The following is a 57,671-nucleotide window of genomic DNA, read 5'->3' as shown; positions in this document are numbered from 1 at the left end:
CATGAAACTGATTGAATATGAGGCAGAGTCCTACATTGAACAGGCTGATCCTCATAACAACTGGAAAGTAGCAAAATCAATTTTTCGTGACCGGTCAATGTCGGAACTTCAGCAACTGGCTAAACGGATTGTCGCAAAATCAGATCAAATACTGGTATTGCTCATCAATAAAAAAGAGGACAAGCTTCAAATTGTCTGTTCGAGAAGTAACGATGTTGTGATTAATATGAATGATTTAGTTAAAAATGTCCTGCCCGCTATTAATGGAAAAGGCGGGGGAACTGACTCAGTTGCACAAGGCGGAGGAGGTACAATCATTTCAGCAGAGGAATTAATGGAGAAGTTAATCAACCAAGCGGCATCATTTAAAAGCGATTAAATGCCAGCCTAAATCTTTGGAAAGTGGAATGGTTATCCACCTGTTTGGGAAAATATTAAGGATGCTGCATGCAAAGAAGCAGAGTAGGTTTTCTTTTTTTAACGAATGATTTACAATCAATAAAGGAACTTAAACGGTATTTGGTGACAAAAATCTCTTTATTATTAGGTTTTTCGATATGAATTAGTATTACTTAGGAGGAACACACTTGGAATCACTTTTACTTGAATATGGATGGACATTATTAATTCTAATTGGTCTGGAAGGTTTGTTATCGGCTGATAATGCGCTTGTACTGGCAGTTATTGCCAAACATTTACCGGTTGACCAGAAGAAAAAGGCAATTAACTATGGTATTATTATGGCGTTTTTCTTTCGTTTTGGTGCATTATTTGCAATCTCATTTATCGCGAATGTTTGGCAGGTACAAGCTGTTGGTGCAGCTTACCTTCTCTACCTTGGTCTGAAGCATGTGATCAAGGCACGGTTCGGTAAAGATAATGAAAAAATTGAAGAGGATACTGAGAAAGAATCAAAAGGTAAGGGATTCTGGCCAACCGTTGGAAAGATTGCTTTAGCGGACCTTGCATTTGCAATTGATTCAATTCTAGCAGCTGTTGCGCTTGCTCTTGGACTTCCGGATTCACCGATTGATGAATTCGGCGGAATGGATGGCGGTAAATTTGCTGTGATCGTACTTGGCGGAATTGCTGGCCTAATTTTAATTAAGTTTGCAGCAACCTGGTTTGTTCAGCTGCTCGAAAAGCGCCCCGCTCTGGAAACAACTGCTTATGCAATTGTAGCCTGGGTTGGCGTCAAACTTGCTGTTCTAACTCTAGCGCATGATGAAATTGGCGTTTTGGCTCATGATTTTCCTCATAGTACAGCCTGGACCCTTACGTTCTATGGAGTCCTGGTTGCTATCGCCTTACTAGGCTGGTTTGCACCGGGAAGAGAAACAACCAACTATGATGGCGAGGGAACAACAAATGAAAAATAGGGACAAAGAGTTTGTGCTTCGGATTTAAATGATATATGAATATAGAACACCACCCTGAGCTTGCGCAGCGTTTAGGGTGGTTTCTTATAACCTTTACGTGTGTTAATCACGAAACAGGCATGTCCCCATTAATTTGGCGGATCCTCATTTCGTTATTTCCAGAAAAACGCCTCTTCTAATCGTGTTATGTAATCCTTATTCCGCTATTTACCCTTTCCGACACCATTGTCATTGTTATTGGATAAATAACTGAACACAGGAACCGTTTCCCCCTTACATGACGGATTTTTCCCCATTTAGCGGAACTACGATCCACTTCAGTAGTTTGTGTGTTCCTAAACCCGCTCCCAACGCCTCCACATTTTTACTACAACGTATTCAATATCTCCTCATAGTAACGTTAATTCTTATTGTTTTAATTTGTAAAAACCCCCTTTTTATGGAACTCAACATAAGTACCACATCTACCAATAGGCCGGATTTACTGCTTTATTTATTAATTATGACAGTGATTTAAGTATTTAATTAAAAGTATAAACTTAGGTTGTTTTTTTGAACAAAGTATAATAAAATAACTAACAACCTTAAAACCAACTAAACCGATTGGAATTATAATGAAAGGAGGTAATAATTTGAGTGAGACACCACTTATCCAAATAGAGAACTTATATAAAAGCTATGCAAATAATGGGGAGTCTGAACAGGTATTAAATGATATTAACTTTGATATAAAGAAAGGTGAGACAGTCGCTGTTTTGGGTCAAAGTGGTTGTGGTAAAAGCACGCTGCTTAATTTAATCGGTGGATTTGAGAACATTGATCATGGTCATATTTTGTTGGATGGTCAAGAAGTTACCCGACCAAGCAGGAGAAGCGTTATGCTCTTTCAGGATTATGGACTCTTACCGTGGCGCTCCGTTATAAAAAATGTGGAATTAGGACTGGAAAATATAAGTCTATCCTCAAAAAAACGAAAAGAGCGTGCCTTGAAATATTTAAACTTGGTTGGGTTGGACGGTAAAACGAATCACTTTCCCCGTCAGCTTTCGGGTGGGATGCAGCAACGTGTCGCAATTGCCAGAGCGCTTGCGATTGAACCTGGTTTACTGCTGATGGATGAGCCATTTGGGGCTTTGGACACATTTACCCGTTATTATTTACAGGATGAATTATTAAAAATCCAAGAAAAGGCTCAAACAACCATAGTTCTGGTAACGCATGATATTGATGAGGCCATTTATCTTGCTGACCGGATCATGGTTATGGGTGCACATCAGGGACAGATTCAACGGGAATTTATCATAGATACATATAAACCAAGGGATCGCAGTGGGGATGACTTCCAATATTATCGGAAACTTATTTTAAACGAATTCCAATTAAGCGGATCAACACCACAGCCTGAATTTTCTATATAGGCCGTTTCATTGATTTTGTCTTTTAGAAAACAGCTAACATTCAATAGGGGGAAAAGGATGATGAGAAAGTTTTTTTTGATGGCTATCTTTTTTATAGCTGTCCTTTTGTTAAGTGCATGTGGGCAAAGCACAAGTAGTGGCAGTGACGGGAAGCCAACTATTAAAATAGGTTATTTGCCAATTACACATGCTGTACCGTTATACATGCAAAAAGAAATGATGAAGGAGACTGAAAAGAGTTTTAATCTTGAACTTGTCCAATTCTCCTCATGGCCAAATTTGATGGATGCCTTAAACACAGGAAGGATAGATGGAGCATCCAGTCTGATAACAGTTGCGATGAGAGCGAAGGAACAGGGGATTGATCTAAAGGCAGTAGCACTTGGGCACAGGGATGGAAACGTTCTGGTAGGTTCTGAAGATATTAAAGACGTGAGCGATTTAAAGGGTAAAACATTTGCGATACCACATAAGTTTTCAACGCACAATATTCTATTGTACGCAATGCTTAAGCAGGCAGGAATGGATTATGAAGATGTGAACGCTGTGGAAATGGCTCCGGCTGAAATGCCAGCAGCTCTTTCGCAAGGTCGAATTGCAGGATATGTGGTGGCAGAGCCATTTGGTGCTCAGTCCGTAGTGTTAGGTAATGCTAAAGTATTGCATCAATCGGAAGAACTTTGGGAGGATTCAGTAGATTGTGCTCTGATCTTGCAAGGTGATTTTATTCAAAATAATAAAAAAGCTGCGCAAGACTTCGTGGATAGTTATGTGAAGGCTGGGGGAAAAGCAGAGGCAAAGGACGAACACGTAAAGGAGATTTCCTCTAAGTATATGGAAGTCGACAAAGAGGTCATGGATTTATCATTAAAATGGATTTCCTATGATAATTTAAAAATAAACAAAGATGCTTATGAACAATTAAGTCAGTACCTAATAGAAATGGGATTACTAGAGAATCCTCCTGCTTATGACGAGTTTGTCGATAATACATTAATTAACAAGGCGAAGTGATGATATGAAAATCTTGAAGAAAACAAAGGACATTTTGATAGCTGTTTTTATCATCGTTGCAATTTGGCAGGTCACCATATGGGTGACAGATATTGAGGAGGCTCTATTGCCACCACCTGTCACAGTTGCTGAGGCAATTGTTTCCATGATTGTTGACGGGGTTTTCTTTGTTCATTTAAAAGCAAGCTTATCACGGTTTTTAGTTGGATATCTGTCAGCAGCGATATTAGCTGTAGTGCTTGGCCTCTTTTTGGGGCGTATTCAAAAACTGTGGGATATTGCCAATCCCATCGTACAAGTGCTAAGGCCCGTGTCACCGATTGCCTGGTCGCCGTTTATCGTACTGTGGTTTGGTATTGGAAGTACTCCGGCAATAGTGATTATTTTTATTGCTGCCTTTTTCCCAATATTGTTATCTACTATTTCCGGAGTGAAAAAAGTAGATTCAACATACCTTAAGTTAGCACGGAATTTAGAAATCAAACAGCCGCACCTGATGTCAAAAATCATTTTTCCTGCCGCATTTCCAGCAATCGCTAATGGGCTTCATATTGGAATAGGAACAGCATGGATATTTCTTGTATCAGGTGAAATGGTTGGGTCGCAGTCAGGATTAGGCTATTTAATAGTTGATGCTAGAAACTTATTGCGATTGGATCTTGTTTTAGCAGGTATTATTTTTATTGGTCTCTGTGGCTTACTGCTTGATAGGGGAATTCGCCTATTAGAACGATGGATTGAAAGACAATGGGGAATGTCGCCAAGTGATTGATTTTTTATAAAATAAAGACCAGGAATGTGACCCTGGTCTTTACTTATATTAGATAAAGTCTAGTCCGCTTCTACTGCGACAATGTCATCTACATTTTCATTGCAGTGGGAGCAATAATAAGTGATATCCACTTCATGATTGCACTTTTGATGAATAAGTTTTTTATAGCATTTTTCCAGGTTGTTTTTGCCCCAGAGAATCATCGCATTGAAGACATCCTCCAAATCTTCACCACTCTTTGTCAGGGTGTAGGAATACCTTGGCGGATGTTCAGAATATAACGTGGAAGAAATTAATTCACTGCTTTCTAAATACTTCAAACGATCGGATAACAAGTTGGAAGAAATACCATCTAAAGCCCGTTTTATGTCACTGAACGTAGTATTTCCGATTAAAATCTCATGTATGATTAGCAGTGTCCATCGGTCTCCAATAATGTTCAAGGTTTGTGCGATATTACAAGGTAAATTATAGGTTGTTGTCTTCATATTTTAAAACCTCCGTCTTTTTTTCTTGTAAATAAATAATAACATATTTTTCAACAAGGTTGATTTTTTGAAGTTAGTATAATAAAATAACCTTAAGATATAAAGTTGACTAATTTTATTGGAATTATGGGTTTTAAATAAAATAAACTAAGGAGAGGATTTACCATGACCCTTTATTTAACAGAGTCTGAGTTGAATGCAGAAATTAATAAAAAGGAAGATTTTGAAGCTAAAATTGCTGAAATCCAGGAAGACTTAAGTAAGAAGGACGTAAATTTAATTGAAGTTCAGGTTTCAAAAGATTTCTCTAGAGTATTTTTTATTTTTGAAGCTGAAGGAACTCAAGTTATTGAGGAGAATTTAAGTCAAACAGGCGTTACGATCCAACTAATCAAGGAAGTAAGACTTGTAGGAAAAGAATTGGAAGATGTGAAAAAGCAGGAAGACAATATTAATTACCTTGTCGAATGGAATTTACCTGAGAATCTCACAATGGATAAATACTTAGAACGCAAGAAAAAGAATTCTGTGCATTATGCTGAGGTTCCAGAGGTTTCCTTCTCAAGAACTTATGTGTGTGAGGATATGAGTAAGTGTCTTTGTTTTTATGATGCACCAGATGAGTCAGCTGTGAAACGAGCACGTGAAGCGGTGGATACGCCAATCGATTCCATAACTGAAATTAATGATGATTAATCATCTCTATCGCTGATAATCTCCCGGAAATCCGGGGATTGTCAGCAGATTTTACATAGCAATGTCTACCAACTATGCGGGTGGATTTAGAAGGAGGAGGGAGTCGATGCAAATGGTAGCGGATAAATCTGAAGTAAAGGAAAATTTGGCTCCAATCATCAAAGATAAGTTGAAGCCGTTTGTCAAAAAGATCGATGCGGAAGCCTATTATGCTGAGGATTTCTTAACTGACTTAGGAAAAACGGGACTTACTAATTCGAATGGCATCCAAACGTCTGAGGTACTTGAGCACGAAATGCTGATCGTAGAAGAAACAGCAAAAACGTGTATGACAACAGCATTCAATTTATGGTGTCATCTTGCCTCATTAACTTATCTGCGCAATAGTGATAATCATTACCTAAAAAAAGAACTGCTTCCTTCTCTTGAAAAAGGTGAATTTCTTGGAGGTACAGGATTATCCAATCCAATGAAATACTATGCTGGATTAGAGCCGCTGCACTTAAGAGCTGAGCGAAGAGAAGGTGGTTTCGTTATTTCCGGTAACTTACCATCTGTTTCCAACCTGAAGGGTAATCATTGGTTCGGGGTAATTGCCTCCTTGAATGACGACAAGCAAATTATGGCTTATATACCTTGCGATGCAGACGGTTTAACGTTGAAAGAAAAAGCAAATTATTTAGGTGTTAATGGCAGTGCAACATATGCATGTAAATTTGATAATGTGTTTATTCCTGATGATTGGATCATATCGTCGGATGCTGAAAATTTTATAGTCCACGTTCGCCCGGCTTTTGTACTTTATCAAATTTCGCTGGGGCTTGGTGTTACATCTGCAGTCATCGAATCGATAAAAAAGGCACCAGGCAAACAAGGTGGAGTCAATAAGTTTTTATCAATTCAACCGGACGAATTGGAACAGGATTATTTTATTTTAAAGGAAAAAATTACGTCAATATTGGAGCGGAATGAACTGAAGGATGCCTGGAAGGAAATATTGCAGGTTCGCCTAGATATTGATAAATTGACGATTAAAGCTGCACATGGGGATATGCTGCATTATGGTGGAGCAGCTTATCTGGAAAAAAGTCATCCATTCAGAAGGTTGCGGGAATCATATTTTTTGATAAATCTTACACCGACAGAAAAGCATCTGGAAAAATTATTATCAAAGTAAATTTTAAACAAATGCTAACAGCATGATTTGTAAAAAAAGCGTTCAGGTGATTTCTGAATGTTTATTTATAGTAAACACCAAGTGATTGGTTGTGTAGTCTACCTAAATTATATGGTCACATAACCCAAGCTGGGAGAATAACATATTGATGTAAAGAAAGGAGAGATGTTTAGTGTACAACAATATGCAGATGAATCCTCAAGAATTTCAGGGAGATTACCAACCGGACCAAATTAAAGGGCTATGTAAGCAGTATATGAACTACCATGTCATGGGACAACTAAGCGATGGAACGCAGGTTGAAGGAATTATCGATAGCATGGATGAGGAAGGTGTGACCATGTTAGTTCCAGAAGAAGTGGATGCTGAACAAATGAACAGACAGTTTGGGTATGGATATGATTATAACTACGATTACGATGATTACGGACGCCCGCGAAGGAGAAGGTTCCGTCGATTCCGTCGACAACGTTTCCCGTTTCCCTTTTTCAGAAGCTTATTCCGTTACCCATATTACTCCCCTGCTTATCCATGGTACGGATACGGTGGAGGATACTATTAATAGCGACTTTTAAAGGTGATTTAAGGCAGTTTATATGCTGCCTTTTATTATTTGAGTTGTACTAACAATTATATAACTTGACTAGTCTCTATCCTAGAAGAATCTTCCCTCTTAACCTGTTTTAACGTCGCTACTATAAGAAAACTAACAATCACTAATAACAGCCATGAACTAACCTTTCCCAGATGAACGAGACTCCATGCATCGGACTGGTTTGGATATTCCCAGGCCCCAAAGATCGTTGCGATATTTTCGGCTATCCATATAAAAATTCCGATAAGCACAAAAGAAAGTGCTAGTGGCATACGGTAACGCGTCCTATCAACTTCATATGTTACCCAAGATTGCCAGAAGACGATAATCACAAGTCCGGATAACACCCAACGAACGTCAATCCAATAATGATGGGTGAAAAAATTTAAATAAATAGCAGCTGCAAGAGGTACTACTGCCAAAAACGGAGGCCAATTAACAAGTTTAACCTTTAACCTTCTCCACTCCTGGCAAAGATAACTGGCTACACTGGCATACATGAACCCGCTGTACAAAGGCACACCGAAAAACTTTGAATATCCTTCCTCAGGATAAGACCAGGACCCCATATGTACCTTAAATACTTCAAGTGCAAGTCCAATAAGGTGAAACAATGAGATAACCTTTAGTTCATCCCGTGTTTCAAGGCCGGAACGAACCATCCACCACTGCATTAGAAGGCAGATGATGAGTAGCCAGTCATACCGTGGTATATAGGGAAGTGGCACGATTTGGGTGATTGCCAAAGAGGCAAAAATAGCAATGGGAAACAAACATGACAGAGCTTGCTCCCAACCAAAACGAGTGAGCTGTTCCAGTGCTCTCATAGTTTTCACCTCCTTAAAATTAACCTTGGGTGTTATCATCATTTCGGTATTCTAAAATATCTCCAGGCTGACAATCTAAAGCCTTACAAATGCCCTCCAGAGTTGATAATCGGATCGCTTTTGCCTTCCCATTTTTTAATATAGAAAGATTAGCCATCGTAATTCCAACTCTCTCCGAAAGTTCAGTTACGCTCATTTTCCTTTTAGCCAACATTACATCAATATTGATTATAATCGCCATTTTACTCACCTCAGACCGTTAGTTCATTTTCTGATTTTATAGTAATAGCTTCTTGCAAAAGTCTTTGGAGAACAGCAGCAAAAACAGCTATGACCATTGGAGCAAGAATAAAGAGTGTTCCAACCAATATGACACCTGGGGCATCGTCTAACTCCGCAAAAATATAGAAGAAGGGCATGCCAACCACATATAAGCCACTGATTGTAATTGCACAGTATTTTATATTTTTTAGAACCTTCACAGATAATTCCGAGAATGCTTTGTTTTTGTCAATATAACCTAAAAGCTTAAAAGCCTGATACAATGCAACAAAAAAAGGTATTGCCGATGCGTACATAACTATTAAGATACCATATAGTACATAAGCAAACTCCGAACTTTCTGCTGCTTCTCTAGCTAAGATAGGCAAACCAAATATGCACAAACCAAGAATCGGAACTCCAATCAGAATAACAGCTAATTTTAAAAAGAGTGTTGATCCACGTTTCATCAAAAGCACCTCACTAATTTATTATCATATTGACTTTAACACATTATTTATTGTTTTACAATAATAAAATGTTGAATAATATTATATTATTGTTGTTTGAGGGATTGTTTTTTAGTGCGAGGGGGCAGGGATGAGGGGGCGATTTAGCGGGATGTGGATCTTGCAATCAAGTGAAGTGGATTGTGGTTCCGCTAAATAGGAGAAAAAGCCTTCATGTGGGGTTGAACGGTTCCTGGTTCCGTTATTTACCCAAAAACAACTAAAAATATGGCTGAAAAGGATGAATAGCGGAATGAGGATTACATAACACGATTAAAACAGGCTATTTTTAAGAAATAACGGAATGAGAATCCGCCAGATTAGTGGTCAATCCTGAACGGTTGGTTTTTTAGTGCAACAAGATGGAAAATACTCAGTTTTGTCTGTCTATTAATTAAATGAAAATGCCAAGCCAAACCCCGTTAATCATCGCAAGTATAAGGATGATTTTCTCATATGCAGAGACTTGATAATGATTTTCTATTTGCATTTTGAGGATTAAGAAAATCGCAGTCCCTACTATAGATAGCGCTCCAATCATTGCCCAGATACGATCGGCGCCCAGCCAGACAGCGCATAATCCAGCCAACGCGAAATATAACAGGGCGGGCAGACGACTGAATGCAGATCCAAACCTTTCAAAAGCCCAGACAACGCTTGTTTTTTTGATAGGGGAAGCGTTTCTATCAGCCTCTCGATCTGGTATATGATGAACCATTACCCAGGCCAAACAGAATAAGGCATTAATGAGTGCGTTTTGCAGCGCCCATATCGGGATTGCATCCAACGGCAGCCAGGCACCGGCAAGTCCGAGTATAAAAACAGACGGAAACATGGATAGCCACTCCCCAAAAAATGGACGGTAACTGAATTGAAATGGACGGAGCGAGTATGAAATGGCTCCCCATAGACCGATGGCTAGTAATAAAGCGACTTTAAAGTAACCAAATATGATTAATCCTACGACAATCAAACTTAGTGAAAAAATTAGCCATTTCCCCAACAGCCAGAGTGAAGAAGCAGATATAACACCAGTCTGAATAACACGACTACCACCTGACAAAATTGCCGGGCTATTTTGATCTGTTCCTGAATTATAGTCAGCGAAATCATTCAACACATGCGTCAATACACCGTGAATCAGGAAGGCACCGAATAGTAATAACAGGAATACCAAAAGTAGCCTGTTTTGTGAAATTGAATAATACAGGAATATGGGAAGAACCGTAGAAACTATCGTCGTAACGCTTGAAGAGACTACCGCTATTGATCGTAATAGAATCCAGCTATTTTTAATTGAGGCTAATATGGATTGATTCATGATCATTTTTAACTCCTTTTTCGTATATCGCTTCTGCTTTACACTATACCCTTTCTGGTAAGATATGAAAGCTATTATTTTTTGAAGGGTAAAGGGTGTCCGGTTATGAATAATTTCATTATTCATAACTACTATCGATTATTGTGGGAGAAAAGAGGCATGGTGAGGGGAAAGTAATAGAAATTTAATAATGTGAGGGCCATCCATCTAAAACGTAATTTTTTCTACTATTTATCATACTAATTATTAAATATGTTAAAATTAGGAAAGGAAATTAGTGGGAAAATATTAAAAGGGATTAGTAATAAGTTGGTAATTACTTAGTGAGAAGTAAATATCAATGATACTTAAGGGCGGTAGGGATGGAGTTTGAAGCAGTTATTATATATAACTGTGACGATTATAAGATAAATGAAAATGATTTTGAAAGAGAATTAATATATATTGATACATCTCGTAGCATTACATAAATTGATTGTTTTTTTGATAACCAAATATTGCATACACGGTAAAAACAGAAGTGATTCTAAAGACTTCTGTTTTTTGATGAGGAGGTTATGTAATGAAGAAGTTGGACAAATTTATATATGAATCTACAATTCCTGATTGCGAAAAAGATTATTATTTTGATGTATTGAAGAGTTTGCAAAAGGCGGAAAAAGAGGAACTAATAAGTCTATTTAAAAAGTCGAATAAAGAACATCGTGTCCTTCAAACTGGTAGATTAAACCAGGAATTACAGTCTCTAAAAATTAGAAACATAATTACGATAGGTGATTTGTCCTTATTAGAGCATACAATTGGTTTATTACCGAAATACCCTCATTTAGCAAAGCACATGCAGCAATTTTTTCAAAGCAGATCCATAATTTGAGTAATAGAGGTCCCGACTGTGTCGTAAATCCTTTTTTGTGTATAGCATTATTAATGGCTAACAAATTTTTGTACACCCATTCAGTTATTATAGTAAAAGGCTACATTGTAGCTATGCTTTTAAGTCAAAACTTTAAACACTATCAATTATACTATACAATTATAGTAATATAATTGATATTTCTAAAAATGATTTTACTAGAAAATTAAAAGGGGTTCATAAATTGAATGCATTGAAACTTGGTTGGATTGATTATTCAAGTGAACATAGGGACAAGGTGATGGCGGTGCTTCATGCACTTGCTGAACCTGGAGCGGTGGATGAGCTGGGAATTGGTTTGATTCGGGATGGTTTTGCAGATATTCTGTTTCCGGGTACTTCCACGATCCAGACACGGGCGAAGTATTTTTTAATTGTTCCATATTTATTAATGGAGCTGGAGAAAAAGAGTTTCCAGACACCAAAAGAACTTATTGACCAACTTGGTGAAGAAGAGGTTTCTTTAATCGAAACGTTAAATAAAGAGGATTCGAGTGGAGTAATCGGTGCTCGGGCTGGCAAGAAACTTAAGCGAAAGCCTTCTAATATTTATTGGAATGGTTTAAGGACATTTGAGATTTTTAAACATAGTTCCTTGTCATTGGACAATTATGCGAAAGCTGTTTTCAGGATGAAGAATAAGAAAGAGGCAGCAAAATCTTTTGGAAATGAGGAGTCAGATGAAGCTGGAACTATAAGTGGAGAGTATTCCAGTACGTTCTGGCGATGTATACTCCCTGAGTCTAATTGGAAATATAATCCTTCCATGGAACTTTCGTTTGATGAAGCGCACTTTTTAAAAGAACGGATTACGTCCGCCGAAAAATCGAAGGATAGTTTATTTTCCTATTTGTTATCGCAGGATTTCGATAAGCTTATAAAGATAGATGACTTTGATGCTATTGGAGAGATGTTTTCGTTACCTGATAATTTAATTGAAGATTATAATAGAGCGAAACGCTTTAATCAGTTTATTTCAGGGGCAAATATTCGCTACAACGTGATTCTGTCAGATGGTGAAAACAAAAAGGCTTTACAGAAATGGTCTGAGTGGTTTAACAGCTCGTTTGTTAAAGAAGAATTTGAATCCTTTAATTACATGAATGTCATTAATCGCCTACATATAAAGAACTCTAAGCTGATTATATTTCTTCGTGAATGGCAAAAAGCGGTTTTATCAGGGGATCTTACAACAATAGATAGGCTTATAATAAAGCGGGAAATTGAGCTTAAATCAAGAGACCGGGCAAAATTACAGAACTCTAAAATATTTACCTATGAGGATGGGGCTTGGGTTGGAACTCCTAAACTCCAATATCGTTTTAAGGATGCAAAAGTTATACTCGAGGATATATTTGCAGGTCTGGGGGATTACAATGCTTAAACCAGCTGAAAATCGGCTTAATTACTCTGAATTACTCACACCACCATCAGGGTACGAGGTTGAATTTGCAATCGGAACAACATATGCATTGGACTTACAGGCACTCGTTGGTGTTCCGTTGGCGCTAAGTCTGTCTGAGGAAATGGATCAAACCTTTCAAGATGATCCCATATATGTGCTTGAAGGGTTACGAAGAAGTGCAGATAAGTTTGCGATTTTTTGTGAAGCGGGGCAAATTAAAATACCACAGAACCAGAATTCGATATTCGCAATGATGGAAGATAGTGTTTTTGAAGTAGCCCTAGAAAATAATCGATCTTTTCACCCAAAAGTATGGCTGATTAAGTACCAGAATAATAACAACGACGTATTATACAGACTACTTGTGTTAACACGGAACCTAACGTTTGATCGGAGTTGGGATATTGCGATTGCGCTTGAAGGGAAGAGGACTAACAATAAAACCTATAAGAATAAACCACTAGCAGATTTTTTTCAGTACCTTGTAAATTTCACAGGAGAAGACGAGAAGCGAGGGAAAATCAAAAGCATTATTTCAGAACTGGACTATATACAATTTGATCCAGCAAATAAATATATCCCTGAATTTGATTTTTTTCCTCTTGGAATTACAGGGTACGGTAAAGCGGAAACAGGAATTTTTGAAAAATACCATCAGTTGATTGTCATATCTCCATTTATAAGTGAGAGCACTATTTCTGAACTAAACGAACTTGAATTAAGCAACGCTAAAAAGGTGTTAATTACAAGGAAAACAGAATTGCAAAAACTTACGGAACCGATGCTTTCGCATTTTGAGGTATTTACATTAAAAGATTCAGTCATTGATGGTGAGAGTGTTATAAGTGGGGATATTAATGAAGGTGAAATAACCGAGCTCCAGGATATTCATGCAAAGCTTTATGCCAGAACTAAATCTAATCAACATCATATTTATATCGGATCTGCGAATAGCTCAAGAAATGCATTTCATGGCAATGTTGAATTTTTAATCAAGCTAAAATATAAGAAACACGGATTTAGGATTACTGATTTACTGGAGGATATGTTTGGTGATGAGGAAAATCCTTTTGAAAGAATTGAAGTCATTCCAGAACAAGAAGAAGTAGAGTCCGACTTAGCAGACTTACTTCAGAAGGGAATAAAACAGCTTTGCAGAACTCAATCAAATGCGTTTGTTGTAAAAGATGATGACGATTATTCATTAAACGTAAGATTTGAAGATATTCCTGTAGGATGCGACTTTTCAATTGGTCCTCTGTTGAGTACAAAGGAGTTGCCTCTTCAGAAAGAAACTTCTTTTGAGAAATTGAGTTTATTAGAGCTAGGAAACTTTTATAAAATAACTGCAACAAAAGGTGGGGAAAAGGTCCAAAGAGTTATCAAGATTAAGACATATGGTATCCCTGAAGAACGTGAGAAGGAGATTTTTCGTTCGATTATTAAAGACTCACATACTTTTCTAAAATATGTTGCTTTTCTTTTATCGGATGATTTTTTATTATCCGTGTTAGAAAATCTGGAACAAAAGAATTCAGGTTCTGGTAATTGGGACATGGATACAGGAGACTATCCAGCACTTTATGAGAATATGCTCAAAACTGCTGCCCGTTCACCGGAAAAACTGGAAGATGTAGAAAACATAATTAACATTATTGAGAAAGAGGACATTATTCCAACTGAATTTCAGCATTTGTATCAAACTTTCATTCATGCAGCAAAGAAGGTGAAAAAATGATTAACTTAGTTCGAAAAGAAGAAGAAATTCTTTCTGGTTTGAAAGATTTTCAAAAAGCGACCGTTGATCGAGTTTATAGCTTATTTACGAATGAATTTAACCGTGTGTTAGTAGCCGATGAAGTAGGGCTTGGTAAGACAATGGTAGCTAGAGGGGTTATTGCTAAGATTGCTAGGTATCATGAAGAACGGTTACAAGATGATCTCTTTAAAGTTGTATATGTTTGTTCCAATTCCAATATTGCTGGACAAAACCTGGCAAAGCTTAAAATTGATCAACGAGTAACATTAGATGGGCTATCAGATACCCGTTTATCGATGCAGCATATCAAAATATTTGAAGATACGTTTGACCCTCAAATTAAAGAAAACTATATTCAGCTTATTCCACTAACTCCTTCGACGTCATTTGATATGACAGGTGGTTGCGGGAGTGTGTTAGAGAGAGCTTTAATCTATTCTGTGTTGAAAAGGTACCAACCTCTAGAACCCTATTTAAATGAATTTGATAAATTGATGACTGATAAGGCTACTGGTAGCTGGGAACAAAAAAAGGAAGAATACGGAGATCGAGTTGAGGCTTGTAATGAAAAAAGTGATGGGGAATATCTAAACGTTATGCTAGAGAAAGTGGATGAATTTTTTCAACAAGAACCTTTGTTACTTAATGAGATCGCCAACTTATCTGGTGTCATTCAACAAGAATGGGAACCAGGTAAAAGAGTGAATGGAGCAACAAGGGTTATTCAAAAGCTGCGAAAAATGATGGCAGAAATCAGTGTAGACTTGATTGATGCCGACCTTGTTATCATGGACGAATTTCAACGGTTTCCAGAATTGATTAATGCTGATGGGGAAAGCGAAACAGCTATGCTTGCCAGTAAATTTTTTAACAGTCCAAAAGCTGATGCCAATGATGTGAAGATATTACTATTATCTGCTACTCCTTATAAGCCTTATTCTACGCTTGAGGAGATATCAGAAACTGGAAGTGATGAGCATTATAAGGAATTTACGCAAGTTACTGACTTTTTATTTGAGAAGCATAAAGAACATAAACAGCAATTTAAAGAAGTTTGGAGAAACTTTTCCTATGCGTTAAGTCAAATTTCTGAACAAGATTTCTCAATGATAGTTGCGAAAAAGCAGGAAGCAGAGAATAGTCTCTATAAAGGGATTGCCAGAACGGAGCGTATTTTAGAAGAAGGTACGAATGAGATTACGGAAGCTTCCGTTGACAAAACTCCATTAGAGATTACCCAGGATGATGTTTCATCGTATATAGAAATGGATTCGCTGTTACAAGACATTGGACTAAAAGACAAGGTTCCCGTCGAATATGTGAAATCGGCTCCTTTTTTGATGTCATTTATGGATCGCTACAAACTGAAGCAAAAGATATCACAGAGTTTTATGGAGAATCCCGAAAATAACAAGTTAGCAAATAATCCTCTAATGTGGATTGATAAAAAAACGATAGATAGATATGGAAAGTTAAGAGAAACAAATGCTAGACTAACAAAATTAAAGGAAGTAGCCTTATCAAGAAATGCAGAGAGATTAATGTGGATACCTCCATCCTTACCATATTATGAATTTGACGGAGCTTACTCGGGCCAAAGCCGGTTTTCAAAGGTGCTTGTATTTTCTGCATGGGAAATGGTTCCACGAGCAATAGCGACGCTCCTCTCTTATGATGCAGAACGCAGGACAGTAGGTGAATTGGTCAAGCAAATCCCTAGAAAAAAGCGCTCAAAAGTGCACAAGTATTTTCATCCTAGACGCTTTCCCTCACCAAGATTAACATTTGTAATGAAGGATAACGAACCATCAAATATGAATCATTTATCACTTTTGTATCCTTCTGTTACATTGAAAAATTTATTTAATCCAATCGATGTGTTAAATAGGAATCTAACACTAGTTGAAATAAAGGATGAAATAAAAGATAAACTTCAACTTTTACTTGGCAAAATAGAATATGAGCCGAGTGATAACGTTTCTAGGCAAGATGAAAGGTGGTATTATTTTGCCCCTGTCATGTTTGATTTAGAGCAAGAAATCACTCAGGAATGGCTTAACAACGATTATCTGTTATCTACATTAGCTGACAACGAAGAAGAAATTCGTAGCGGAGACAAAGTTGCACTAGAAAAACACTTTGAAGAGTTAAGAAAAATCTTTCATAAAAATGAACTGCCTATACTTGGTAAACAGCCTGATGATTTATTGGATGTTCTAGCTAATATGGCGTTAGCATCTCCAGCAGTTTGTTCGTTGAGATTACTTGAGAATCCTGATAGCGACTCACTTCCTTATGCTGTTCAGCTAGCGAAGACTATAGTTGATCGTTTTAATACCCAAGAAGCAATTTCAATCGTTCAATTGGAGTATGGGAAAAAAGATAAAAATGCACATTGGAAAAACGTGCTCAAATATGGTGTATCAGGAAATATGCAGGCAATGCTTGATGAGTACGCCCATATGCTGCTTGAAGAAGGTGGGCTGAACAAAGTTGAAGAGCAGGAGCGTAATAAACAACTAATTAAGACTATGTCAAAATCATTAAATACGCACACAGCTAGTTACAATGTTGATACGTATCGAACGTTTAAAAATCGTGTCATGAATGATCAGAAAAAAGGAAATCAATATATTAAAATGAGAACCAATTATGCTGTTGGTTTCTATGATACTAGAAATGAAGATAACACACTTAATCGAAAAGAAAATATCAGACTCTCGTTTAATTCACCATTTCGACCATTCGTTCTGGCTACAACCTCAATTGGACAGGAAGGACTGGACTTTCATTATTACTGTCGAAAAATAATGCATTGGAATCTTCCGTCAAATCCAATCGATCTTGAGCAGCGCGATGGCAGGATTAACCGCTATAAGGGCCATAATATACGGCAAAACATCGCTAGTAAATACGGTGATGTTTCATTCACAAAAGATGTATGGCAGGAAATGTTTACTGCTGCAAACCAGATTGAAAGAGACTCTCAGACATCGGAATTAGTACCTTATTGGTCATTGGCAGGGCACCAAGATATCAATATTGAACGTATATTTCCGTTGTACCCACTTAGCAGGGATGGTGCTAAATATAATAGGCTTATGAAAATATTAGCACTATACAGATTAAGTCTCGGACAAGCGCGCCAGGAAGAATTACTAGACGATTTACAGAACAACAATTTTGATGAAGATCAGTTGAAGGATCTGTTTATGAATTTGAGTCCTTTTTCGAAGAAGTGATTGTCTAGTTTGATGGAAAAAATAATCAGGGGGATTTTATGAGGAGGATTGCTTTAATAAGCTGTACAAAAAGTAAACAAACATATCCGTGTCAAGCTAAGAAAATGTATCGTACTTCTAATCTTTTTACAAGAGCTGTTTCATACATTGAAAAACAAGAATATGATAACTGGTTTATCCTATCTGCTAAGCATGGTTTGCTTAATAAAGAAACAATAATAGACCCCTATGATATTACATTATTGTCTATGGATGCCAAACAGCGAAAAGTGTGGTCGTATAATGTATTTTTTCAATTAAGGACATTAAGTGATTGTGAATTTGATTTTTATGCAGGCTCCAAATACCGAGAGTACCTTATTCCTTTACTGAAAACAGAGGGTTTTATTTGTCGTATACCGGTACAAGGATTACCAATAGGTAAGCAACTTCGGTTTTATAAACAGGCCTTAAGTAATGATGATTAACAGGTTTTTTCAGATGTGCTGTTGAAAATAGTGAGGGGGGAGAGATATTTATGGAGGGAGCAGAGTTAGTTACTTCGATTGATGAAGTAATCATTAATGTAAAGCAGTTTAATAAAGATTTAGAAGAGGGGACGAATGTTGTTAGTCAGTTAACAATGTTTAAGCATTGGTATTACATTTCTAGCCTAGGTATGTTCGGTCCAAGTAAATATATTGGTTATAAAAATATGAACACTTTTAGATATAACCGTGGAAAAGGAAAGACAGGTATTGATACTGAAAAAGTTCTTACAAAATGGTTTATAAAACTTCCTACTAGTTCTAAAGACGAAAATATGTATATGGATAAATTGATCGGTTTACTTAATTCATATGATAAGAAAGTCAGAAGTAATTCCTGTATCCATATTCTTAAGTAGTGGGTGGTGTAATAATTAATGGATGCTTTCGAACTCAAAGAAAGAATAGATAATCTTACTATTTGGAAAAAAGGAGATCAACGGGCCCCACATAAACCGCTGTTAATTTTATTTGCTCTTAGCCAGATTCAGGCCACTAATTCAAGATTTCTACACTATGAATTTGTAAGAAATAAATTAATGGAGCTGTTAAGAGAATTTGGTCCTGTACGGAAAACCTATCATCCAGAAGAACCATTCGTACGATTGAAAAAGGATGGGATTTGGGAATTGAATGGTGCAGTGAATTATCAGAGCCCTAGTAACAAATATTTGCTTACTAATAACATTGCAGGTGGATTTACTCGTGAGGTTTATAATCTTTTAACTAAAAACCCGAATCTATTGCAGGAAATCGCCCAATCCATCTTAGATAAACATTTTCCGGATACCATTCATGAAGATATTATTGAAACAGTTGGTTTAGAGTTTAATTTTTATAAGCGGAAGAAACGTGATCCTTATTTTAGGGAGAAAATACTAAGAGCATATGGATATAGCTGCGCTGTCTGTGGATTTAACGTTCGGCTTGCACATACATTGGTAGGGATTGAAGCCGCACATATAAAATGGCACCAGGCAGGTGGACCTGATCAAGAAGAAAATGGATTAGCCCTTTGCTCACTACACCATAAGCTGTTTGATAGAGGTGTGTTTACGATTTCAAAAGATCGAAAATTGATCGTGTCCCAGGATGCCCATGGAACTAATGGTTTTAAAGAAATGCTGTTAGATTATCATGGTCTGATTATAAGAAAACCAATTGAACAGGTATACTACCCGAATAATTCTTATTTAGATTGGCATGTGCGTGAAGTATTTAAGGGACCGAAAAGATACATTATTTAGATTTATCCACCACAAAAACACTAGCCTAAAGCGGGTTAGTGTTTTTTAAAGAAGGATTTTTTTCATATAAGTAGAATTAATTAAGTACGAATTAAAACTTAATAGGGGGAGAAATGTGAAGAGAATAGGTCGTATCACTTTTTTATTACTATCCGTATTATTTATTGTTACGGCTTGTAGCAATAATGAAGCTAGCAGTAAAAAAGATACAAATCGTATGAAAACAGAGAATGTAAGTGATGAAAATTCGAAGTTAGATGAAACAAGTAATGGACCCACAAATGGGGTACCACAGAAGAATGTGGAAATTGTGTCTTATTGGCCAACTGAGGAATGGCGGAAAACCTCGCCCGAAAGCGTTTCTATGGATAGCTCTTTATTAATTGATATGTTCCAAAAAATTGAGGATGAGGACATACCGATGGAGGGTTTTATCGTTGTGAAAGATGGATATATCGTTGCTGAGAAATACGGAGGGAAATATAGTGAAGAAACGCCTCATCCAATATATTCAGTTACCAAAAGTTTAACCTCTGCTTTAGTAGGGATTGCAATAAACCAGGAAGAAATTAACAGTGTTGATGATAAAGCAATTAACTATCTGGAGGAAGATAAATTAACAGACTTAAACCAATGGAAAAAAGAGCTTACGATTGAAAGCTTTTTAACGATGAAGTCTGGACTTGATTTCCCTGAACAAACACAAGAAGGTTTTTACGAATCAGATGCTTGGAAGGAATTTATGGTGGGAGAAAACCCGGCGTACTTTATTTTTAATCGTTCAGTACGTGAAAATCCAGAATCCTGGAATTATAGTACTGGTGATGCTAGAGTTGTATCAAAAATAGTTCAGGAAGCTACTGGTGATAAGCTTTCCGATTATGCACAGCAAAAATTGTTTAATCCGCTAGGTATCTCAGATGTTGAATGGCCTTCTGACCGTTCTGGCACGTCACTTGGAGGTACTGGTGTGTTAATGAAACCGCGAGACGTTGCCAAAATTGGATACTTATATTTAAATGATGGAAAATGGGCAGATAAACAAATACTGCCTAAAGGCTGGGTGAAGGAAAGCACGATTCCTCACGGTGATACGAACGGTAACTTTGATGGGGATAAATATGGTTATTTCTTTTGGTTAAAACAGGTAAACGGTTATGATACGTTTAGGGGCATGGGATTATATGGGCAGTACATGGTTGTTGTTCCGGAATTGGACCTTGTTGTTGTTCAAACCTCATCTGGTATGGATGTTGACCCACTATTAGAAAAGTATATTATTCCGTCAGTAAATTAGGAGATATTGCTAGAATGCATTCACCAGTAAAAGGGAAAGCTCGATGTAATGAATGTAACAGCATGTGAAAGGAGACAGCTCAGATGAAATTAAGTGTATTGGATCAGGCACCAATATCAAGAAATTCCAATGCCAAAGAGACGCTGAATAATACATTAAAGCTTGCAAAAATAACAGAAGAGTTAGGGTATACAAGGTATTGGGTTGCTGAACATCATAATACAAATGGGCTGGCTAGCACATCGCCGGAAGTACTGATTACACGGATTGCATCGCATACAGAAACAATACGCGTTGGTTCAGGGGGAGTACTGCTTCCCCAATACGCTCCGTATAAAGTGGCGGAGAATTTTAAAACGCTTGAGGCATTTTTTCCGGATAGAATCGATTTGGGAGTTGGACGTTCCCCGGGTGGATCACAGACTACCCGGTTAGCATTGACCGATAGCCTGAATAAAAGCTTGCGAGATTTCCCAAGACAGTTAGCAGATTTGCAAGGTTTTTTGCATAATACGTTACCAAAAGAGCATCCGTATCGCATGGTAAAAGCGGCTCCGCGGTTGGATAATGTACCCCCAATATGGGTGCTGGGTCTGTCGGAACGAGGTGCTAAGAATGCTGCTGAATTAGGACTTGGTTTCGTATTTGGGCATTTTATTAAACCAGCGAATGGTCAAGCAGTTATGGAAGCATATCGAAGTAATTTCCAGTCCTCGCCAAGCCTTGATCAACCCAAATCGATGGTATGTATATTTGTCGTGTGCGCTGACACGGAAGAACAGGCAGAAGAACTGGCGTTGAGTCAGGACAAGTGGCTATTAAGTGTTGGTAAGGGAGCCGATACAAAGGTTCCTTCGATTGAGGAAGTAAAGAAGAAAAAATTCAGCGATGAAGAATTAAACGAAATCAAGAAAAACCGAGAGCGTTGTATTATTGGAACACCGGCAAAGGTAAAAAAAGAACTGAATCGCCTCAGTGAGTTTTATCAGACTGATGAATTTATGATCATAACAAACATTTATGATTTTGAAGCCAAGGTGCATTCTTACCGGTTGCTTGCAGAAGCGTTTGATATTGAAAGATGATGTAGGGAATGAAGTGAACATCTTCAAATATATTGACAGTATAAATCTATATACTTTTTAGAATAAGGTATCGAGTAGCTATAACTACTATACCTGCAACTACAGACCGCATAAAGAGCGGTTGACCAATATGATGTTGTAGCATAAGAAGTAATCGCTTGCCATTGGTACTGGGGGCGGTTACTTTTTTTCTAGAGGATTATCGGCGGGACAAGGTGCCTGACCCTAATGTCCCACCTAGAGTAATATTCGTTATATTGGACAACCTATTTTGGAGTATGGATTAAATAGGAGGGGGATGAGTTGATTGACTTATGTTCGTCTTGGTTATGTTGCTATGAGCGTGCATTTAGAAAATGCTTCACCGTCCAAAACGATGACGTACACCAGATTTTCAAAACTAGACGATAGGGATGCGGCTATCCGGAAATTGGAGCAAATCGCAGAAACGAATTTACATAATTGCCTCAGATTGCTGCGACATAATTTGGCACATGATATTGCTTTTTTTCGTCTATCCTCTAAGCTTATCCCTTTGGCTACTCACCCTGATCTCAAAGACTGGGATTATATTCAATCCGTGCGATCATCATTGGAAGAAATACAAAAATTTCTCACACGTAATCCTACTGTCAGGGTCGACTTTCATCCTGATCATTTTGTACTGTTGAATTCGCCTGGACCAGATGTTTTAAAAAATTCGATAAAAAGTCTGCGTATGCATTATAGGCTGTTGCAGGGAATGGGAGTTAATCCTGAACATCGCTGTGTACTGCACGTTGGCGGAGGATATGGAGATAAAGAAAAAGCGCTCGAGCAATTTATTCATAATTGGGCATTTGTGTCGCCTGACTTACAGAGCATGATCATTCTGGAAAATGACGATAAAGTCTTCACACTTTCCGATACCTTATATCTAAGTGAGAAGCTTGCTGTTCCGATGGTATTTGATTATCACCATTACCTTGCAAATCACACAGAAACAGAAAACTGGCGTGAGAACTGGGAGCGCATTGTTCAGACGTGGGAGCACTCGACATTACCTGTGAAAATGCATATTTCAAGTCCCAAGTCAGATAAACAATTTCGCGCCCACTCTGACTATGTGGACAGTGCAATGTTTATGGATTTTTTACGGGAAATAAAAGGAACTGTTTCAAAAATTGACTGTATGATTGAAGCGAAAAAGAAAGACGCTGCTTTATTTAAATTAATGGATGATATAAAAAAGTATCCTGAAATCGAAATCGTGGATGGAGGTAGTTTTCATATTACGTAGATAGAATTGTACTACATTGAGCACCTTCCTTTAAACAGGAGGTGTTTTTCTTTTTACCCGTGACATTTTTTAAAGGAATTAATGATTTTAAATAGAAATAATTTAGTAAATGAGAAGAAATGGCTGTTGTAAGCTTTAAACAAAATTATTTCTTATGGGAGGGAGAAAATGGCAAACAAAATTCAAAAAATCACACCAAATCTGTGGTTGAATTCCAGGCAGAACAGGCTACGAGGTATTATGTTTCAATTTTTGAAAACTCTATAATTGACGATATTAGTTACTATGGTAAAGAAGGGTTTGAAATTCACGGAATGAAGCAATTTCATTTATTGTCAATTGTGAGTCACAGGAAGAAGTAGATTACTATTGGGATAATCTTTCTGAAGGCGGGGATGAACAGGCACAACAGTGTGGTTGGCTTAAAGATAAGTTTGGTGTGTCCTGGCAAATAGTCCCGACGGTCTTAACAGAAATGTTAAAAGATCCAGACCCTGAAAAAGCAAGTAGGGTTATGTCAGCAATGCTGCAAATGAAGAAAATTAATATAAAAGCGTTGAAGGAGGCTAAAGGAGAATAGGGTTTTATTAACTGTACTTAATTAAACAACAGATATTAGAAAGTAAAAATGACTTGGATATTTCTCCAAGCCGTTTTTACGTGTTGCGTAACATTTAATTGGAACCTCAGTTTTGTAACTTACAAGTGCCACTGTTTAGAAATCAACCTCGTTTTTATTTACGTTTTCCTCGAAGTAATTACCCCAATGTGGCTGCGTTCCATCAATGTCTGTAAAATTATATATTTCGGAGAGTTGCCAGCTACTTAAAACGTTACCAGTAAATCGGTTAACATCTGGGTCTAGGGCAAGGTGTTTTATCGCTTCTCCGATATAAAAAGGAGTCTCAGAGGCAATAAAATGCTTTTCTACTTTTGCACCTTCCTGCCAGTTTTCCTCTGTTACGCCAAACAATTCGAGCATCGCTTCTGAACGGAGGAATCCAGGTGTTACTGCGACTGATGTTATTTTATGGTCTTTAAGGTCAGCAGCCATCGCCAGTGCCATGTGAATGTTAGATACTTTAGCTAGACTGTAGTAAAAGTTTCCACGGTATGTATAGTCTGTACCATCTGTAATTTCGATGATTAATCCTTTGTTGTTTTTCTTCATTAGCGGGACTGCATAATGAGAAGTAATAATGTGTGATTGAACTGCTTGTTTTTGTATTTGCAATCCGTCCTGCAAGTCATGCTCGCCAAATGTCTTTTCCCAGTTTGTAAGTGGGTCACCTCCCCAAATGTCGTTAATTAATATATCAAGCTGTCCATTTTGCTCTTTATTAATGCGATTGAATAAGTCCACGACTTGATTTTCCTCAGTGTGATCGACTTGTATAGGGATGCCGTGGCCACCAGCATCCGTAACTAATTCAGCAGTATCTTCAATTGTTTCTTTTCTTTGCATTGGTGACATTTCTTCTCTGGTGGATCTTCCTGTTACATAAACAGTCGCACCTGCTTCACCCAGTTTACTAGCAATTCCCCGTCCTGCTCCTCTAGTTCCACCAGCAACAACCGCGATCTTTCCTTTTAACGTACTCATATAATCATCCCTTTCAAATCAGTTACTAAAATTATATACTATTTAATATGACACCTTTTGTCATGATTGAAAAATAATTTTAGGAGTGGACTTATGAAAGCTGAGCGTTTAATAAGAATACTTATAATACTGCAGCATGGAGAAACGATTTCTACCAGGACATTTGCTAATGAATTAGAGGTGTCGGATAGAACTATTCATAGGGACATGGAATCCTTAAGTGTTGCAGGAATACCAGTATTTTCTGAAAGAGGAAAAGCAGGTGGATGGCGTCTTATTGATGAGTGGAAAAATAAACTGAGCTGGTTAACAGAAAAGGAGATTATATCTTTATTCCTGCCAGCTTCTGAAAAAGTTCTATCAGATTTAAATCTGAATATATCGACAGATGAGATGAAACAAAAATTGTTGTTATCCGTACCGAATCATGTACGGCAAAATGCTGCCAACTTATGGGAGCGCATATATATCGACACAGATACATGGCGTGGATTACAACAAAATATGAGATCTATGGAACCTATCCAACAAGCTGTTATGGAAAATAAAAAAGTAACAATGGAATATAAACAAGCGAATAATGAAATGAAAACATACATAATAAATCCACTTGGATTAGTCTTAAAAGGAAGTGCGTGGTATGTAATCGCTATTAATTCTCGAAATTCATATCGAAATTTCAGGCTCTCACGTATAATAAATTTTACTGTATTGGAAGAGTCATTTACTAGACCTGATGGATTTATCCTGTCACAGTACTGGCAAGAATCCAAGAGAGAGTTTATTCAGAATTTGCCTGCATATCAAGTGGAGGTTGAAGTCTCGCGACAAATCATTAAGCGGATTATGTTCACGGGCCGTTTTGTCAGACACTTACATGAATCAACGAAGGAGTCAAACAATGAATGGGTACAGTTAAGTCTTGAATTTCCAACTGAAGAAGAAGCAGTCAATTTCATCCTCGGATTTGGCAACCAAATAAGAGTTAATTCACCGGTGCATTTACAGAGCATATTAGCAAAAAAGGCAAATGAAGTTCTGGAGCTTTACAGCGGGACAGTAGGGACAGGTCCCTTGTCCCAGGCAGGTTATAAGTTCTGACAGGGGTTACCATGGAGTTTTGTTCAATACCGTGTGGAGCAGTAATGTTTACAAACAGAATATAGGCAAAAAACACAAGTTAGCGGGACAAGGTTCCTGTCCCTCATTGTCCCGCTATACTTTTCTTCTTCTGTCTACTGCTTGTGGTGGTTCTTCCAGCCATGCGTGTTTAATGCTGAGATTTGCTCCGTCTTCACCGTACTCTAAGCTTTCTGTTAACACTCGCATGTAGTGGGATCCTAAGTCGCGCCTTTGAGCGGCAGCCAATGATTGGCCGTAATAACCGACGCCTGCTTGTGTAGTTCCAGAAACTTCAAACATCAATAATTTATCTGAAAAGGGTGAGGCTGTTGTTTCCTCGATATTAGAAGACCAAATCAATGATGCAGGCAAATCTTCTTCCATTAAAACAGAGTTCAAAACCTTTATGTGCTTCTCTGCAATATCTGCACCACGACGCATATATTCCCGTACTTCTTTTGCTTTGGCAACTTGGCTGAAACCGATTAGTAATGCGTGACCAACAGCATTACGTTGGATATTAAAGAACAATTGGTCAATTTCGATTGAGGTTAAAGGTCTGCGGTTTCCCAGCCAACCTGTTAAGAAATTTTGTCTTTCTACTGTATCCGCTGTTTTGGGTACTGGAATAAATGGTGATCTTGCATAGATACCTTTTGAGAGCATTAAATCGGTTGTTTCATTAAACAATTGCTCAGAAGTATCTATACCTTGTGTGAAGAAGTCCCGTATATCAGAACGAGTTGAATGCGTAAGTCCTACTGTATAGGAATTTAAGTTCATGGTGAGTTTGTTTTGTAAAAAAACTAAAAAGAAAGAATCTGCAAAAAGACGTGGTGCCGTTAAATCTACGTCTGCATCTGTAAAACCTTTAGGAATTGCATGTTCTTCATTTTGATAAATTTGTTTAATTTGTTCAATATTTTGTTCTGCGAATTGTTGTGTTTTTTCTACAATAGGGCGTATTTCATTGTCTTCCATAATAGCCAGTACATAGTTCATTTTGATAACCGTAGCAGAATTATCATTATAAGCAGACCATAAATTTGCAACTTCTGATGATGTTAAATTCGCTTGTGTTGTCATGATTATATTACCTCCAACAGATTCTAGATAATTGTATTATCTTACGGATATTATGTGGAAAAAGCTAATTTCTATACTAGGATGTATGAAGGGACAGGTTGATTGGTCAGATATAAATTAGTTGAGTATTAGTGAGACCTTAATGTATGGTGTGTCGTCAAATAGAAAGTGGGGTGGTTGCGTGATGGAAGATGAGGACTTGATCTCATTTAATGAGATTATGGAAACATACGGTGAGTCGATAAAAAGATTGATTTATACATATGTTCATGACTGGTCTGTGGCTGAGGATCTTACCCAAGATGTTTTTGTGATCGTTTATTTAAAATTAGAGACATTTGAACAGAGATCAAGTTTAAAAACATGGATCTGCAGTATTGCAATCAATAAATGCAAAGATTATATTAAATCCTGGAATTTTCGAAAAGTAAAATTATTTAATAGCCTACCAGAAAAGTATTTACTTACTATAGATAATAATCCTGAAAGCCAACTGATACAGCATGACGAGGATTTGTTAGTAGCAAAAACAATTCTTTCCCTTCCTATAAAATACCGCGAAATTATAATTTTATTTTATTACCAGGAGATGCAGATTGCTGATATTGGGGAAGTTCTTGGAGTGAAGGAATCCACTGTAAAAACAAGGTTGCAACGTGGAAGAGTGAAGCTGAAAAAACTGCTGGGAGGTGTGGACATTGAATAGGGGAGTAAAGAAAAGTCTGAACAAATATATGGGAGAAAAAAAGGTTTTTACCGAGGACGATAAAAGAGCGATTCAAATGAAAATTGCAGAGGGTAATAAGCCAAATAAAAATAAAATAACGTATAAAAGTATTGGGAATGGTTTTATTTTCGCATGCGCCTTATCCTTGTTATTTGTATTAATAAATCCTTTTTTTGAAAATACAGCTCAGGATCATGCGAATGAAGACGAGTATTTTACGTTTCAGCTGGGTGAAAAAGTATGGGATAGGGAGCATAGAACTCTTGTTTTTGGCAATCCAATTAAAACACCGCCATCGGTTGACATCACAAAGGTAGGTGAAGGGATGAAAGTGCTTACGGTTCCTGTTACATTTACATCGACTTTTCCTGGAATTTCAGATGTTAACCCGCTTGCTTTTGATTTGGTTTCCCCGACTGGTGAGGAAACGAACCCATACGACACTAAGATAATAAAGAATGATGGCTGGAAGTCTGGTACTTTTCAAGGCGGGGGAACGGTGACATTTGCCAACACCTATGTATTCCCCAAAAATGAAGATGGCTGGCACATCGAATTCGAGGACTGGAACTTTTTTGAGACGTTTGACAGATATTATATCGTAGAGTTTGATGAATAAAAGGCTTCTATAAAGTCGAGTAGAAAATTATAACTGGCCAAACTAAAAGAGGGAGAGAGTTTAAATTGGATAATCAATTAAATGAATTTACCACAATGCATGATGAATTTATTGTGAATTGGAATAAAGCAATGATTTCAGGTGACACATCGTCTTTAGAGAAAATGACTGAAGACTATTATGTCATTTTTTTCAATGGTGTAAACGAGAAACCTAATATTTTCAATAAGAAAGAAGCAGTAAGTGGAATGAAACAGTCTGTTAAGCAACTTTCAGGAGCTAAAAAGAAGTTCAAAAACAGAGTTATTCGTTTAAAGGATATCAATCATGCAGTTGTATTTTATGAACAATTAATAGAAAGAGAAGAGAAAGTATTGGCGAGGCTGTTTACTATTGAAAACTGGCAATTTACTAATGGAGAATGGCTGTTAAATAGGGAAACGGAAGAACCGATTTATTGATCTTCATTAGCGGGAATTTTAACCCTAGGCAAGGTGTCAGTTTTTGATAGTAAAATTGCAGCAAATTATTTTTGCCACGGGATCTTTATCTAGGTGCTCTAAAAAACAAAAGTTATTGGACAAACATAGGCAGTCGTTCCTTTGCTGAAGAGTAGTATTATTACATAAAGAATATATTTTTTTGCAAAAGGGGAACTAGTTTGCAAAACAAATTAAGGTGGAGGTATTGCTGGATTTTTTGGTTTATCTTCTTTTGCAGTGAGACTAATATTTATTTTCTTACCTGCTAATTTACTCATAAATATAATTCTGCTAACACGATGCCTGATAGCCCTCCGTCATTGTAGCGCTTAAAATTACTTGCACATTGAGGGCGAGGGTGCTTAACTGATTAAAATATGAGTTAGGTCTAAAAATATAAGGGGGATGTGATTATTTGTTTAGCTCAAAAAGGCTTCAGTTTCGAAAAATGGTGGAAAGTGACATTGAAAAGTATCATTCTTGGAGAAATGATATTGATGTAATGAAAACAACAAGCACATCATTAGATTTATATTCTCTTGATGAAACAAAAAATTTTGTAGAAAAGGTTATTCTTAATTCTACATCTTCTAAGAGTTATATCATTGAGGAGAAGGAAAGCGATACTGCAATTGGTGTAACGTCACTTATTAATATCGATACAAAAAATCGAAATGCGGAATGTATTATTGATATTGGGGAAAAGGAATTTTGGGGCAAGGTATATGGTACTGAAGCTCTGAAGATGTTACTTGATTATGCTTTTTTAGAATTAAATTTACATCGTGTTTCACTTAGGGTTTTCTCTCTTAACGAACGAGCTATACATATTTATGATAAACTTGGATTTGAGAAAGAAGGCGTAATGCGAGAGGGTTTATATAGAAATGGTAAATGGCACGACATCATCACCATGGGTGTTCTGAAAAGGGAATATATGAGTTAAAAATGAGTGATTGTTAAAAAAGTAATTACATCATTTTAAAAAAGGAGTTAACCAAATGTTATCCTGGTTAATAATAACTGGCTGTGTTGTATTATTCTCCATTTATTGTCTTCATATATATAATTTATCTAAGAACTATTCTATATTAATGGAAATGGTTATTGAAACTACTAAAACATTAACATATCAAGGTAATAGTGAATCTGAAATTCAGCGGATAAGTAACCTTATAGAAAAATTACATGAAAATGGAATTCAAGCGAAAAAAAAGAAATTCAAACAAACTGAAATTATGGACTCGGTTGGACATGGTGATAAGGTCTTCAGAGTATATGTACCCCATTCTAAATTGGAAGCCAAGAAAGTCTACAATCAAGTTTATGATTCTGGTATTTAGTAATTATTTAAGATACTGAATGGCATACTATAATTGTTTTTCTATTCTTTATTACACTACTGGGTGCCTAGTTGAAGAAACAATTGAAATAAAAGAAATCTCAGCTCATTTAATTGAACTGAGATTTTTTATTTGCAATAAGAAGCTTTCTTGTCTTACGGCAACAGTGCAACTAGAGCTTATTTATATTAGGGATTGGAGATGAGCCGTGTTTGCTATTTAACTATAATTTATTGTGTCATTACGAAATGCTGGGACCTTATTCCTGGTGTATCGTCAAATAATTAGAGAAGGATCAAAAAGGGGGATGTCAGTGGTTTCAAACAAAATGGAATGTAAAAGTGTAAACAAAGAATTTCAGGGTGATGGGATTAGTACATATGCTTTACAGGATATTAATATTCGATTTGAAGAAGGTGAATTGGTTGCCATAGTTGGACCATCTGGCTCTGGGAAGTCAACTTTGCTTAGTTTACTCGGTGCACTTGATTTGCCAACAGATGGGAAGATTCTCTATGGGGACAGTCCAATCAATAAGTTGAATCAGAAAAAATTAGCAGATTTTCGGTTTGAAAACATCGGTTTTATTTTTCAACAGTTCCACCTTCTGCCTATCTTAACAGCATTGGAAAACGTTATGTCTCCATTATTTTCCCGAAACGTATCGTATGACAAAAAAGAGCGAGCAGAAAGCTTATTAATCCAAGTGGGGCTGGAGGATAAATTTAATTCCTTACCTGCCCAACTTTCCGGTGGTGAGCAGCAACGTGTTGCGATTGCCCGTGCTTTAGTTCATGAACCTAACTGGCTGCTTGCAGATGAACCGACTGGAAACTTGGATACTGATACAGGAGAAATTATTTTTAACCGTTTAACTACACTAAATAAAGAGAAAGGATGCGGCGTTATTTATGTGACGCACGATCATGAATTGGCATCAAGAGCAGATCGAATTGTTGAAATGAAAAATGGGAAAATAATCAGCGATACCAGGAGCGAACTCTATGCTTAAATTTATATGGAATTCATGGTGGCGCAATAAGGAACGCTTTTTATTGCTGATTATCGGTGCACTTATAGTTAGTATTGGACTTAGTTATTTAGTGGGAATAACACAAGCTAGCAATGCAACAATCGTTGATGAATTACAAAAACGCTGGAAGTCGTCGTATCACATTGTCGTTCGCCCTCCTGATTCACGCAGCGTTACGGAGGACAGGAAGCTGTTAGAGCCTAATTATCTCAGTGGTTTGTCTGGTGGAATTACTCTCGATCAATATGAAAAAATCAAGTCCATGTCAGGTGTTGAAGTGGCGGCACCTATCGCAATGATGGGGTATATGCGAAACGCTATTCCACTTGACCGAGTTGAATATACTGAGCCAGGTATTTACCGGGTAACGATAGAAAATACTACTAATACCGGTGTGGAACAAATTACAGACGATTACACATATTATTTTACAAAAGGATGGGGAGGAATAAAAGAGCCAAGTGCTGGTGAATATGGTGTTACCTACTTTGATGGTATGTTTGAATACGGCACCGAGGTCCTGATTGCTGGCATCGACCCAGAGGCTGAGTCGGCACTTGTAGGAATAGATGAAGCAATCATTAAAGATGGTAATAGTCATTTCTTGTCAGACGAGGATAAAGTGGAAAAGGTTAATCTTGATACAAAGATTCCTGTCATCATAAGTAATGAGGAATTTGTGGAAGGAAAACGAACGACAACCGTTGAAAAACTAAATATTTCTTTTAAGGAAGATCCATCGTCTGCGATGAATAAAGTGAAAGAAAATGGTGGAGAAGACTACCTGGAAAAACAGCCAGGAAAACGGGTGGATCAGTTTATACACACTACGGAAGATACTCACCAGAAGATTGTCAATCAAATAAGTGGTGGAAGTTATGCATCAAAGGGCTTTAATTGGATGCCATTCAGACCGTCCTCTATTAAATACCGGGAAGTAAGAAGTCCTTTTCGAGATCGCTGGCCATTTGCCTATGAGGTAGAACCATATGTTGTCCCAGAGGAATCATTACTCGCTGTAGATCATGCGTACCGTCCAATTTCCATGTTCAGTGAAGACAGTTCAAAATGGCCAAGGCTACAATTAGACTTTAAGGGGGTATTTGATCCAAAAGAGTTAGATATCTCCAAAGATCCATTAACAGAACTGCCAATGGAAACCTATTTCCCTTCCAAAGCAAAGTGGGTACTGGACAAACATGAAAAGCCGGTTAACCCGCCACAGCAAATGAAACCACTTAATAACCCATATGGATTTTTGACTAAACCGCCTTTAATGCTGACAACAATAGAAGCTGCGGCAAAAGTATTAGGAGATGCACCAATTTCAGCAATTCGTCTCAAGGTGAATGGTGTAGAAGAATTAACAGAGGAAAGTGAACAGCTTCTTCAGGCAGTTGCTCAAGATATTGAAGATACAACCGGGCTGATTACCGATATTACCTTGGGATCATCTCCACAGCCTGCCTTGACCCACATACCTGGTGTAGGGGAAAAAGAAAACCTGGGCTGGGTAGAACAGCCATGGATTAAACTAGGTTCATCGGTTACTATTTTCAAAGAATCACAAATTGGAATGTCCGGTGTAATTGGAAGTGTAATTCTGGTAGCAGTTGTTTATGTCTTTTCCTCAAACATTATTATGATGTATGCAAGGAAAAAAGAGTTTGCTGTTTTACTTTCGGTCGGCTGGAGGCCCAATCAATTAACGAAACTTTTATTTATTGAAGCGGTGCTTATTGGACTGTGTGTATCGATGATTAGCTGGCTCATTCTTGGGTCTATCTATGTGATGGGTGACATCCAGACATCTGTTCTGCGATTGATTCTGATCGGGGTTTTTGGAATTACTATTTATGTGTTAGGTACGTTTATTCCAGGTTTATTGGTGCGTAATATCTCTCCGTATGAAACGATGAAAACTGGGGAAGTGACTGATAAAGGCAGCCGTTTATTTAAGACGACATCAATATTCCGTATGAGCATAAAAAACATACTGTCGAAGTGGAGACGCAGTATATTATCGATTATCTCGATTGCGCTGCCGACAAGTTTTCTGATTTTCTTTTTATTTATTACCCTTAAGCTTCGGGGGACGATGTTTACTACATGGCTCGGAGAATATGTTGCCATGGAAGTGGGCACCATGCATTATGTTGCAATGGGCGTTGCGATTGCAATTGCGGTTCTTACCACGGCGGAGGTTATTTGGCAAAATGTAGCGGAGAGGCAACCGGAACTTGCGGTATTAAAAGCGGTCGGATGGCAAAACCATACGATTCGAATGCTTGTGTTAATCGAAGGCGGGTTAAGTGGATTACTCGCCGGGGTGATTGGATTAGGTATTGCGCTAGGTATGATTTGGGGTATGTATGGGCAATTTCCGGTTGAACAAATTCCATTTTTCCTTGTGACTATTCTGATCCCAATTGTCACGGGAGTAGCAGGCGCGATCCTGCCAGCTCGAAAAGCCGGAAAAACCCAGCCATATCAAGGACTAAATGGCGGGTTATTCAATTCTAAAAAAACCGAAAAAAGCTTCAAATATGCATTTGGTGTGACTGGAATCTGCTTGTTTTTGGGTATTGTAATAGTACTTACACAGGCGATTCCAGATGTAAAGGAATCGGCTGCTTCTAAAGGGGATGGGGTAGATTCAACAGCGGTAGAAGGAACCACAGGAGACGTGCAGGAGAGTTTCACGCAAATAGAAAAGGAACCACCTCAAGAGGAAGAAGTGGGAAAGGATGGACCTGAAGGAGATTTTATTCAAGATAAAATAGATAATGCTCATGATGTATTCAGTTTGGGCAAAACGTATGATTCAGGTTTAGAGTCTGTTACGTTTAGTATAGCATCTGACAACCCCAAAGATATTCAGCCTGAAAGTGATGATACCGAACTAATTACTGTATTATCTGAGAGGATCCGTAGAGGTGAATCAGGAGGAACCCAATACCAGCCCCATCTTGGTTACCATCTATTCGATGAACAAGGTAACGAGTATGAAGCGGTTGATTATGATGTAGTAGAGGCGGTAAACTGGAACAAAATATCCTTAGATGTTCCGGGAAAACTAAAAATATTATTAACCTATGAAGTTCCAAAAGACGCTGAAAGACTAATTTTGCATGGATATCATTCCTGGATGCCAAGGTCAGGGGAACTTGTTGTTGAAATTAAATAGAACATTTAAAATAACATGTTAAAACATAAAACTCTGAGTCCGTTCTGGGATTCAGAGTTTTGTTTTTCGAATTTATTAATTTAGCTGGCTTTGATAATATGAAAGCAGGAAACTAGTTAAGGAGTTGTAAAAGTGGACACATTAACAATTAAAGAACTTATATCGCGCAATGAGATTCTTCAAGCATTTCCAGTTATGAATCAGCTGCGTACTCACTTGGATGAAAAAAAATATCTTGATTTAGTTACTGAGGCCCAAGAAAAAGATATGTACAGACTATTTGCTTTATATGACCAGGAGAAGATTGTTGCAGTAACCGGATTTAAACCAATGATCACGCTCTATTACGGCCGTTTTGTTTGGGTTTGTGATTTAGTTACCAGCGAAAACAATCGTTCAAACGGATATGGTGAAAAACTGCTTTCATATGTACATAAATGGTCAAAGGACAACGGCTATGAAAGTGTCGCATTATCATCCGGGTTGAAACGGGAGGACGCACACCGCTTTTATGAAGAGAAAATGGACTATGATAAAGTAAGTTATGTGTTTAAGAGGACTGTAGATTAATTATATCCATTTTTGAAGGGAGAACACAATGGGAGCATGGTTAAAAGAATTCATTAATACTTCGCGTGGCAGTTTTGAAGTTTTTACAAAGGGTAGTGGTGAACCACTATGTGTTACACATCACTATTCTGAATTTAACGAGACAGGTGATTATTTTGCAGAGTCATTCACCCATAGTCATAAGGTTTATTTGATTAACCTGAGGGAAGCTGGAAACTCAGTGAAAGCATCAGCGCCTTATCAGCTTAGTTTGCTTGAAACGATTATGGATTTAGAGGCTATTCGAACATCATTACAATATAAGATGTGGAGTTATGCAGGTCATTCAATAGGGGGAGTGCTTGGGGTTTTGTATGGAATCTATTTTTCCAGTAGTTTAAAAGCTAGCGTAATTGTGGGTGCAGCTGCAAGGGATTATGCCACATTTTCGTCAAATTGTATATATAATCCAGAGCATCCTAAGTTTGATGAAATGCAAGAGCTTATCGAAATTTTAAAACGTGATGATCTATCCCCAATGAGGAGAAGCGAGCTTTCAGCTGAAAGAACTAAATTATCCTTAAAGCAAGCTGATACTTATAATGATTTGTTTAGTAAGGATATACATAAGGGATTATCATCTGATCGGTTAAATTACTTTAATCGAGAGCTTCAGATTTTTGATGTTACCAGAAAACTTGAAATGAGTAATGTAAGGACTTTGATTATTTGTGGGGAACATGATGTTCAATGCCCATTGGAATATTCGATAGAGATGAATGAATTAATCCCAAACTCAGAGCTGATTATTTTTCATAACAGTAACCATTATCCATTCTTGGAAGAGGAAGAATTATTTAAATCGGAATCAGGTAAATTCTTCGAGAAGGGATATGCTACCTTTAAATAAAAACCCTTAGGTTATAGAGTGTGATTTTAAATCCAGGCCGGGACAAGGTTCCTGTCCCCTTTGTCCCGTTAAAGAGGTGAGGAAAGTTTCTTTTATGCGTATGGTTCGAAAGGTTAAGCAGTTTTTTGTGGATATACCAATTGAGGAAGGTGCGGTTATAAACGATCGTTATCGCGTTTTGCATGTAATAGGCGCCGGGAGCTATGGTATTGTTTATCTTGTGAAAGATTTAGAATTGGAGCTAAATAAGGTGGTAAAGCAGCTCCGGCCAAGTAAACGCCGGAATAGCAAGGAGGTTAATTTATTTAATGATGAATTGGCTGTACTTAGCAAACTGGACCATAATAGGATGCCACGGTTATATGAGGTATTTACAACTGGCGGAAATTATTTTTATACGATGAGTTTTATTACAGGAGACAATTTGGAAGACTTGATTTTTGCACGTCATAAAATCTTTCAGGAGAAAGAAGCTTTGCTTTTTATAGAGAAACTCCTAGTATTGGTAGATTATCTCCATAGTCGTAGCATCTTCCATCTGGATTTGCGAATTCCAAATATGATATTAAAGGATGAGGAGCTTTTTCTGATTGATTTTGGCTTGGCCAGACAAGAAAACACGAATACTCTACCCGATTCTCATCACCTCCTTAAGTTAAAACAACAGGATTACTATGATGTTGGTGATGTACTTCTATATTTACTTTATACATCGTACAGTTCCAAAAAAAAGAAAGCTCTTCCGTGGACAGAAGAACTTTCATTGCGAAAAGAAACCGTGCATTTACTGAAAAGGTTATTACGTATTAATGAACCATATTCTGATATAAGTGACATTTCGGTGGATTTGCGTACTGCCCTTGAAGCGAATGAAAACGAAATGGACTAGAGTGGATTAACTGCTGCTTCGTCCTTTTCGTTTGTACCGATTGCTTCCACTCATTGGATTATGCTTATATCGTTTGTTACTGCTGCTGCCACGGTTATAGTGGCCATGTCTTCGTTTACTGCTACCGTCGGACAAATGTTTGATTTGCTTCATAATCTTTTTAAACATTATCGTATACCTCCTTTCGACTCCTTAAAGTTGTTCCCTTTAGTTTAACATACCAAAACCTCTTCCTTGTGGGACAGAGGGGTCAGGTTCATCGTCCCAGCTTGGTTAATATTCCTGTCCCTGTTTACTTTTTTTTGGCCAGGAAAAGCTGCCGCCAAATACGTCGCGAACGTCATGGATAACTACAAAAGCTCGATCATCGACAGAATTTATGATGCGCTTGAGTCTCATCAATTGAAATTTATTGATAATGATATACGTCATATCTTTATCTTCTTTTAAATATCCGCCATATCCCTTAAATACGGTTGCACTTGTTTTCATTTCCTTAATTACTTCGTCTGCTAAAACCGATGCCTGGGTAGAGATCACGCTAACTGCCTTTCTTGTGTCTAAACCTTCCATTATAAGATCTGTTGATTTCTTTCCAACAAATAAAGAAACGATGGTGTACATGGTATTCAGCGGGCCGATTACCAGTAGGCCGGATAATACAATACATGAATCAAGTGCGAAGTTTGTCCTAGTTAAATCCCATCCTAAATTATAATGAAACATTCGGGCGATAATACTTGATCCACCCATGGAGCTGCCTGTACGAAAGATTAATCCGGCACCGATTCCAATAATAAATCCAGCGAAAATTGCCGATACGAGTGGGTCGCCTAATGGTTCAGCTTTTCCCTCAGATATAAAAATAAAGAAGGAAATAAGCGGTGATGTTAAGACTGATAGAAAAACCGTCCGTCTAGGTAATACACGGTATCCAACCAGCAAAATCACAGAAGTCAAAACAAAGTTCACAATTCCAGGGGACCAGTCGAATGCGTAGTGTAAAATAATCGATGCACCAGGAATACCACCTTCTGCTAATTGGTTTGGTATCACTAACATTGTTAGCGCCAATGCATAGACCATTGAACCAATAATAATAAGTAAAATGTCTCTAATGAGTTTTGGCATGCTTTTTCTCCTTAATTTAAGGGCTGCAATTCATTTTCGTCGCTATGCATTAATGTTCCCACAAACACAGAACATAAAACGGCTAAATTTCTGACTATAGGGAAGTCGCATTCTACTGGGACAAGGAACCTGTCCCTTATGTCCCTGAATATAAAGCCTTTATTGTTGCCAAACTACGTGTGTGGAGGTGTATTATATGGGTAAGCGAAGGAAAAATGATAGTGGCGTAAGCGATGAGCAAGCTGTAAGAAGAAACTTGTCGAGGGATTTTGATCATGAATTTGCCAATGAGCCGCTAACAGAAGCTGAACGACAAAATAATAAGAAGACGAAAAAACGGCAATAAAAGTTTTCGGGAATGTACTAATTCTACATTCCCCATTTCTTTAAAAGGGGATTATGGTATGAATGTCCGAATTGAATTATCCTATACAACACCCAAGGGAACGGAAACAACATTCAGCTCAGAGGAGATGCGTGCGAAAAAGGCACTTTTAATTGCAGAAGACTTGGAAAGAACTGGACGAATGAAAAACCTTAAGTTTATTGACCATCATGAAAATAGATGGAATTTGAAGGAACTAAGGAAACAGATGGAGGAAATCAAAACGGAGCCTCATCATGTGACGGTTTATTTTGATGGTGGATTTGATCTGGAAACAAACAAATCAGGCCTGGGTTGTGCGATTTATTATGAGCAAAATAACAAGTTATATCGTCTCCGCAAGAATGCTCTTGTTGAGGAGCTTGAAACGAACAATGAAGCTGAATATGCTGCATTACACCTTGGTATACAGGAGTTGGAGCTTTTAGGTGTCCATCATTTACCTGTTACATTCATTGGAGACTCCCAGGTTATCATTAACCAGTTGAAAGAGGATTGGCCATGTTACGAAGAGGAACTAGCCAAGTGGGCTGACCGAATCGAAAGTCATGTCAGCAATCTCGGTATCGACGCCGAATACAAACTAATTTCCAGAAAAGGCAATAAAGAAGCAGATCAGTTAGCATCTCAGGCGTTAAAGGAAATTGAAATAACGAGTACGAGTGAAGTGAAGGCTTAGTTATATCTCAATGTGTTGTTTTTCTCCCTGACAAGTAATACATATGAACTTTGCAGATAATTATCAAATTGATTCAAAAAGTTCTATAATAACAGTAGAATAGAGGATTAACTGGGGGGAGGTAGACTCATGGATCCGTTAGATATTGTTGATAATTTAGAGAAGGTAAAGCCTGTATATCAGCCAATTATCAGTGCCGTTCGGTATGATGTGATTGGTTATGAAGTATTGGGCCGATTTCAGGATGGTCAGGAGTGGAGAAGTCTTGGCGAGTTCTTTCAGGATAACGAAGTTCCAGAAGAATTCAAGGTTGAAGTGGACCAGTACTTACTGGATATAGCTGTTTCAGAAATGCTGGAGCTAAACAAAGAAGGCTATTTATTTATTAACCGAAATGCTAAACAATTAATGATAGATAATGGTGAATACTTGTTAGAAACGCTGCTTACCTTTGAGCAAAGAGGATTTGCTATGAATAGAGTGGTCATAGAGGTTACAGAACATGATTTCGATGAAGAGTTTGATTCTCTTAGTCATTTGCTCAACTACTACAAAACATATGGTATTAAAATTGCTATCGATCGTGTAGGGGCTAAGAGCTCTAACATTGACCGAATCCGGCAGATTGAACCTCATATTTTAAAAATAAATACTAAAATTATTCGTACCTATAACACAGAAGGTTTTCAGGACATTATGTATTCATTATCTATGTTGGCCCGTCGTATAGGGGCAGCGATGTTGTTTGAAAATATTGAGGTTGACTCTCAGCTGCACTTTGCCTGGAAACATGGAGGGCGTTACTATCAAGGTCATTACCTGGCAGAACCAGATTTTAATCTTGCATCGAGTGATACTTTAGCTTTAAATCTTGAAACAAAAGTCGATGCATATATTCAGCGTGAGAAATCATTAGTGGAGCAACGGCTATCCTTAGTCTTGTTATGGGAAGAAAAGATTAAAAAGTTACTTTCCAAATGGGATGGACCTGATAAGGTAGATTCGTTTATTGAAGAAATTACGAACCAATTTAATAATGAAAGCTTTCGTATGTTTATTTGTAATGGAAACGGTCTGCAGGTTTCTTCAAACTTTCGAAAGAGAGACGGGAATTGGGAGCAGGAACCACATGAAAAAGGATCAAATTGGGCATTTCGTCCTTATTTCCTGGAAAATGTGATGCAAATGAAAACATGGAAAAAAGGTATGTTGTCCGACATTTACTCTGATATTGAAACAAGGGAAATGGTACGTACCTTCAGTTACCCATTGACCGATCAGCATTTTCTGTTTATTGACATAGGTTATTCTTTTATTTACGAAAATGAATTTTTACTGATCTGAAGGTACTGTATAGAGATGAATCACCTCAAAAAACTTTTGGGGTGATTTGTAAATAGGATAATATTAGTATGCTAATTTATGTTAAGATAGGTATATAGTTACAAATATTGTTTTAATTTTCTTGCATACTACCATTATTTACATATTTCGACACTTCGCTTATACTACTAAGTAACTAGTTAAAATAGATTTTAATCAAAATAAAAGAATGATTGAATATTAGATTCAGAGAGGATTGCGAAATGCGGAATCAACTTAGAAGCTCTACTTTATTAAATGAAGAGAAGCGAACCACTATATGGTTTTTGTGGTTGTTTTATGTCGTGTATTTTGTGTATGATGTGTTTTATTTTTACATATTGCCTGATAACCCTTGGAGTGCAGGACTAGGATTACCTACATTCGGTTTTAATTACATTATGTACTTAGTAATGCTTTTCCTTTTACCAATATCCTATTATTTAATTAAAAATAATACCCCTGGGCCAATTAAATATATATACTTTATAACATTTACACTATTTAATATTGTAAATGATATTTGGGTATACTCAGGGAACGACGCTCCCTATGGCAGTGGTAATGTAATTGAAATAGTTATAGTGCTTTTTTCACCAATCTTTGTAAACAAGAGGTTTTTTAATTTAGTATTTTTAGGTACAATTTTTAAATTTATAGTTGTTGGACTTTCCATACAAGATCCTCTGGTTATACTGCCATTACTTATGGTAGGTATTTTGGCAATGATTGCCTATATTCTGCTAAATCGTTTTTTAAGCTATGTTTCAGCCGTAGAGAGTTCCTATGATAAACAGTTGGAAGGTATGGTGAAAGGAATTATTGCGACTTTGGAGCTTAAGGATCCATATACAAGAGGGCATAGTGAACGGGTAGCTGGATATGCTATGATTCTAGCGAACGCAACTGAGGAATTTCAAGACGATGAATTAAAATCTTTTTACTATGCATGTCTGTTACATGATATTGGTAAGGTCCATATTCCGGATTATATCTTAACTAAACCAGGTAAACTAACATCTGAAGAGTTCGATCTAATTAAGGCTCATCCAAGTGTTGGTGCGAATGCAGTTCAACAAGTGGAAGGGATTGCTGACAACATTGATGTTATCTATCATCATCATGAGCGTTGGGATGGTAAAGGATATCCAGATGGTTTAATGGGTGAAGAGACACATCTACTACCGAGAGTGACAGCAATTGCTGATGCATTTGATGCAATGACTTCCTCTAGATCCTATCGGTCGGCATTACCTTTGGAGGAAGCTTATAATCAAATTATTGCCGGAAGGGGTACCCAGTTTGATCCTGAGTTAGTAGATCTTTTTGAGAAAGTATATCCATCTTGGGCAGATTATCACAATAGCTATTATAATAAAGATGATAGTTTGGAAGAGGCTGCTACCACGAAATAAAGGGGGTGAAATTATTATGAAAATCCGTAAACTTAACAAGATTAAAGTGACATGCTGGTGGTGTCCTTGGTTTGTCCGTTAGTATCTTCAAAAAAGATTTTTCATGGATGCTAGAAAACTAGCATCCTATTTTTTCTTTTCTACATAGGTGGTGTGAACATGAATTTATCCTTGCAATCCCAACTTACCTTATATCCTCTAACGATTCGAGAAGATAAGAAGCATTATATTGTTGAAGAAAGTTTTTCAGGTGATTTTTTTGAGATGCCTAAGATCTGTATCGATGCTATCAATTTGATAAATAAAAGTTTCACATTAGATCAAGTAGAGCAACAGTTGAAACCACACTATCCGGAGGAGGAAGTGAATTTAGTTGAATTTGCTGAACAACTTGTAGAGCTTGGCCTTGTTCAGGAAATTGATGGTGAAGAGGTCCAGGTTACCAAAAATAATGATTCTCCCAAGGGATTTACATGGCTTTCACCTAAAGTAGGACAGTTCTTTTTTAATAAAGTGACAACAAAGCTTTTTATGGCCATCATAATTTTAAATATCCTTCTCGTGATCATAAATCCACAGTTACTCCCTGCATACCATGATTTATTTATCTTTGATGCCATGACGTTTAATATTTTGACGTTTATGGGCATAAGTCTGTTATTAATTATTATTCATGAATTTGGTCATATTTTGGCCGTCCGTTCTCATGGCTTACCAGCTAAGCTGGATGTTGGGCACCGATTATTATTTGTTGTGTTCCAAACAGACTTGTCAACAGCATGGAAGCTGTCATCGAAACAGCGAAATGTTTTGTATCTTGCTGGGATATGTTTTGATCAACTGATGATTCTTATTGCATTTATTCTAAAATTATCTTTCCCGGAGGCTAGTTCACTCTTCATTGGTATCCTGGGAGTTGTCGTGCTAGATATCTTTATTAAGACGGTTTACCAATGCTGTTTTTATATGAAGACAGATATCTATTATCTCTGTGAAAATCTGACAGGGTGCTACAACTTGATGGAAAATGGTAGACAGTACTTAAGCAAATGGCTTCCATTTATAAAGTCGGATTTCACGACTGAAACATTTGAGGATGAGGCTAAATTTGTTCGTATGTACAGTGTGTTTTATATTTGTGGAGTTCTATTAACATTTAGTATATTTATTATTTATTTTATACCACAAGTATATTACGCGTATTCACAAACGTTACCTGAATTATTGCATCCAGGTGGAAACCCATATTTTTGGGATGCGGTAGTTTTTCTTGGACAAACAATACTTATGGGTAGCTTACTTATTTATTCCTGGCATAAATCCAATACCTCCAGAACATACTAAGTATAAGTTTTGGAGGTGTTTTTAATGGATAACAACGAGTTTGAAAACGTATATAATGATTATAAGAATCAGGCGGAAGCCCCGGCACAACATGAGGGAGATCCATATCAGGAACAAATAGTTGCTGTTCGCAAAAATGATGATGGTGATATTATCGCATTTAAGACGGAGAGCGGAAGAGAACTTGATTATGTGATGGCATTAAGTGAAGCAAAAGAAGGTAAGCTTGCTCACGTAGATGTCTTTCATAAGTATGGCAGGGATATTATTCGAAGCGAACCAGATGGCGTGAAAGAGAACAACTTAGATAACCTGGATACATTTTAATAAAAAGTTTGATCATGCCCATTCCTTTAGAGGTCTGGGCTTTTTTGCAGATAAGAAACCAAGTAATCGAGCTTGTGAGGTATTTTCATGAATAGAATAAATTCTTTCTGCTAAAGTGCAATTAAGGTTTGGGGATAAGCAATGTTTTCTAAATTTTATCCCTCAAAATGATTGCCAACCATGTGATGGAATTCTATAATGGAAGAAATGTCTGAATCTTTAAAGGGGAGTGATGTCAAATGCCAATTAATATTCCAAAAGAATTGCCTGCCAGTGACTCTTTAAAGCAGGAGAAAATTTTTGTCATGGATGTAGCCCGTGCCAAAACACAGGATATCCGTCCTCTTAATATATTAATCTTAAATTTAATGCCTGAAAAGGAAAAAACGGAACTGCAGCTGTTGCGGCTGCTGGGCAATACCCCGCTGCAGGTCAATATCAGTTTTCTCAGGACTGCAACACATCGGTCAAAACATGTGAGCAGGCATCACCTGGAAAACTTTTATACTACCTTTGAAGATGTCAAGAATCGCCGCTATGATGGAATGATTATTACAGGTGCACCAATTGAAACTTTGGAATTTGAAGACGTAACCTATTGGGAAGAATTGAAGGAAATTATGGAGTGGGCGAATAAGAATGTCACTTCAACGCTACACATATGCTGGGGAGCCCAGGCAAGTCTGTATTATCATTATGGGATTGAAAAATTTATGATGGAAAAGAAAAGTTTTGGTATTTTTAAGCATCGCATATCTGATCCTACTGTTAATCTTGTACGCGGTTTTGATGATATTTTCCATGCACCACATTCAAGGTACACGAATGTTCCAAGGGAGGAAATTGAAAAGAATCCGGACTTAACACTTTTGTCCGTTTCTGAAGAGGATGCACCGTTTATCATCATGTCAAAAGATGCCAAAAATATCATGATTACCGGTCATTTGGAATATAACGCGACAGCTCTTGCTGAGGAATATAAACGTGATATTGATAAAGGACTGGAAATTGATATACCAGCCAATTATTATCCAAATAATGATGTTAACGAACTACCGCCAAACATATGGCGCTCACACAGCCATTTACTTTTCTCGAATTGGCTGAATTACTATGTCTATCAGGAAACACCGTTTAAATGGGATTAGTATTCATTGGTAAATTGGTCATAAAAATAGTTAAAACTGCAATCTCATGTACCGTGAGGATTGCAGTTTTTTGATTGTATAGAAAATTATAAACTTTAAGTGCTGTGGATAATTGGACTTCCGAATCAGCGACGTCCAGCTCCGACGTACAGGACGTACTAGTGCCGGTGACGCCACAGGACGTGGCGTTCTCACCGGCCAGCGCCTAGCGCCTAGTGGACTTCCCTCCCCGTGTCTACGATAAGAAATAAAGGATGTTCGACTAAAACCACCACATCCTGTGGCAACGTCGAACTACCCCACGTCCTGTGGGGCAGCTTACGCTCTTCGTGTACCCTTTATCTCACACGGTAAAAGGAAGATCGACTAACACCGCCGCTTTGCGCGGCAACGTCGACCCACCCGCAGCGCTGAGCGCAGTCCATACGGCGCTGAACAGGCGCTTCCGCTTTTGTTCTTGGAATAACGTTAACTATATTACACAACCTAAAATATGGAGGTGAATTTACATGCCAAAAGGGAAAAGCAAAAAAGACTTTGCTGATGAAAATAAATTATACAACCCGGACGCTAAGTATTATGAAAATCAGGGCAGTGCAGATACTTCAGATAAAGTTGCTGGGAACAAACAGTTGAATCGGAAAAATAAATGAGTCTTAAATTAGAAATGGTGCATTGGTGCCTCGGACTGCTGTCTCTGGTACCAGGCACTTATCTGCTATTTTCTTTCCATTCTATTATTCGCACCAATCTCTCCAGCTTATCCAACTCGAAAAAGAGTTCAATAATACTGTTTGCAATCGGAAAAACAAAATTCCATTTATCAAGTTCAGACCCTTGCAGTTCCTCGACAAGATTATTAATTGTAATTTGCATTGCTGTCTTTGTTTCCTTCTGCAGATCTATATCGAGGATGATTTTATTCTCATATAGAAGCAATATATTTTCGCTGTAGCTGTTCATTTCTTTTACCAGTTTTTTTATCATGTAAGATTTATTGTCTGGAATCGCCTCGATTTCGTTGATATTCTTCTCTAACTGTCGAATTAATGTCTGTTTTTTGCTTAGCATTCGGATCATATGCTTATAAATGATAATGTTTCTGTAAAAGCTCCGCCGGTTTTTAATAAACAGACGACCCCTTTCGTCAGATATAATGTCATAATAATCCGTTGCATCAATAATTAACTTTTCAATTTCCGTGCCTTCCTTTTTTACTTCAGAACTGTTCATTGTCTTATTCGGTATTACGCGCAATAGGAAGTTCGTTTTCTCACTTGCATCTTTAATCAGGCTAAATAAATTCTTCTGATGATCCGGTGGGAAAACAATCATATTAATGATAAAAGCAGAAAACACCCCAATTGTAACCAGTGACAAACGATCAATAATATACATAATGCTTAACCCATCTTCGTTTCCAAGCATCAATGCGATAATGGTTAAGACCGTTAAGCTTACAGTTTTATGCAATCCAAGCCTAACGTTAATAGCAATAGATATGATTACAACCAATCCAACTGAAAGTGGATGGTGTCCGAGCAGAAAGGTACCCAGTAATGCAAACACAAGTCCAACCCCATTGGAAACAACAACTTCTTTAATATAATTATAAGACCGCATAATGGAAGGCTGCATAGCTAGAACTGCAGCAATAGCCGCCACAATTTCCAACTCGAGTTCCAGCATACCTGTAATCAGTAATGTTAATCCAACTGCTAGGCCTGTTTTTACCATGCGCGGGCCGATATTGAATTCCATGTTAAGCACCCCTAAAATGTTACGTATATTGTTATTTATATGCGAGAGGTTTTGGGACAGACCTATAGAATAATCGTATGAAATGATAGAAGAAGCCTTATTCCCGTTTACGGTTTAAGGCTTTTTTGAGTTAAAGAATACTACTACTAAGGTACTATTTTGCCCGACCTGATAGACCAAATTACGCATAGACAAGCATAAACCAAGTTGATAACCTTGATGTAAGGGTTTTCAATTTTGAAAAAAATAAAAGAAGGTGAATATCGTGACTAGTCGATCAAAAAAATTCTTTTTGCTAGGCATTAGTTTATTAGTACTTATTCCATTTCTGCCAGGTAACTATGTAGATGCAAAAGAACATGATTTAAAGATTAATCCTTCACCACAGGAGATGGAAGTGCTAGGGAAAGGTTTTCCGTTAACGCCTGTTGTTGGACTTGTTGTTGGAGAAGGTACCGATGATGCAGCGATTCGGGAGGTTGAGCAGGCTTTAGAAGGAGCAGATGTCAAGCGCATCATCCGAAAAAGTTCCGATGAGCCTGCACCTGAAACTCCTGTTACAATTTGGATCGGAGGCCCTGATGAAAATCAGGAATCCTCAGATATATTGCAACAACTTGATGTGGATGGTCCTGAAGGGTTGAATGATGAGGGACATGTGCTAGTCTCAAAACATACTGATAAAAAGCGGATAGTGCTTGCTGGGAAGAGTAAAGCCGGAACGTTTTATGCTGCCCAAACTTTTGAACAATTAATTCAGGAAAAGCAAGGACGTGACTGGATTCCAGCAGTTGAGATACGTGATTGGCCTGAGATGGCAATGAGAGGGTCAATTGAAGGATTTTACGGTCCACCATGGTCACATGAAGACAGATTAAATCAAATAGAGTTTTATAGTGAACATAAAATGAACGAGTATATTTATGCACCCAAAGACGATCCATATCATAGAGAGGATTGGCGTGAACCATATCCGGAAGATGAATTGAATCAGCTTGGAGAACTGGTCGATAAAGCAAATCAAAATCATGTTGAGTTTACCTTTTCGCTCTCACCGGGTAATACCGTATGTTATTCGGGGGATAGGGATTTTGAATTATTAATGGATAAAATGGAAGCTGTATGGGACTTGGGTGTTCGTTCCTATGCCATTTTTTTGGATGACATCAGTTATGAACTTCACTGTGAACAGGATCAGGAAAAGTTTGGAGACGATGAAAGTCCAACGGCTGCAGCGCAAGCATATCTTTTAAATCGTTTTAATGAAGAATTTATTCAGACTCATGAAGGTGTTAAGCCTCTGATTACGGTTCCAACAGATTATGCAGGAAATGATTCAACAGTTTACAGGGAAAGGTTTGCCAAGTTGGCAGATAAAGACATTGTCGTCATGTGGACTGGTTCTGCGGTTGTTCCCGAAAAAATTGAATCAGACGAGGCAGAACAGGTTTCCCGGATTTTCAAACATGACCTGCTTATTTGGGACAATTATCCAGTTAATGATTATGACCGAAATCGACTGTTTCTTGGGCCGCTTGTAAATAGGGATAGTACTTTATCAGACCATGGTGTCATTGGCTTGACAGCAAACCCGATGAATGAAGCGGAAGCCTCTAAAATACCATTATATACGATTGCAGATTATACATGGAATCCAAAAGACTATGAGCCACATGAATCGTGGAAGAGAAGTATAGAGTCATTTGGTGGAGATGTATCGGAAGCATTAAAGACATTTGCAGAAAATAACTACTCATCACCAATAAACGGTACTGAATCATTAACGCTCAGACCACTTATTCAACAGTTTTGGGATAGTTATGATGGTGGAAATACAAATGGGGTTAGCCAAAAACTACTAGAAGAATTTGCACAGCTTGAAAAAGCGTCAGACAAACTTCAAAACAATTTAGAGAATCAAAATTTTCTAGATGAAGTTGCTCCATACCTTGAGAAATCGGAGCTATACGGAAAAGCGGGAGAAGCTGCAGTGAAGATGCTGATGGCACAAAAAGAAGACAATGGTGAATCTGCATGGACCGAGCGGCTAATTTTACAGAAGGCATTAAAGGATGCCAATGATATATCACAAAAAGTTGCTGAAGGCGTAATAAAGCCATTTTTAACGAATGCCATTCAAAAAAGTAATGAGTGGTTTGGTATCAAAGCAAGTCGTGGTACGAGTACATTAGGAACTTATCAGGATTATTCGCTCTCAAATATGACTGATGAAGATTTAAATACGTATTACTGGAGTAATGAGGCAGCTAAGACTGGAGATGCTGTAGGAATTGACCTTGGTGATCGCTTCACAGTGGAATCTATTGAACTACTAATGGGTACAGGTGAAAAGTCTGCTGATTATATTCATCACGGCGTACTAGAGTATTCCCTAGATGGAGAAAACTGGACTGCATTGACTGAAAAACAAAATCAGGCAGAAATACAAGCTGAGACAGAAGGTATTGAGGCAAGATACATTCGATTCCGTGCAATAGAAGATCAAGTTAGTTGGGTCCAGGTAAGAGAGTTTGATGTGAAAATAGAAGGTGAAATTGAAACCCTACCTTTAACGACCATGGGAACCTATCAAAATTATGCTTCGTCCAATATGATTGATGGGGACAATAATACGATTTACTGGAATGGCGAGCATGTTAATAAAAATGATGCTGTGGGGGTTGATCTTGGAGAAACTTACACGGTAGATAGCATTGAGCTGTTAATGGGTTCAGAGGGTAGCCCGGATGATTATATTGATCATGGTGCATTGGAGTATTCAGTAGATGGTGAAAACTGGACAACGCTGACAGAAAGACGTGATCAACAAGAAGTCACGCTAGATACTGACAGTATTCAAGCAAGGTATATTCGGTACAGGGCATTGTCTGATCAGGATAATTGGCTTCAGGTAAGGGAGTTCCGTGTTCAAAGTAATAAAGGAACTGACAATGTGAGCGGCGGACCACCGGCAGTAGATGGAACTAGCCTTAGTAATCTTTCAGATGCTTCATTGTCTAGTGCATATCAGGCGAAGAGACCACCAGAAGCAGGAGAGTCTATCGTATTAACATATCCTAAGCAACGTATGCTTCAAGAGTTAGTCATTTTGCAGGGAGAACATTCCCAAGCAAAAGCGACAGTACAAATCGAGAACGAGAATGGTGAGTGGGTGACAGTTGGAACACTTTCAGGAATATATTCAAAGGTGGAGGCTGGTTTTGAAACAAACAAGGTTAGATTAAATTGGCAAGAAAGCTCAGAGACTCCAACTATCTATGAAGTTATTCCGAAGTGGGACAATTAAAAAAATGCAGGTAACAAAGAATAGGGTCATTCCAGGATTATGTCCTGGATGACCCTTTTTTAGCAGATAAGAAACCACCATGGCTGCTGAATGCGCAGCCAGCTTTTATCATGAAAATTATTTTTCATGTTGTAGATTTGAGGTTTTGCGGACACCAGAGACCTTATTTGACTGAAATACAGGAAAATGGTGATGTCTGCGGACACCAGGGACCTTATTTCACATAAATACAGTCAAACAATATGATATATGTGAAATAAGCGCTTCTGTGTCCGAATAACTTTGAGAAGATACTTTTATATAGAAATAGCGTCTCCTGTGTCCTCTAAAATCAAGTCACAGAGGTATTTTCATACAAAAGTATAAATCCTTTCTTACTGCATAAGTGCACCTAAGGCTTGGTGAATAGCCAAGTTTTAAAAATTAGCTATTTATATAAGGCTTAGGAGCATTTATGTTACGATTTATCTTGTGGTTATAGTTATTCTCATTCAACAAAAGTGAGGTACATCGTTTCGGGAAATCATATGGTATAAACTGTTGATAATCATCAGGCAAGATATCAGTATCCTGAAAATTCCTGGATAAATTTTCAATAGGCTGTAATCTGCTATCAGACTGTTGTTTTAGATGGTTAACGACAACATTTCCGATAAATTTCCCTAATATCAGTCCTTCATTATTATCTGATGGAAAATGTACTCCAGCATATAAACGGCTGAGCGCATTGTCACTTGCTATCTTCCAAAGTTTTCTTGATTCTTTAGGAAAAAAATAACTTAAGACAGTTGCTGTACATGCTGACATCGTTGCATGGCCAGACGGATAAGTTGGGAAACGAGGGGTACATAGTAATGTTTTCATACGTTGGTCATATTGATTAGGTCTAGCTACATCAAAGCGGTATTTTAAATCCCATACCACAATCATCGTGTCGTTGACAGCACCCTGTACTGAGGCTAATATACGTGCAGCACTCGTTGGGCTTACATCATATGAATCAATTATGCGATCAATGACGGGGGTCCACTGCTTAGTAGGGACTCCAGTTCCATAATAGATACCAATATCTCTTTGGTTAGTGGTTAAATTACGTAGTGTTCTTCTAACGACCCGTAACTCTTTTTCGAAATTGATTAAATTAGGGTGTGTTATAGGAAGTTTTAATTTTTCCCCCTTGGTGTCTAAAAATCTTTCATCTTCGCCTCTTTTTAAATAGGTTAGCGGCCAGGATCCCGCATAAGGAGTAACGGGGTTGGTAGGAGGATTCTTTTCTCCTGCATATGGTAACTCAGTCCAGTTTAAATAGTTTGTTTTCAACTCATTTTCACCTCCATATTTACTTCCTATATAATATGGAAAAAATGTAATAATGAGTAGACTCCTTCAATTTCTATTTTAGTTCTTTTGTTTCTTCAGAATACAAGGCTGTTTGTTTTATGTTTACTCCAACAAATGACTCTAATATTGCCTGGCCACCAGCAATAGCTAATATGAAAATCAAGTATTTAGCAATAAAAGGGATCCATAAAAAAATCACCGCTAAAAAGGTGGCGCACCAAATTCCTGCACACCAATAGCAGGTTAAAAGGTAACCAACTTTTGATTTTGGCACCTCTTTTGATTCGTTAGCTGAAGTCTTTTTCTTTGTTAAAAAAGGTTTCCGAATAAATTCAGTTATTTTATCAAATACGATTAAGTGTGTTAGGCGATAACTGGCGAGTATAATCATCACAAATGATATCCAAGAAATTTCCATTTAACCAGACCCTCTCCATAAGTACATTAATAAGTTCCCCCTGTAAAGGCGGCCATTTTCAATATTCAATTTCCTCAAAGTCATCTGGTTTAAGGGTTGGTTGTTTTTGTTTTAATTTATCGTTATTTGCAATTTCCTCATTTGTTTCCTGATATGGTTTAACTTTGCTAAATTGTTCTGTTGCCGGTTTATCGTTTAATTTTTTATCATTCATCGAGATACATCCTCCTTATTTCTTGTATTTAATATCTGGAGTTTAGTTTTCCAACTTTATATGTTTTTATGACAGGAAATCAGATGTGACTGGGTAATAAACACTATACTAGGATAATAGTTTTATCTTTCAATCTTTCTACAATAATCGACAAATTTTTCCTGCGAATTATGTTAAATTAATTGTCATATTGAGGAGGAGGAAACAGAAGATGAAAAAAATATTGTTTTTCACCGTATGTTTACTAGTTGTTTTCGGCATGAATGTCTCTGCCAAACCAGCTGTTCCAGACGCAGAACCGAAAATTAAGGTTGAAGACGGGGTTACACAAGCCGTCTTTTCCAAGGAGGATGCAGTACGTGAAACCGTTTACATCGAGACAACTGTTGACAGCGATGGCGATGGACAAAATGACAAAGTTCATGCCGAGATTATACGTCCAAAAGAAACGGAGGAAGGGCTTGAGGTACCAGTTATTTTTGAAATGAGCCCCTATCGTGCCGGACTTTCCTCACTGGATTTTCATGATGTAGATGTCGAATTAAATCCCGTAGAAAAGAATGGGAAGGGTAAACCTTATGCAGCAGATTTACCTGGTTATTATGACGATTATTTTGTCCCGCGGGGATATGCTGTAGTACTTGCTGAGAGTATTGGAAGTGGTCTTTCTGAAGGTTGTCCTACTGTTGGTGATGAACGTGAAATTCGTGCTACAGAGGCTGTCATTGATTGGCTAAATGGCCGGGCAGATGCATTTACGGAGGATGGACAGGAAGTATCTGCTGATTGGTCAACAGGGAATGTTGGGATGACGGGTGTATCCTATAACGGCACATTGCCAAACGGCGTGGCAACTACTGGTGTGGAAGGGTTAAAAACCATTGTTCCAATTGGTGCGATTAGCAGCTGGTATGATTATTATCGTTCCAATGGGGCTGTTGTTGCTCCAGGAGGTTACCAGGGCGAGGACGCTGACGTATTAGGAAGAGCAGTACTTACTCGTGATAATCCGGAAGTCTGTTCTGATGTGATGAATCAAATAGAGGATAATCAGGACCGCGAAACCGGAGATTATAATGAATTCTGGGATGCGCGTAATTATTTGAATGATGTTAAGGATATTGAAGCGAGTGTTTTTGTAGTTCATGGCTTAAATGATTGGAATGTAAAAACACAGCAGTTCTCACAATGGTGGGAAGAATTAAAGCATTATAATGTTCCTAGGAAGTTATGGCTGCATCAAGGCGGGCACTCCAGCCCATACTATTTCCGAAATGAAGAGTGGTTAACAACACTTAATAAATGGTTTGATCATTGGTTATATGATATAGATAATGGAATCATGGATGAGCCAGTTGTTGATATCCAACGTGAAGATGATTCATGGGAGACAACGGAATCATGGCCAAATGCTGATGCCACTGAAACAAAACTGCATTTTACCGCTGGCAGTAATGAAGCAGGTGGTTTAAGTATTCAACCTGTCCCGAATAAAAACAAAGAGGCAGATAGTTTACTAGATAATGCGCTAATAGAAGCTAGAGAATTAGTTCAAAATCCTTTATCGGAATCACCAAACCGCCAAGTTTATTTAAGTAAGGAATTAACGGATTCCTATCGTATGAGCGGTACACCGAAAGTGTCTATTCGTGCCAGCATCGATCAGCCGACTGCTAATTTAACCGGATTGCTTGTCGACTATGGACCAAATGGTACTGCTGAAATTGTTACGCGTGGATGGATGGATCCTCAAAATATCAACTCGATGTCTAAATCAAAGGCACTCGTTCCAAACCATCAATATACTTTTGATTGGGATATGCAACCGGATGATTACCAATTTAAGGCTGGGCATCAAATTGGTATTGTTATTATTTCCAGTGATAATAAATATACGATACGTCCTGAATCTGGAACGAAAATTTCCATTGATCCCGAGCGCAGCCATGTGACGCTTCCATTGGTTGGTGATATAAAAGAGCTGCGATGAAAAGATGAAAAGCGATCATCCTAATCAGGTGATCGCTTTTTACTGTTTCAGAAGGTATGAAGCCACTCAAGGAAAACCGGGACAAGGGACCTGACCCCATTGGCCCGGTTAGATTGTCCGCAATAGCAGTTTCTTTAGGAGTGGGGCGAAGTGTTCTGGGAGTTCGTCGACGCTTGGGATCATGAGGCGTTCTTTTCCATAAATATTCTTCATGGTTAGATCTTCTCGTTCGTCGATTTCTCCGTCTGCTAAAAACATACCGATAACGTCAATACCTTTTTTGCGTGCTTCTGACACAGCCAGATTTGTGTCAATGATGCCATTCTGATCATAGTTGGCAGCAGCTGGTTCACCGTCTGAGAATACGAGTAGGAATTTATTCTTTTCTCTTCTGGCTGATAACGCTTTTGTAATAAAACGTATGCTGAAACCATCCCGGTTATCTTCCTGTGGCTCAAGCTGCATGATTCTTGCTCCCGTGTTTTGATAAAGGGAATCCGTGTACGAATGAATCTCATGAAAATAATTCGGCTGATAGTTTTCTTTTACGTCATTTGCATCCTCCCAGAATCCAACGATGGAGTGGGGGATCTTGAGTTGTTTTAATACTTCGTGAAATAGAACTACGCCGCGTTTTGTTTCGTCCATTTTATTGTGCATGGATGCGGAACAGTCGACAAGTAGGGTGAAAACAGCATCGATGTCTTTGGATTCCTGGTTTTTTTTATAAAATACCCTTGGGTTTTCGTCAATAATAACGGGCAGCAGTTTTTTTGATAATCGGCCGATGACTAAATCTTTTCGTGGTGCATTCATTTTGTGTTCGAGCACTTTTTCAATGGTAGTCGCAAGCTTCCTTTTGAAAGCTTCAATGGTAGCAACAATAGTCTCGTACGCATGTTGCTCTTCCATTGATGGTGTGTTAGCTTTTTTGACTATTGCTACTGCATGTTTATTTTCCTCGCCATAATTTAGCTCGTTGTCATTGGATTGCCTTCCTTTGTTGGTACTTTGTTTCTCAAGTGAATCGACTTCTGAGTAGTCGTTCTTATCACTTTCCCCTGAAGCACCTTGAATTGTACCCATGGCTTGATCAGCATCCTCTGTTTCTCTTGCACCACTACCCATGATACTTGTTTTCGTGCCTGAATCTAATTCAAATTGAAGGAAGTTTTGTTTCCTGTCACTGTTTTCATTTTCCTGGTGCCAGGAAGGTAACTGTTCATCCATAGACTCGTTATTTTCTTCATCGACATCTTCTTTTTCTTCGTTTGGTATGTCATCTGTTCGGGTTAATTCATCGAACAATGTATTCTTTTCATACTTTTCGATGTGTGAAATCGGAAAAGAAAAATAGACATTTGTCATGTCTTTATAATCATCTTCTATTTGCAAAACCATTTGTTCGGCAATAGCTGTAATGTCTTCTGTATTTTTTGCCTCAAAGGAGGCATAGATATGCGGTTTAAGGTTTTCCAGGCTGCTAAGCTGCTGCTTATTTGCTTTAGGAAAATTTGGGTCCGGCTGATCTGTTTGAATCAATAGGTAGATAAGACAAAATAATTCATCAAGTGAATGGTTTCTTGTCACGTTGTTTCCTAATTGAGTATCAAAGTAGTGCTTCAGGTGTTTTCTTCTTTCGGCAAAGTCTCTTTTTGTGCCTGGTCTTATTTTGGTTATGATTTCTTCCAGCCGTATATCTTCCAGCAACGTAATAAGTTGAGCAGCAAAATTCGGCAGGCCTGATTCGTTTATTTTTTTCAGATATGTCTTTAGGAAGGGAACCTGTGAATAATGCAGTGTTCCAATTGTCCGCAAAAACACATCCGTTTTATAGCCCTGTTCCTTAATTGCCTGATTGCTAATATCCCATAAATGACTGCCTGTAATATTACGGTTCGTGAGGTCAATAAATGAACCATATTTATACGCGAACTGCAGGTCCGGATTATCCGATAATATGGTGGATAAGTCCTGTAATTGCAAATATAGATCTGTATCTACCTTGGAATCATCCCAGCGGTTATATTTCATTCAGGATCCTCCTTTCTGGTGGAATTAGTCTTCCTATTAAAAAAGGGTATCTGCTAAATTTTTCACGAATTCTCTCTCACGTTCCTCTTCCAGTTTATCAACGATTGACCTTAAAATAGCGCGTTTCGGTGGGATAATCGAACTCAGGTCACAAGCATCAAGCAAAGCACGGATAGACGCTGCTTCTTCGGATAACTTTCCTTGAGCAACAGAACGAATCAAATCGCTGGATAACGTGACAAATAAGTCGATTGTTGTGTTGTTGGTTAGCCTTGTATTTGATTGAATCAATTCCCTTAATTGTTCTCCTTCTAAGTACGGAACATCAATGACAATAAACCGGTTCTTCAACGCTTCGTTTAATGGGACGGTACCAACATAGCCTTCGTTTATCGCAGCTATAACATTAAATCCTTCTTCGGCAGTTATTATTTCGTTAGTGAATGGATTCGTTACCGTTCTTCGATAGTCAAGTACACCATTAATAAGCGGTAAAGTTTCTGGTTTCGCCATATTGACTTCATCAATGTAGAGGAAGGCTCCACTATTCATTGCGCTTGTTACAGGACCTGGCACGAAATCAATTACTTGTTTCCCGTCCTCATATGCCAAGGTTTTAAAGCCCATTAAGCTTTCTGCATCTAAGTCAACTGAACAATTGACGTTAAACATTGGTTGGTGGAATAAGCTTGATAGTGTTTCAGCGAACTTTGTTTTTCCTGCCCCAGTAGGACCTTTCAGCAGGATATTTTTCCCCATACTTAGTGCTGAAATTGCATCGATTAGTAAGTCTGTATGTGGCGGTACATAGCCGCCTTGCCGGATTAATTCCTGAAATGTATTATCATCCGTTCGTTGGTTAGTATTAAGTATAGTAGTTATATTTTCGGGAAGATTGTAGTTTATGTGCATTGATAAACTCCTTTCAAGGATAGTTTAAACCTTATCGCGGGAGTTGACAAAGATTGCGGGACGAGGGACCTGACCCTATGTCCCAATAGAGGAGGGGTTGTATGTTTTCTTTTCGTGGTGATGCGCATAAGTTATTTCTTGATTTAAAGGAACAGAAGGATATCCATTCCAATAGGGATCTTAAAGAAACTGCTGCAATAAAATCTTTTTATGAATCACTTGAAAGCGAAACACTCAGATTAATTTTTTATCGCATGGTAAAAGAACAAAACGGAACAGGTATTATTCCTATCTTTGTCACAGCTATTCCCTGGCTATTATTTTTATTTTCGGATAAAATTCAGGAATTTTTGTTTAAGGATGGTATTCTGATTTGGGCTATCTTCATTACGATATACTTGATTTTACTAACGGTAAGTGCCTTTTTTCATTTTAAGGAAAAAGCATGGGCCGCGTTACATATTGAGATTATAAAGGATGTTCTGGGAGAAAGGGACAGTTGAACTCATTAAGGCAATTCACTGTTACATGAAACTGCTAATCATGCAAATAAGATTAGGCTTCCTACTTTTGTCAGGAGTATTAAAATAAACGATTTGTTAAAACTAACGAAAAAAGGAGGGATCTATTTTGAGTAAGGGTAAGAAGAAAAAGAACAAGAGCAAGGAAGAGCTAAATGATATGAAGGATGATAAAAAATATCGGCAAAACCGGCCGCCAAGATAAGCAGGAGGTTCATTACATGTCAGAACAAAATAAAAACCGCAATCGGGATACAGGTAAGCAGCAGAATGTACTGAAGTATGATACAGAACCAAAGCGCGAGAAGAATGACACAGAAATAGCAGATGACACCGAATTTCTAAATCAGGATAATAAAAGAAACAAGAGAAAGCGATAAATCAGAGAGCATGTCCATAATGGCATGCTCTTTTAGCTACTGTTGAGGTGCATTGTGGCGAAAGTGCTGAAGTTCACAAGGAAAGCGCCGAAGTTCACACTGATTTCGCCGATGTTGGTCTTCTGTCAAGAAAATGGACACTTCACTTTGGTGAACTATTCATTCAAAACTACTACCGCGCTTCGCTTGGTGTGACCGTAGAAATGAAAAGTCTAAGACAATGACTTTTCATTTCTACGGC

Annotated in this window: 58 protein-coding genes and 1 pseudogene (1 of these 59 running past the window's edge); 44 read left to right on the top strand and 15 right to left on the bottom strand. The window is 37.8% G+C overall.

Going from position 1 to position 57,671, the window contains the following annotated elements:
• The 5 genes from ACE1TG_RS09525 to ACE1TG_RS09505 form a co-directional block, all read left to right on the top strand.
• A protein-coding gene (locus tag ACE1TG_RS09525) for an alanyl-tRNA editing protein (RefSeq protein WP_375052139.1) crosses the window boundary here: on the top strand, window positions 1-379 show its final stretch. The gene continues 839 nt to the left of window position 1, outside the view; the window shows 379 of its 1,218 coding nt (coding positions 840-1,218); its start codon lies beyond the left edge, outside the window; the stop codon is at window positions 377-379.
• Between the two features lie 208 nt (window positions 380-587).
• Complete coding sequence (locus ACE1TG_RS09520) at window positions 588-1,379, top strand: TerC family protein (RefSeq protein WP_375052138.1); 792 nt, start codon at window positions 588-590, stop codon at window positions 1,377-1,379.
• Window positions 1,380-2,011: 632 nt separating this feature from the next.
• On the top strand, window positions 2,012-2,797 hold the full coding sequence (locus ACE1TG_RS09515; RefSeq protein WP_375052137.1) for an ABC transporter ATP-binding protein: 786 nt from the start codon (window positions 2,012-2,014) through the stop codon (window positions 2,795-2,797).
• Between the two features lie 60 nt (window positions 2,798-2,857).
• A complete protein-coding gene (locus tag ACE1TG_RS09510) occupies window positions 2,858-3,811 on the top strand; it encodes an ABC transporter substrate-binding protein (protein WP_375052289.1) in 954 nt (317 codons plus the stop codon).
• A 4-nt stretch (window positions 3,812-3,815) separates the two neighbouring features.
• A complete protein-coding gene (locus tag ACE1TG_RS09505; protein WP_375052136.1) occupies window positions 3,816-4,583 on the top strand; it encodes an ABC transporter permease in 768 nt (255 codons plus the stop codon).
• A 59-nt stretch (window positions 4,584-4,642) separates the two neighbouring features.
• On the opposite strand, the gene ACE1TG_RS09500 is transcribed toward ACE1TG_RS09505, so the two are convergent.
• The gene (locus ACE1TG_RS09500) at window positions 4,643-5,071 is read right to left on the bottom strand and encodes a winged helix-turn-helix transcriptional regulator (RefSeq protein ID WP_375052135.1); all 429 of its coding nucleotides are present in this window, start codon (window positions 5,069-5,071) and stop codon (window positions 4,643-4,645) included.
• A 165-nt stretch (window positions 5,072-5,236) separates the two neighbouring features.
• On the opposite strand from ACE1TG_RS09500, the gene ACE1TG_RS09495 reads away from it, so the two are divergent.
• The 3 genes from ACE1TG_RS09495 to ACE1TG_RS09485 all read left to right on the top strand — a co-directional run bounded on the left by ACE1TG_RS09495 (window position 5,237) and on the right by ACE1TG_RS09485 (window position 7,506).
• Window positions 5,237-5,767, top strand: coding sequence for a DUF4242 domain-containing protein (locus ACE1TG_RS09495; protein WP_375052134.1), 531 nt, complete (start codon window positions 5,237-5,239; stop codon window positions 5,765-5,767).
• Window positions 5,768-5,873: 106 nt separating this feature from the next.
• The gene (locus ACE1TG_RS09490; RefSeq protein WP_375052133.1) at window positions 5,874-6,944 is read left to right on the top strand and encodes an acyl-CoA dehydrogenase family protein; all 1,071 of its coding nucleotides are present in this window, start codon (window positions 5,874-5,876) and stop codon (window positions 6,942-6,944) included.
• A 172-nt stretch (window positions 6,945-7,116) separates the two neighbouring features.
• The gene (locus ACE1TG_RS09485; RefSeq protein WP_375052132.1) at window positions 7,117-7,506 is read left to right on the top strand and encodes a hypothetical protein; all 390 of its coding nucleotides are present in this window, start codon (window positions 7,117-7,119) and stop codon (window positions 7,504-7,506) included.
• A 68-nt stretch (window positions 7,507-7,574) separates the two neighbouring features.
• Here ACE1TG_RS09485 and ACE1TG_RS09480 read toward each other — a convergent pair whose 3' ends face one another.
• The 4 genes from ACE1TG_RS09480 to ACE1TG_RS09465 all read right to left on the bottom strand — a co-directional run bounded on the left by ACE1TG_RS09480 (window position 7,575) and on the right by ACE1TG_RS09465 (window position 10,457).
• Window positions 7,575-8,366 carry a DUF817 domain-containing protein gene (locus ACE1TG_RS09480; RefSeq protein ID WP_375052131.1) on the bottom strand — a complete coding sequence of 264 codons (792 nt, stop codon included), beginning with the start codon at window positions 8,364-8,366 and terminating at the stop codon, window positions 7,575-7,577.
• A gap of 19 nt (window positions 8,367-8,385) precedes the next feature.
• A complete protein-coding gene (locus tag ACE1TG_RS09475; protein WP_375052130.1) occupies window positions 8,386-8,607 on the bottom strand; it encodes a helix-turn-helix domain-containing protein in 222 nt (73 codons plus the stop codon).
• Window positions 8,608-8,617: 10 nt separating this feature from the next.
• Entirely contained in the window at window positions 8,618-9,097 is a 480-nt protein-coding gene (locus ACE1TG_RS09470) for a DUF2975 domain-containing protein (protein ID WP_375052129.1), read from the bottom strand.
• A 433-nt stretch (window positions 9,098-9,530) separates the two neighbouring features.
• The gene (locus tag ACE1TG_RS09465) at window positions 9,531-10,457 is read right to left on the bottom strand and encodes a prenyltransferase (protein WP_375052128.1); all 927 of its coding nucleotides are present in this window, start codon (window positions 10,455-10,457) and stop codon (window positions 9,531-9,533) included.
• Window positions 10,458-11,019: 562 nt separating this feature from the next.
• On the opposite strand from ACE1TG_RS09465, the gene ACE1TG_RS09460 reads away from it, so the two are divergent.
• From ACE1TG_RS09460 to ACE1TG_RS09400, 13 genes and pseudogenes are all read left to right on the top strand, one after another.
• Window positions 11,020-11,331 carry a hypothetical protein gene (locus ACE1TG_RS09460; RefSeq protein ID WP_375052127.1) on the top strand — a complete coding sequence of 104 codons (312 nt, stop codon included), beginning with the start codon at window positions 11,020-11,022 and terminating at the stop codon, window positions 11,329-11,331.
• Between the two features lie 223 nt (window positions 11,332-11,554).
• Entirely contained in the window at window positions 11,555-12,754 is a 1,200-nt protein-coding gene (locus ACE1TG_RS09455) for a DUF6361 family protein (protein WP_375052126.1), read from the top strand.
• Entirely contained in the window at window positions 12,747-14,513 is a 1,767-nt protein-coding gene (locus ACE1TG_RS09450; RefSeq protein ID WP_375052125.1) for a phospholipase D family protein, read from the top strand. The genes ACE1TG_RS09455 and ACE1TG_RS09450 overlap by 8 nt, the downstream gene beginning before the upstream one ends.
• On the top strand, window positions 14,510-17,776 hold the full coding sequence (locus tag ACE1TG_RS09445; RefSeq protein ID WP_375052124.1) for a helicase C-terminal domain-containing protein: 3,267 nt from the start codon (window positions 14,510-14,512) through the stop codon (window positions 17,774-17,776). Before ACE1TG_RS09450 ends, ACE1TG_RS09445 begins: the two co-directional genes overlap by 4 nt.
• Window positions 17,777-17,814: 38 nt before the next feature.
• Complete coding sequence (locus ACE1TG_RS09440) at window positions 17,815-18,243, top strand: DUF6884 domain-containing protein (RefSeq protein ID WP_375052123.1); 429 nt, start codon at window positions 17,815-17,817, stop codon at window positions 18,241-18,243.
• Between the two features lie 50 nt (window positions 18,244-18,293).
• Window positions 18,294-18,662 carry a hypothetical protein gene (locus tag ACE1TG_RS09435; RefSeq protein ID WP_375052122.1) on the top strand — a complete coding sequence of 123 codons (369 nt, stop codon included), beginning with the start codon at window positions 18,294-18,296 and terminating at the stop codon, window positions 18,660-18,662.
• An 18-nt stretch (window positions 18,663-18,680) separates the two neighbouring features.
• The gene (locus tag ACE1TG_RS09430; protein ID WP_375052121.1) at window positions 18,681-19,550 is read left to right on the top strand and encodes a phosphorothioated DNA-binding restriction endonuclease; all 870 of its coding nucleotides are present in this window, start codon (window positions 18,681-18,683) and stop codon (window positions 19,548-19,550) included.
• Between the two features lie 115 nt (window positions 19,551-19,665).
• Window positions 19,666-20,847: a serine hydrolase domain-containing protein gene (locus tag ACE1TG_RS09425; protein ID WP_375052120.1), complete on the top strand. Its 1,182-nt coding sequence runs from the start codon at window positions 19,666-19,668 to the stop codon at window positions 20,845-20,847.
• A gap of 83 nt (window positions 20,848-20,930) precedes the next feature.
• A complete protein-coding gene (locus ACE1TG_RS09420; RefSeq protein WP_375052119.1) occupies window positions 20,931-21,932 on the top strand; it encodes an LLM class flavin-dependent oxidoreductase in 1,002 nt (333 codons plus the stop codon).
• A 307-nt stretch (window positions 21,933-22,239) separates the two neighbouring features.
• A complete protein-coding gene (uvsE, locus tag ACE1TG_RS09415; protein WP_375052118.1) occupies window positions 22,240-23,211 on the top strand; it encodes a UV DNA damage repair endonuclease UvsE in 972 nt (323 codons plus the stop codon).
• 119 nt (window positions 23,212-23,330) lie between these two features.
• A complete protein-coding gene (locus tag ACE1TG_RS09410; RefSeq protein ID WP_375052117.1) occupies window positions 23,331-23,573 on the top strand; it encodes a hypothetical protein in 243 nt (80 codons plus the stop codon).
• Window positions 23,543-23,608, top strand: a pseudogene (locus ACE1TG_RS09405) (VOC family protein); the annotation flags it as partial. The gene ACE1TG_RS09410 and the pseudogene ACE1TG_RS09405, both read left to right, overlap by 31 nt.
• A 42-nt stretch (window positions 23,609-23,650) precedes the next feature.
• On the top strand, window positions 23,651-23,791 hold the full coding sequence (locus tag ACE1TG_RS09400) for a hypothetical protein (protein ID WP_375052116.1): 141 nt from the start codon (window positions 23,651-23,653) through the stop codon (window positions 23,789-23,791).
• A 135-nt stretch (window positions 23,792-23,926) separates the two neighbouring features.
• Here ACE1TG_RS09400 and ACE1TG_RS09395 read toward each other — a convergent pair whose 3' ends face one another.
• Complete coding sequence (locus tag ACE1TG_RS09395) at window positions 23,927-24,814, bottom strand: SDR family oxidoreductase (RefSeq protein WP_375052115.1); 888 nt, start codon at window positions 24,812-24,814, stop codon at window positions 23,927-23,929.
• Between the two features lie 93 nt (window positions 24,815-24,907).
• Between ACE1TG_RS09395 and ACE1TG_RS09390 the strand changes: the two genes are divergently transcribed.
• Entirely contained in the window at window positions 24,908-25,915 is a 1,008-nt protein-coding gene (locus ACE1TG_RS09390; protein WP_375052114.1) for a helix-turn-helix transcriptional regulator, read from the top strand.
• A 114-nt stretch (window positions 25,916-26,029) separates the two neighbouring features.
• On the opposite strand, the gene ACE1TG_RS09385 is transcribed toward ACE1TG_RS09390, so the two are convergent.
• Window positions 26,030-27,022, bottom strand: a complete 993-nt coding sequence (locus tag ACE1TG_RS09385; RefSeq protein WP_375052113.1) for a DUF3231 family protein — start codon at window positions 27,020-27,022, stop codon at window positions 26,030-26,032.
• A gap of 184 nt (window positions 27,023-27,206) precedes the next feature.
• Between ACE1TG_RS09385 and ACE1TG_RS09380 the strand changes: the two genes are divergently transcribed.
• The 10 genes from ACE1TG_RS09380 to ACE1TG_RS09335 all read left to right on the top strand — a co-directional run bounded on the left by ACE1TG_RS09380 (window position 27,207) and on the right by ACE1TG_RS09335 (window position 36,761).
• Window positions 27,207-27,728 (top strand): sigma-70 family RNA polymerase sigma factor, encoded by a 522-nt coding sequence (locus ACE1TG_RS09380; RefSeq protein ID WP_375052112.1) that lies wholly within the window; start codon window positions 27,207-27,209, stop codon window positions 27,726-27,728.
• Entirely contained in the window at window positions 27,721-28,368 is a 648-nt protein-coding gene (locus ACE1TG_RS09375; protein ID WP_375052111.1) for a hypothetical protein, read from the top strand. The genes ACE1TG_RS09380 and ACE1TG_RS09375 overlap by 8 nt, the downstream gene beginning before the upstream one ends.
• 65 nt (window positions 28,369-28,433) lie before the next feature.
• On the top strand, window positions 28,434-28,829 hold the full coding sequence (locus tag ACE1TG_RS09370; RefSeq protein ID WP_375052110.1) for a hypothetical protein: 396 nt from the start codon (window positions 28,434-28,436) through the stop codon (window positions 28,827-28,829).
• Between the two features lie 436 nt (window positions 28,830-29,265).
• A complete protein-coding gene (locus tag ACE1TG_RS09365; RefSeq protein ID WP_375052109.1) occupies window positions 29,266-29,796 on the top strand; it encodes a GNAT family N-acetyltransferase in 531 nt (176 codons plus the stop codon).
• 55 nt (window positions 29,797-29,851) lie between these two features.
• Window positions 29,852-30,193, top strand: a complete 342-nt coding sequence (locus ACE1TG_RS09360) for a hypothetical protein (protein WP_375052108.1) — start codon at window positions 29,852-29,854, stop codon at window positions 30,191-30,193.
• Between the two features lie 328 nt (window positions 30,194-30,521).
• Window positions 30,522-31,205 carry an ABC transporter ATP-binding protein gene (locus tag ACE1TG_RS09355; protein ID WP_375052288.1) on the top strand — a complete coding sequence of 228 codons (684 nt, stop codon included), beginning with the start codon at window positions 30,522-30,524 and terminating at the stop codon, window positions 31,203-31,205.
• Window positions 31,198-34,413, top strand: coding sequence for an ABC transporter permease (locus tag ACE1TG_RS09350; RefSeq protein WP_375052107.1), 3,216 nt, complete (start codon window positions 31,198-31,200; stop codon window positions 34,411-34,413). Before ACE1TG_RS09355 ends, ACE1TG_RS09350 begins: the two co-directional genes overlap by 8 nt.
• A 132-nt stretch (window positions 34,414-34,545) precedes the next feature.
• Complete coding sequence (locus ACE1TG_RS09345) at window positions 34,546-34,983, top strand: GNAT family N-acetyltransferase (protein ID WP_375052106.1); 438 nt, start codon at window positions 34,546-34,548, stop codon at window positions 34,981-34,983.
• Window positions 34,984-35,011: 28 nt separating this feature from the next.
• Window positions 35,012-35,872, top strand: coding sequence for an alpha/beta fold hydrolase (locus tag ACE1TG_RS09340; protein WP_375052105.1), 861 nt, complete (start codon window positions 35,012-35,014; stop codon window positions 35,870-35,872).
• A gap of 94 nt (window positions 35,873-35,966) precedes the next feature.
• Window positions 35,967-36,761, top strand: a complete 795-nt coding sequence (locus tag ACE1TG_RS09335) for a serine/threonine protein kinase (RefSeq protein ID WP_375052104.1) — start codon at window positions 35,967-35,969, stop codon at window positions 36,759-36,761.
• A gap of 6 nt (window positions 36,762-36,767) precedes the next feature.
• On the opposite strand, the gene ACE1TG_RS09330 is transcribed toward ACE1TG_RS09335, so the two are convergent.
• Both ACE1TG_RS09330 and ACE1TG_RS09325 read right to left on the bottom strand, forming a co-directional pair.
• Window positions 36,768-36,929, bottom strand: coding sequence for a hypothetical protein (locus ACE1TG_RS09330; RefSeq protein WP_375052103.1), 162 nt, complete (start codon window positions 36,927-36,929; stop codon window positions 36,768-36,770).
• A gap of 105 nt (window positions 36,930-37,034) precedes the next feature.
• On the bottom strand, window positions 37,035-37,892 hold the full coding sequence (locus tag ACE1TG_RS09325) for a YitT family protein (RefSeq protein ID WP_375052102.1): 858 nt from the start codon (window positions 37,890-37,892) through the stop codon (window positions 37,035-37,037).
• Window positions 37,893-38,088: 196 nt separating this feature from the next.
• Between ACE1TG_RS09325 and sspO the strand changes: the two genes are divergently transcribed.
• From sspO to ACE1TG_RS09285, 8 genes are all read left to right on the top strand, one after another.
• Window positions 38,089-38,238 (top strand): small acid-soluble spore protein O, encoded by a 150-nt coding sequence (gene sspO / locus ACE1TG_RS09320; protein WP_375052101.1) that lies wholly within the window; start codon window positions 38,089-38,091, stop codon window positions 38,236-38,238.
• Between the two features lie 58 nt (window positions 38,239-38,296).
• Window positions 38,297-38,956, top strand: a complete 660-nt coding sequence (locus ACE1TG_RS09315) for a reverse transcriptase-like protein (protein ID WP_375052100.1) — start codon at window positions 38,297-38,299, stop codon at window positions 38,954-38,956.
• Window positions 38,957-39,085: 129 nt separating this feature from the next.
• Entirely contained in the window at window positions 39,086-40,300 is a 1,215-nt protein-coding gene (locus ACE1TG_RS09310; protein ID WP_375052099.1) for an EAL domain-containing protein, read from the top strand.
• Between the two features lie 242 nt (window positions 40,301-40,542).
• Window positions 40,543-41,733: an HD-GYP domain-containing protein gene (locus ACE1TG_RS09305; RefSeq protein WP_375052098.1), complete on the top strand. Its 1,191-nt coding sequence runs from the start codon at window positions 40,543-40,545 to the stop codon at window positions 41,731-41,733.
• 159 nt (window positions 41,734-41,892) lie between these two features.
• Window positions 41,893-43,077: a peptidase gene (locus ACE1TG_RS09300; RefSeq protein ID WP_375052097.1), complete on the top strand. Its 1,185-nt coding sequence runs from the start codon at window positions 41,893-41,895 to the stop codon at window positions 43,075-43,077.
• A gap of 24 nt (window positions 43,078-43,101) precedes the next feature.
• Window positions 43,102-43,404 (top strand): DUF3892 domain-containing protein, encoded by a 303-nt coding sequence (locus ACE1TG_RS09295; RefSeq protein ID WP_375052096.1) that lies wholly within the window; start codon window positions 43,102-43,104, stop codon window positions 43,402-43,404.
• Window positions 43,405-43,643: 239 nt separating this feature from the next.
• Window positions 43,644-44,552, top strand: coding sequence for a homoserine O-acetyltransferase MetA (metA, locus tag ACE1TG_RS09290; RefSeq protein ID WP_375052095.1), 909 nt, complete (start codon window positions 43,644-43,646; stop codon window positions 44,550-44,552).
• Window positions 44,553-45,061: 509 nt separating this feature from the next.
• Window positions 45,062-45,205: a hypothetical protein gene (locus ACE1TG_RS09285; protein WP_375052094.1), complete on the top strand. Its 144-nt coding sequence runs from the start codon at window positions 45,062-45,064 to the stop codon at window positions 45,203-45,205.
• Window positions 45,206-45,263: 58 nt separating this feature from the next.
• Here ACE1TG_RS09285 and ACE1TG_RS09280 read toward each other — a convergent pair whose 3' ends face one another.
• On the bottom strand, window positions 45,264-46,313 hold the full coding sequence (locus ACE1TG_RS09280; protein ID WP_375052093.1) for an FUSC family protein: 1,050 nt from the start codon (window positions 46,311-46,313) through the stop codon (window positions 45,264-45,266).
• Window positions 46,314-46,578: 265 nt separating this feature from the next.
• On the opposite strand from ACE1TG_RS09280, the gene ACE1TG_RS09275 reads away from it, so the two are divergent.
• Window positions 46,579-49,620, top strand: coding sequence for a glycoside hydrolase family 84 protein (locus ACE1TG_RS09275; protein ID WP_375052092.1), 3,042 nt, complete (start codon window positions 46,579-46,581; stop codon window positions 49,618-49,620).
• 423 nt (window positions 49,621-50,043) lie between these two features.
• Here the strand turns inward: ACE1TG_RS09275 and ACE1TG_RS09270 are convergent, their stop codons facing one another.
• From ACE1TG_RS09270 to ACE1TG_RS09260, 3 genes are all read right to left on the bottom strand, one after another.
• Complete coding sequence (locus tag ACE1TG_RS09270; protein ID WP_375052091.1) at window positions 50,044-50,940, bottom strand: vanadium-dependent haloperoxidase; 897 nt, start codon at window positions 50,938-50,940, stop codon at window positions 50,044-50,046.
• Between the two features lie 73 nt (window positions 50,941-51,013).
• On the bottom strand, window positions 51,014-51,379 hold the full coding sequence (locus ACE1TG_RS09265) for a DUF1360 domain-containing protein (protein WP_375052090.1): 366 nt from the start codon (window positions 51,377-51,379) through the stop codon (window positions 51,014-51,016).
• 58 nt (window positions 51,380-51,437) lie between these two features.
• Window positions 51,438-51,593, bottom strand: a complete 156-nt coding sequence (locus tag ACE1TG_RS09260; protein WP_375052089.1) for a hypothetical protein — start codon at window positions 51,591-51,593, stop codon at window positions 51,438-51,440.
• 190 nt (window positions 51,594-51,783) lie between these two features.
• Between ACE1TG_RS09260 and ACE1TG_RS09255 the strand changes: the two genes are divergently transcribed.
• Window positions 51,784-53,583 carry a Xaa-Pro dipeptidyl-peptidase gene (locus tag ACE1TG_RS09255; RefSeq protein WP_375052088.1) on the top strand — a complete coding sequence of 600 codons (1,800 nt, stop codon included), beginning with the start codon at window positions 51,784-51,786 and terminating at the stop codon, window positions 53,581-53,583.
• 108 nt (window positions 53,584-53,691) lie between these two features.
• On the opposite strand, the gene ACE1TG_RS09250 is transcribed toward ACE1TG_RS09255, so the two are convergent.
• Entirely contained in the window at window positions 53,692-55,617 is a 1,926-nt protein-coding gene (locus ACE1TG_RS09250; RefSeq protein ID WP_375052087.1) for a vWA domain-containing protein, read from the bottom strand.
• A gap of 36 nt (window positions 55,618-55,653) precedes the next feature.
• Window positions 55,654-56,529, bottom strand: coding sequence for an ATP-binding protein (locus tag ACE1TG_RS09245; RefSeq protein ID WP_375052086.1), 876 nt, complete (start codon window positions 56,527-56,529; stop codon window positions 55,654-55,656).
• 101 nt (window positions 56,530-56,630) lie between these two features.
• On the opposite strand from ACE1TG_RS09245, the gene ACE1TG_RS09240 reads away from it, so the two are divergent.
• Together ACE1TG_RS09240 and ACE1TG_RS09235 are read left to right on the top strand one after the other, a co-directional pair.
• The gene (locus tag ACE1TG_RS09240) at window positions 56,631-57,032 is read left to right on the top strand and encodes a hypothetical protein (protein WP_375052085.1); all 402 of its coding nucleotides are present in this window, start codon (window positions 56,631-56,633) and stop codon (window positions 57,030-57,032) included.
• A 239-nt stretch (window positions 57,033-57,271) separates the two neighbouring features.
• Window positions 57,272-57,430, top strand: a complete 159-nt coding sequence (locus tag ACE1TG_RS09235; protein WP_375052083.1) for a hypothetical protein — start codon at window positions 57,272-57,274, stop codon at window positions 57,428-57,430.
• Window positions 57,431-57,671: the final 241 nt, after the last annotated feature.

It is taken from the genome of Virgibacillus sp. JSM 102003, from assembly GCF_041949995.1.
GTDB lineage: Bacteria > Bacillota > Bacilli > Bacillales > Amphibacillaceae > Lentibacillus.
The sequence above is the reverse complement of the archived record's forward strand: the minus strand, read 5'-3'. Positions and strand labels throughout refer to the sequence as shown.

Excerpts from the sequence above, each read along its gene's own strand:
- sspO (WP_375052101.1), top strand. The coding sequence starts at position 38,089 with ATGGGTAAGCGAAGGAAAAATGATAGTGGCGTAAGCGATGAGCAAGCT.
- ACE1TG_RS09240 (WP_375052085.1), top strand. The coding sequence starts at position 56,631 with ATGTTTTCTTTTCGTGGTGATGCGCATAAGTTATTTCTTGATTTAAAG.
- ACE1TG_RS09250 (WP_375052087.1), bottom strand. The coding sequence starts at position 55,617 with ATGAAATATAACCGCTGGGATGATTCCAAGGTAGATACAGATCTATAT.
- ACE1TG_RS09390 (WP_375052114.1), top strand. The coding sequence starts at position 24,908 with ATGAAAGCTGAGCGTTTAATAAGAATACTTATAATACTGCAGCATGGA.
- ACE1TG_RS09430 (WP_375052121.1), top strand. The coding sequence starts at position 18,681 with ATGGATGCTTTCGAACTCAAAGAAAGAATAGATAATCTTACTATTTGG.
- ACE1TG_RS09235 (WP_375052083.1), top strand. The coding sequence starts at position 57,272 with ATGTCAGAACAAAATAAAAACCGCAATCGGGATACAGGTAAGCAGCAG.
- ACE1TG_RS09340 (WP_375052105.1), top strand. The coding sequence starts at position 35,012 with ATGGGAGCATGGTTAAAAGAATTCATTAATACTTCGCGTGGCAGTTTT.
- ACE1TG_RS09260 (WP_375052089.1), bottom strand. The coding sequence starts at position 51,593 with ATGAATGATAAAAAATTAAACGATAAACCGGCAACAGAACAATTTAGC.
- ACE1TG_RS09420 (WP_375052119.1), top strand. The coding sequence starts at position 20,931 with ATGAAATTAAGTGTATTGGATCAGGCACCAATATCAAGAAATTCCAAT.
- ACE1TG_RS09330 (WP_375052103.1), bottom strand. The coding sequence starts at position 36,929 with ATGTTTAAAAAGATTATGAAGCAAATCAAACATTTGTCCGACGGTAGC.
- ACE1TG_RS09285 (WP_375052094.1), top strand. The coding sequence starts at position 45,062 with ATGCCAAAAGGGAAAAGCAAAAAAGACTTTGCTGATGAAAATAAATTA.
- ACE1TG_RS09335 (WP_375052104.1), top strand. The coding sequence starts at position 35,967 with ATGCGTATGGTTCGAAAGGTTAAGCAGTTTTTTGTGGATATACCAATT.
- ACE1TG_RS09295 (WP_375052096.1), top strand. The coding sequence starts at position 43,102 with ATGGATAACAACGAGTTTGAAAACGTATATAATGATTATAAGAATCAG.
- ACE1TG_RS09470 (WP_375052129.1), bottom strand. The coding sequence starts at position 9,097 with ATGAAACGTGGATCAACACTCTTTTTAAAATTAGCTGTTATTCTGATT.
- ACE1TG_RS09350 (WP_375052107.1), top strand. The coding sequence starts at position 31,198 with ATGCTTAAATTTATATGGAATTCATGGTGGCGCAATAAGGAACGCTTT.
- ACE1TG_RS09435 (WP_375052122.1), top strand. The coding sequence starts at position 18,294 with ATGGAGGGAGCAGAGTTAGTTACTTCGATTGATGAAGTAATCATTAAT.
- ACE1TG_RS09445 (WP_375052124.1), top strand. The coding sequence starts at position 14,510 with ATGATTAACTTAGTTCGAAAAGAAGAAGAAATTCTTTCTGGTTTGAAA.
- ACE1TG_RS09315 (WP_375052100.1), top strand. The coding sequence starts at position 38,297 with ATGAATGTCCGAATTGAATTATCCTATACAACACCCAAGGGAACGGAA.
- ACE1TG_RS09280 (WP_375052093.1), bottom strand. The coding sequence starts at position 46,313 with ATGGAATTCAATATCGGCCCGCGCATGGTAAAAACAGGCCTAGCAGTT.
- ACE1TG_RS09395 (WP_375052115.1), bottom strand. The coding sequence starts at position 24,814 with ATGAGTACGTTAAAAGGAAAGATCGCGGTTGTTGCTGGTGGAACTAGA.
- ACE1TG_RS09410 (WP_375052117.1), top strand. The coding sequence starts at position 23,331 with ATGGCTGTTGTAAGCTTTAAACAAAATTATTTCTTATGGGAGGGAGAA.
- ACE1TG_RS09505 (WP_375052136.1), top strand. The coding sequence starts at position 3,816 with ATGAAAATCTTGAAGAAAACAAAGGACATTTTGATAGCTGTTTTTATC.
- ACE1TG_RS09355 (WP_375052288.1), top strand. The coding sequence starts at position 30,522 with ATGGAATGTAAAAGTGTAAACAAAGAATTTCAGGGTGATGGGATTAGT.
- ACE1TG_RS09300 (WP_375052097.1), top strand. The coding sequence starts at position 41,893 with ATGAATTTATCCTTGCAATCCCAACTTACCTTATATCCTCTAACGATT.
- metA (WP_375052095.1), top strand. The coding sequence starts at position 43,644 with ATGCCAATTAATATTCCAAAAGAATTGCCTGCCAGTGACTCTTTAAAG.
- ACE1TG_RS09265 (WP_375052090.1), bottom strand. The coding sequence starts at position 51,379 with ATGGAAATTTCTTGGATATCATTTGTGATGATTATACTCGCCAGTTAT.
- ACE1TG_RS09510 (WP_375052289.1), top strand. The coding sequence starts at position 2,858 with ATGAGAAAGTTTTTTTTGATGGCTATCTTTTTTATAGCTGTCCTTTTG.
- ACE1TG_RS09325 (WP_375052102.1), bottom strand. The coding sequence starts at position 37,892 with ATGCCAAAACTCATTAGAGACATTTTACTTATTATTATTGGTTCAATG.
- ACE1TG_RS09385 (WP_375052113.1), bottom strand. The coding sequence starts at position 27,022 with ATGACAACACAAGCGAATTTAACATCATCAGAAGTTGCAAATTTATGG.
- ACE1TG_RS09490 (WP_375052133.1), top strand. The coding sequence starts at position 5,874 with ATGCAAATGGTAGCGGATAAATCTGAAGTAAAGGAAAATTTGGCTCCA.
- ACE1TG_RS09475 (WP_375052130.1), bottom strand. The coding sequence starts at position 8,607 with ATGGCGATTATAATCAATATTGATGTAATGTTGGCTAAAAGGAAAATG.
- ACE1TG_RS09495 (WP_375052134.1), top strand. The coding sequence starts at position 5,237 with ATGACCCTTTATTTAACAGAGTCTGAGTTGAATGCAGAAATTAATAAA.
- ACE1TG_RS09310 (WP_375052099.1), top strand. The coding sequence starts at position 39,086 with ATGGATCCGTTAGATATTGTTGATAATTTAGAGAAGGTAAAGCCTGTA.
- ACE1TG_RS09465 (WP_375052128.1), bottom strand. The coding sequence starts at position 10,457 with ATGAATCAATCCATATTAGCCTCAATTAAAAATAGCTGGATTCTATTA.
- ACE1TG_RS09450 (WP_375052125.1), top strand. The coding sequence starts at position 12,747 with ATGCTTAAACCAGCTGAAAATCGGCTTAATTACTCTGAATTACTCACA.
- ACE1TG_RS09480 (WP_375052131.1), bottom strand. The coding sequence starts at position 8,366 with ATGAGAGCACTGGAACAGCTCACTCGTTTTGGTTGGGAGCAAGCTCTG.
- ACE1TG_RS09380 (WP_375052112.1), top strand. The coding sequence starts at position 27,207 with ATGGAAGATGAGGACTTGATCTCATTTAATGAGATTATGGAAACATAC.
- ACE1TG_RS09360 (WP_375052108.1), top strand. The coding sequence starts at position 29,852 with ATGTTATCCTGGTTAATAATAACTGGCTGTGTTGTATTATTCTCCATT.
- ACE1TG_RS09440 (WP_375052123.1), top strand. The coding sequence starts at position 17,815 with ATGAGGAGGATTGCTTTAATAAGCTGTACAAAAAGTAAACAAACATAT.
- ACE1TG_RS09305 (WP_375052098.1), top strand. The coding sequence starts at position 40,543 with ATGCGGAATCAACTTAGAAGCTCTACTTTATTAAATGAAGAGAAGCGA.
- ACE1TG_RS09245 (WP_375052086.1), bottom strand. The coding sequence starts at position 56,529 with ATGCACATAAACTACAATCTTCCCGAAAATATAACTACTATACTTAAT.
- ACE1TG_RS09500 (WP_375052135.1), bottom strand. The coding sequence starts at position 5,071 with ATGAAGACAACAACCTATAATTTACCTTGTAATATCGCACAAACCTTG.
- ACE1TG_RS09460 (WP_375052127.1), top strand. The coding sequence starts at position 11,020 with ATGAAGAAGTTGGACAAATTTATATATGAATCTACAATTCCTGATTGC.